Origin of the sequence: Thiocystis minor (genome assembly GCF_016653465.1) — a bacterium.
Lineage (GTDB): Bacteria > Pseudomonadota > Gammaproteobacteria > Chromatiales > Chromatiaceae > Chromatium > Chromatium minus.
Genome location: NZ_NHSQ01000128.1, coordinates 1 through 44,174, shown reverse-complemented (window position 1 = coordinate 44,174; position 44,174 = coordinate 1). Strand labels below are relative to the sequence as shown.

The window sequence follows — 44,174 nt, the reverse complement described above, 5'->3', positions numbered from 1 at the left end:
GCGCAGCGGCTCTTGGGTAAACTGGGACATGGGCGACCTCGTTTGGCTTCTCCGAAGCGTTCTTTGCAGAACACCAATTTTATCAATTGGTTAAACGAGTGTCGCCCATTTTTATGAATAATTCGGGCTAAACCGCGCCCAGAGTGACATGCGATGTTGTAGGATTGGCTCGACCTTGGCCGCAACAACGATTGTCCGCGCTGGCGCGGTTTAAGCGATTAAAAAATATTAAAATTTAAACTGCGTCCCCGCCAAGGACCGTGGATGCCCCAAAGGTCGAACTTACTCGAAACTCAGCATCTCGCTCTGGACGCAGTTTAGGGCGGATCGAAAAAAATGGCCGCAACGGCAGGGTGTGTGGCTACCGTTGCGGCCCAATTGGCTTGCTGCCGAAAAAGGATATCCTTAGGTTTGTGTACTTTTTAAGCTGCACTGCGTCGTTGATGGCCGGCATTGCGACCGTCCGGCTAACGCTTGGAAGAGCGGGTTCCGCCGTTGCGGTTCACTAATGCGACCAGAAAGCCGCCACAAAGGATGGCGACCGAGATGCCGGCGATGGTCAGTGCGTCGAAGCTCATGGGTTTGTCTCCAGAGTCAATGGGATAAGAAAAAGCTCCATGACCTTCCGAGCGCCAGAACCTTCTCAGCAGTTTGGCCAAAGGTTACGGCCTGACAGGCATGAAATCTTGGTGAAGTTTATCGGATCGGTATTAACAGAGTATTTCGGTATCTGCTAATATTGTATCAAATTGTTTCGGTTCCTCCTAAAACCGCGTCCAGCGCGATCCGCGTCGTTTCGAGCGAGTGTCTGGGTTGATCAAAATCCATGACCGCCGGAGCAGACGCGGTTTAACGCCTGTGCGGAGCGCTGTTTCGACATGCCTGAACACCCGATGCGAATCCTGGTCGTCGACGATGATGCCGGCTTGCGCGCCCTGTTGACTGATTACCTAGCCCGCGAAGGCTTTAGCGTTGGCGGTGCCGAGGATGGTCGTGCCATGGACGCCTGGCTGGCCGGGCATGAGACGGACCTGATCATTCTGGACTTGATGCTGCCTGGCGAGGATGGACTGGCGATCGCCCGGCGCCTGCGCACCCAGGCCGATCTGCCGATCATCATGTTATCGGCGCGTGGGGATGACGTGGATCGGATTGTCGGCCTGGAGGTTGGCGCCGACGACTATCTTGCCAAGCCCTTCAACCCTCGGGAGCTGCTGGCGCGCATCCGCGCCGTGATGCGCCGCCGCGGACCGAGCGCGCCGGAGGAAGGTCCGGAAAGAGACGGCATCATCCACTTTGGCCCCTACCGGCTCGATCCGCTCCAGCATGAACTGCTTTGCCACCATCAACCAGTCAGCCTGACGAGCGGCGAATTCGATCTGTTGCTGGTGCTGGCCGAGCATCCGGATCGGGTGCTGAACCGCGATCGGTTACTGGACCTGTTAAAAGGTAACGAACGTGCGCCTTTCGACCGCAGCATCGACGTGCAAATTGCCCGGTTGCGGGCCAAGATCGAACCCGAGATCAAACAACCGCGCTACATCCGCACCATCTGGGGCAAGGGCTATATGTTTACGCCGATGGGAGAGTCATGATCCGGCGGGGACGGATCGTCCCGGCGACGCTCTTCGGGCGCGCGCTTCTCACGCTGATCCTGACCTTCGGGCTGTTCGCGCTGGTCACCATTTCCGCGATCGTCTTTTACGCGCTGGTTCCCGTCGCCCAGCGTTCCGCCGCTGATCTGGCCAGCATCATGGTGCTGTCGGCCCGGACCTTACAGCAGCTCCCGCCGAGCCTGCGGGAGGATTACCGCACGCGCCTCGCACGCGAATACCAGATCCGGCTGGCCGAGGAACGCCCCCTCGCGGACCAAACGCGCTATTTCTTTCCCTATCTGAGTCAGTTCAAGCAGGCACTCGCAGAACGTCTCGGTCGACCGATCGAGGTCGTCACCAGCGTCGCCAACGGCGAACGCTGGTTCTGGGTGGCGCTGGACGTGGACGACGGCACGCTCTGGACCGGCTTTCCGCGCAGCCGCCTGGGAACCCGCCCATTGCAGGCGCTGTCGGTCATCTTTGGCGTCGCGGCGCTCCTGATCCTCGGCACGGCGGCGATCCTGGCGGGACGGGTGACCCAGCCGCTGCAACGACTCTCCAAGGCCGCCGAACAGGTCGCGCAGGGGTTTTCGCCTCATGCACTGCCGGAGACAGGCCCCACGGAACTGGCGAATCTGGCCCGTCAGTTCAACGAGACCAGCCGTCAGATCCGCGAACTTCTTGCCAATCGCACGCTGCTCCTGACCGGGGTCTCGCACGATCTGCGCACCCCCCTGACGCGCCTGCGACTGGCGGTCGAGATGCTGCCCGCCGGGACCGCGCAGACACTGGTTTCCCGCATGGAGCGCGACATCGAGGAGATGAACGCACTCATTACCCAGGCCATCGAGTTCGGCAAAAGCCTTGGTGCCGGGCGGCGCGAGGATGTGGATCTGGCCGCGCTGGTGGAAGACCTGGTCATCGGCCGACCCCGCATCGTCTGGCAGCGCGGCCCCTGCTGCCCCTATCATGTGGACGCGCTAGCCCTGCGGCGCATCCTTGGCAACCTGCTTGAAAATGCGCTCCGCTACAGCCATGAACGGGTGGACGTCTATCTGGACTGTCAGGCGCCCCAACCCGCGATCTTCGTCCTCGACCGCGGTCCCGGGATTCCGGACGCCGAACGCGACGCGGTGCTTATGCCCTATTATCGGCTGGAAGCCTCGCGGAATCGCCAGACCGGCGGCAGCGGATTGGGCCTGGCGGTCGCGCATCAGTTGGCGCTGGCCAACCAGATGGAACTGCGTTTGGGCTTGCGTCGCGGCGGCGGCACCATCGCGACGGTGAGACTGCCCGCCATCGAGATGGGCGCGGGCGCCGACGGCAAGGGAGTTGACGGACAGGCCAGGGGTGCCTACATTCGCGCTCGACCACCATTATCACCGGAGCATTCGACGATGCTGCACGCAGGCGACCAGGCCCCTCTCTTCTCATTACCCAATGCGGATATGGAGCGGGTCAACCTTGAGGATCTGATCGGCCGCCGACACACTGTCCTCTATTTTTATCCCAAGGACGACACGCCTGGCTGCACCATGGAGGCGCTGGAATTCACCGATCTGCAAACGGAATTCGACCAAACCGAGACCGAGGTGATCGGGATCAGCCGCGATTCCTGTACCAGTCACGGCGCCTTCCGGGACAAATACGGGCTGACCGTGCATCTGCTCTCCGACACCGATGGCGAGGCGTGCGAAGCCTACGGTGTCTGGCGCGAAAAAGAAGCCCACGGCGAGAAGCGCATGGGTATCGTGCGCTCGACCTTCATCGTCGACAAACAGGGCCTGATCCGTCATGCCCTCTACGATGTCAAGCCCAAGGGACATGCCGCCGAGGTTCTCCGACTGGCGCGGGACTTGTCGGATGGATAGCGCGCGTCACCACGCAGCGCGCCGCCCCCGCGCGTGAAGCTGCGCGTCTACATCCTGCTCTTCCTGCTGGTCTTCGGTCTAACGCCGCTGATCCTGGCGCTCCTGATCAATCTGCCACTGGTGCTCGACCGCACTACGCTGTTTTATCAACGGGCCTATCTCCAGAATCTGCGGGCCGATTTCCGCGACCTGGACCAGCATCTGGCCAGTCGACATGAAATGATCCGGCTGCTCTCCAAGCTGCCCGAGCCGGGGCTGATCCTGGGCGAGCAGGGCGACGCGGATCAGATCGATCTCTCGCGCGCGCGTTACACCACTTGGATCAATCAAATCTTTGCCGATCAGCGCGACGTCATCCAGATTCTCTTCGTGGGCGACGACGCGCAGGAGCGCTTCTGGCTGGTCCGCGATTCCCGGAGTCAGGAATGGCGCCCGACCGCCAAGCCCCCCCAGACGCCGAACCGGCAGTTCCTGTCCGCCGGGCTGGAACTTCAGCCCGGCGGAGTGATCGTCAGCCGCATCCGCATCGACCCGGCGGCCGGCGCGGAGGATCCGCGCCAGCTCATGACCCTGAATCTGGTCAGTCCGATCGGTGGCGAGAAGGCCGAGGACGCACGCGGCGCGGTCACCCTGACCCTCGACGTGGGCGGACTGGCCCAGTTCTATCGGGACACCCTCTGGGTCAACCAGGACGGCAGTTATCTGCGCCCGAACCAGCCCGCCAGCGGCAATCCGGAGGCCTTCGATGCCTTTCCAGGACTCGCCAAAATCTTCGCGGACGGCAATCTCGCACTCTGGAAAGGTCCCCAAGGCCATCAGATGCTCTGGCTGCCCATGTTTCTGACCGAGGACGGATTGCCGCTGTGGGTCGGGCGGGAGGTCGATTCTTCTCCCATCGACGCCTTCCGGAACGAGTTGATGATCCGGGTGCTCTCGATCATCTTCCTGCTGGTGGTCGCGGTCCTGGTGCTGGCGCGCTGGATCGCCAAACGCGCCGAGCACTTCGGCAAGGAACTCACCGGGGGCATCGGCCATATCCTGCGCGACGGTCGTCCATTGCATTTCAGTTGGAGCGGACCGCGCGAGATTCACGAACTGGGCGAACAACTCACCACCTTGGCGGAAACGCACGCCGAACATCTGCGCGCGGCCCAGGCCCATGCCCGCGAGCTGGAAAAGTCCAACCGTTATAAATCGCAGTTCCTGACCAACGTCAGCCATGAGCTGCGGACCCCGCTGAATTCGATCCTGCTGCTCTCCAAGATGCTGGCCGCCGAGACCGGCGGACTGAACGCCGGCCAGCGCCGCCAGGCCCAGGTGATCCACGAGGCAGGGCGCGATCTGCGCACCATGATCGACAACATTCTCGACATCTCGCAGATCGAGGCGGGGCACGTCAAAGTGGCCCTGGACTGGGTCGAGCTGCGGCCCATGCTGGCGGAACTGATCGAACTGGTCGGCCCTCTGCTCACAGGCAAGCCGGTGGAACTGACTCTGACGATCGACCCGCGCGCCGTGTCGCGTCTCTATACCGACCGCGACAAACTCCGGCAGATCCTCAAGAATTTTCTCTCGAATGCGGCCAAGTTCACCGATCGCGGTCAGGTGGTGGTGATGGTCGAGGCGCGCGCGGACGCCCGACGGCCGGTAGCGATCAGCGTGGTGGACACCGGCATCGGCATTCCCGAGGACAAACAATCCATCATCTTCGAGGCGTTCCAGCAGGCTGACGGCTCTACCCGACGCCGCTACGGCGGTACCGGACTCGGACTCTCCATCAGCCGCGAACTGGCCGCCCTGCTCGGCGGGCGCATCGATGTGGAAAGCGCCCCCGGCGCCGGCGCCCGCTTTTCACTGCTGCTACCGCTCTCGGCCGCCAACGGGCAGGTGCCCGAGCCCGTCCTGACTCACGGCGCACCGCCATCGGCGGCCTCCGATGACCTTGTCTTCGAGCCGCGCACCGAGATCGTCGCGGAATCCGGCATCCTCCCCGGCGCCCCCTGGGTGCTGATCATCGAACGTGACGTCAAAACGCTGATTCAACTCGCCTCCGATCTCACGCGGCGCGGTCTGCGGGTCCAGACCGCCGCCGATCTCGACGAGGCATTGGAGACCCTGCAGGAAGAAGGCGAAGGCTGCGAACTGGTGCTGCTCGCCGCCCGGATGTCCGCCGCCAGCACCTGTGATACGATCCAGAGCCTGTTAAAACGGACGCAAGGCCCGCATCCGATGGTCGCCGTGCTGGGCGAACCAGGCACCGAGAGCCAGATCGAGGGGTGTCTGGGCGTGGGCGCGATCGATTTTCTCTCCAAGCCCATCGCTGCCGACCGACTCAGTCTGTTGCTCGCCGATGTGTTCCCGGACAAGTTCGTCGCGCAAGCGCCTGGCGCGACGCCCGTCACAAGCCTGGCCGCAGGATCGCCGGATGACCCTGGCCCAAGCTCGACCAACCAGCAGGCGCTTACCAGGCGCGAATTCGTGGAGACGAACGGATGAATCGCTACGCCGGATTCAAACTCCTGATCGTCGATGACCATGCGCATAACCTCTTCACGCTGCGCACGCTGATCAAGACGCACATGGATGCTACCGTGCTGGAAGCCTCTTCCGGTCAGGAGGCGATCGACCTGACCCACCAGCACCCGGACATCGACCTCATTATCCTGGATGTCCAGATGCCCGAGATGGACGGCTTTCAGACCGCGTCCATGCTCAAATTGCGCAAACGCTCCCGCGACATCCCCATCATCTTCCTGACCGCCGCCTTCAAATCGGAGGAATTTCAGCAACGTGGGTTCGCGGTCGGCGCGGCTGATTATCTGCTCAAGCCGATCGAGGACAATCAGCTGATCAACAAGATCAGCACCTACTTCCGGTTGATCGAGAAGGAACGCGAGATCAACCGCAACCTCGAACGCAAGGTCGAGGAACGGACCCTGGAACTGGCCGAAGCCCGTCAATATCTTGAAAACATCATCACACACATGGGCGAGGCACTGCTGGTGCTGGCATCGGACGGCACCATCAAGATGACGAATCCCGCGGCCTGCCGCATGCTGGGGTACCGTCGCGAGGATCTGCTCGGCATGCCGATCGGCGATGTCTTCGAGGAAGAAGGCGACGAGGAAGCTGGCGCCTTCATGGGAACCTGGCTGGAGGCACTGATCCGCACCGGTGCGCTCAGCAAGATCGATGCGCGCTTGATTGCCAGCGACGGGCGGCGCGTCCCGATCCTCTTTTCCCGGACCGCCGTCAAGGACGGCGCGGGAAACATCAGCGATATCATCTGTATCGCAAAGGACATGACCGGCTATGTGCGGGTTGAACAGGACGCGGAAACGACAAAGAATCGAACCGCGCGCGAAGCTCTCTAGGAGGATGGATGATGATCGAACCAATGACCCCCGATTCGTCCGAGGACGAAAATACCACTCTGACCGCCAATGCACTGAAGGCCATGGCGCACCCGTTACGCTGGAAGATTCTCTGTTCGCTGGGGGAAAACGAACTCTCGGTCGGCGAGATCGTCGAGCGTACCGGCACCTCTCAAAGCAATATCTCGCAGCATCTCGAACAGTTGAGAAACAAGAACATCGTCGTCGCCCGCAAAGAGGCCAACCGCATCTATTATCGGATTCGCAATGGCCAACTTCTTGAATTAATTGGCATCATGCGCGAGGTACTCTGTCCTGTCAATCTGGACGACCGAGCGCATTAGGCGGTTATCGGGAACGGTTCATTCATGAGCCAAACAAGTCTGAGCGAATACTTTTAGCGCCATCGTCGTTGTCGTTGTCGTTGTCGTTGTCGTTGTCGTTGTCGTTGTCGTTGTCGTTGTCGAGATGATCATCGCGGTGAGGATTTTCCCGCAACACCTGGTTTCGCTGCCCGAGCTTTGTCAGCATCGAAACGACCCGAATCGCTTTGCGGTTTCGTCAGCCCACGCCACGGACCACTGTCATTCAGTTAAGCCGTTCGTGGTGAGGCTCTCGAACCATGAACGGCTTAACTGAATGATAGTGACGCCACGGACCGGATCGAAACCCGGTAGACATCGAGTTGCTCATGGCCGAATTGTATTGATTCATCGACAACGACAACGACAACGACAACGATTGTTTTCAGTCAATCACCCAAAGTCCCCTCAATACGCCCGCCGCACCTCCAGCACCTCGGGGATTTGCCGGAGCTTGCCCCGCAGCCGCTCCAATTGCTCCATATTCTTGATCTCGATCGTGAAGCGCATGCTCGCGGAGTCGGTGCTTTTTTCCGAATGCGTGTTGACGCCGATCACGTCCACGTCTTCATCGGAGAACACCGATGAAACGTCCCGCAGCAGCCCCTTGCGATCGGCGGCGATCACCAGCAGGTCGACCGGGTAGATGGTCTGGGTCGGCCGCTCCGCCCAACGCACGCCAATCAGACGCTCGGCCTCACTGGGGGACAGGTGTTTCAGGTTGCCGCAATCCCGGCGGTGGATGGTGACTCCCCGCCCGCGGGTGACAAAGCCGACGATGTCGTCACCGGGAACGGGTTTGCAGCACTGCGCCATCTGAGTCATGAGATCGTCGACGCCCTCGACCACCACATCCCCAGAGCCCACTTTTGACGAAGCCGGCGGGCTCGCCTTTTTCGGCTTTTGGAAAACGCGAATCCGCGGTTCCGTGTCTTTCGGCTCCTCGGCCCTGGGCTCGCCCACCTGGCGCGCGACCTGCCCGACCGCGAGATCCCCACTGCCGATGGCCGCCAGTAGATCGTCGCCGCGCTTGTAGTTGAACTTGAGCGCCAGTTCGTCCAAATGCGGCTTTTCGAGCACGCCCAGCCGCGCCAGTTCGCGGTCGAGGGCCACGCGCCCTTCCTGCAAATGCTGATCGAAATGCTGCTGCTTGAACCACTGACGCACCCGATTGCGCGCGCGCGCCGTGGTCAGATAGCCCTGATGCGGACTCAGCCAATCGCGGCTGGGGGCCGCGTTCTTCTGGGTCAGGATCTCGACCTTCTCGCCGCTGTTGAGCGTGTAGTTCAGCGGCACGATCCGCTCGTTGACCCGCGCCCCCCGGCAGCGGTTGCCGATCTCGGAATGAATGGCGTAGGCGAAATCGAGCGGCGTCGCCCCCTTGGGCAGTTCGACCACCTTGGATTGGGGCGTCAGCACATAGATATGCACCGGCTCGAACTCGGACTTGAAACGCTCCAGAAAGCCGCTGGCGGCATCGCCTTCGTTCTTCAGCTCCAGCCAGTTACGCATCCAGACCACGCGCCGCTGGAACGCGGCGTCATGACCCTTGGCCTCCTTATAGGCCCAGTGCGCGGCGACTCCGAATTCGGCGTGACGGTGCATCTCATGGGTGCGAATCTGCACCTCCAGCGGCTTGTCCCCCGGACCCACGACCGCCGTGTGCAGCGACTGATAGAGATTGCCCTTGGGGGTGGCGATGTAATCGTCGAACTCCTTGGGGATATGCTTCCAGAGTCCGTGGACCAGCCCCAGCGCGGCATAGCAGTCCGCGACCGTCTTCACCAGGATGCGCACCGCGCGCAGATCGAAGATCTCCTCGATATCCACCGCCTTGCGCCGCATCTTTTTCCAGATGCTGTAGATGTGCTTGGGCCGGCCGGTGATCTCGGCCGCGATGCCGGCTTCCCGGAACTTCTCGCTCAGGGTCGCCATCACGGCAACGATATACTGCTCGCGCTCCTCGCGCCGCTCGGCCAAAAGACTGGCAATCCGCTTGTACTCGTCGGGTTGCAGATAGCGGAGACTCAGATCCTCCAACTCCCACTTGACCTGCCAGATGCCCAGCCGATTGGCGAGCGGCGCATAGACGCGCTGCGTATCGCGGGCGATCTTGGTCCGCCGCTCCGGTTCGAGATCCTTGATGGCGCGCATCAGATGCACCCGTTCGGCGAGCACCACCAGCACCACCCGCACATCCTCGGCGATCCCGAGCAGCAACCGACGCAGGTTTTCCTCATGCTCCATCTGATCCTTCGCGGCGATGATGGCGTCCACGTTCGCAATCTGACCGATGCGGGCCAGATCGCCGACCATCCGCGCGATGCCGGGACCGAAGCGTTCCTCAAGCTGGGCCTCGGTCAGATCGCTCTGATCCAGACAGCCATTGAGCAAGGCCGCGATCAGGGTCTCGTAGTCCATCCGCAACCGCACCAGAATATCCGCAGTGGACAGCACATGACGCACATGCGTCTCGCCGGTCTCGATCTGGCGGTCGCCGCGACAGCGGGTCAGCGCCGCGCAGGCGCCGGCGATCTGTTTGCGCTCCTCCGCCGGATAGTGCGTAGCGAGACTGTCGAGCCAGTGACGGATGGCGGACTCGTCGCTGCTGTCCTGTTCGGGAAGGTTGTAGGTGGATTTGACCATAGTTGTCGAATCGGGGGATGAACCCTCAGCGGCTTTCAGCGAATCAAGCCAGGATGGCGAGGGCGAACGGGCTTGGAAACCGACGCCAGCGGCGCGGAAGTTTGCATTTCGGTCAGTCAGACGTTAGCTTACTGTATGACGGACACGTCTTACGAGGCATCGATCATGATTTCAGTCCGCCTGGACCAGGACACCGAAAATGCACTGCGCAGCCAGCTGCGCGAACGTGATCTTCCGCTCTCGGAGTTCGTGCGCGAGGCGATCCGCGAGAAGCTCGAACGCCTGCCAACGCCACCCACCCCCTATGAACTCGGAGCAACCCTCTTCGGCCGTGAACGCAGCGGCCAGTCCGATCGCAGCCTGCGGCGCAAGACGATGATACGGGAACGGATCGATGCGAAGCATCGTCGTTGACAGCGGTCCATTGATCGCCTTGTTCGACGGGTCCGACCGCTTTCATGCGCAGGCGGTTGCATTGATTCGCCACCTCCCAGGTCGTTTGGTCACCAACTTGCCGGTCATCACCGAGGTCATGTATATGCTGGATTTCTCGGCACGGGCGCAGCACGATTTCCTGCGCTGGGTGGAGCGAGCCGCCAGCATCGACACCGCCACAGCCGACGATCTTCCACGTATCCGCGCGGTTCTGGAGCAATACCAGGATCTTCCGGCGGACTTTGCCGACGCATCGCTGGTCGTCTTGTGCGAACGGCTGAAGACCCTGGATGTCGCCAGCGTGGACAAGGATTTCACCATCTATCGCGCGAACGGCAACCAGGCATTCAACAATCTTTTTCAATCCAGCACCTGAGACACCAGACCATCCGCCAGTTTCGGCTCGAACCAGGTCGATTTGGGCGGCATCACCTCGCTGGCATCGGCCACGGCCATCAACTCCCGCATCCCGGTCGGATACAAGGAGAAGGCCACCGCCATCTCGCCCGTATCCACCCACTGGACCAGCCCTTCCAGTCCGCGAATGCCCCCGACGAAGTCGATCCGCTCGTCGCGGCGGGGATCCTTGATGCCCAGGATGGGACCGATCAGGTTGTCCTGTAACAGACTCACATCGAGCCGCGCGACCGGATCGTCGTGGGGGATGCGGCCGGAATCCAGGGTCAGCCGATACCAGTGACCGGCCAGATACATCCCAAATTCGGCGGGCTTTTCAGGCCGAACTGGAACCGGACTGCCCTCGATCGCGAACGCCACCGACAGACGATTCATGAAGGCATCGGTATCCAGTCCATGCAGATCCCGAACGACCCGGTTGTAATCCAGGATGTGCATCTGATCGTGCGGAAAGATCACGGACAGGAAACCGTCGCCGGACGCGCCGCTCGCCCGTCGCGCGGCCGCGACCCGCGAGGCGGCGGCGGCGCGATGATGGCCGTCGGCGATATAGAGCGCGTCCAGTGCCTCGAAGGCGGCGGTCAGATGCACGATGCTCGTTGCATCAGCGATGGTCCAGAGTTCGTGACGCACGCCATCGGCGGCGGTCAGATCGACCTCGGCGGGCGTGGTGCCGACCTCGGCCAGCAGGTCATCGATCGCCGGCGTGGCGCGATAGACCAGAAACACCGGCCCGGTCTGGGCGTTCAGCGCCTCGATCTGACGCACCCGGTCATCCTCCTTCACTGGACGGGTCAACTCATGCTTCTTGATCCGCTCCGCGTCATAGGCCGCCACCGAGGCGCTCGCGACCAGCCCGGTCTGCCGATGCTCACCCATGGTCAGCCGATAGACGTAATAGCGCGGCGCCGGGTCGCGGAGCAGCAGACCTTCGGCGAGCATCCGCTCCAGATTCTCACGCGCCCTGGCATAGACCGCCGGGGCATAGGGGTCAGTCCCCTCTGGAAGATCGATCTCGGGGCGCGAGATATGCAAAAAGCTCCAGGGACGCCCCGCGACCATCCGCCGGGCCTCGGCGGCATTCATGACATCGTAGGGCGGCGCGGCAACCTCGGCCGCGCGGCCGGGGGCCGGACGCAGACCGGCAAAGGGTTGGATCAGGGACATCAGGGGCCTCGCTGGCAGTCGGATTCGTTAGCCCGCGATGGTATCAGCATGCTCGCATCGATGTGGGAGTGAGAACGGATACCCCGCAATTCTCAGTTTGAACGTCACTGTATGAGCAGCGGTGTCCTCTCTGAAGCCGCTTGTGATGTCCCTGAAGCCGTTCGTGGTGAGGCCCTCGAACCATGAACGGCTTCACTCGCCAAGTCCGCCGATTCGCGCCCAACGAAAAACGTCCCCGGCTAGCCGTTAGCGGCTCGCCCTGAGCGAAGTCGCCCAGGATGGCAGCGACACATTTCGTGCCCTGCCATCGCTTGCGCACGCCAGGATCACCGCAGGCGCAACTGATCGCGGTAGGCGGCCAGCAGCCCAACGACGAGCGGGAGCGCGCCGAACAGGATGAAGACGAGATCGCCCCAGATGCGCATCCACTCGACGAAGCGGACGAGCGGAGTGGCGGTGTAGTTCAGCGAGCGGGCGTGCCAGTAGCCATTCTGGAGCACGTCCCACAGCTGCAGGACGCCGCCGGGGAAGAGGCTGAGCAGGATCATCAGGGCGAGACCGATATTCAGCCCCCAGAAACCGATCGACAGACATTTACCGACCAAGGGCCAAGCGTCATCGCTGGTGACCTCGCGCAGCACATAGGCCATGAGCCCGACCGCCAGCATGCCAAAAACACCGATGAAGGCGGCATGGGCATGATTGATGGTGAGAATGGTGCCCACCTCGAAATAACTCACAATCGGCATGTTGATGAGGAAACCGAAGATGCCTGCGCCGGTGAAGTTCCAGAAGCCAACCGCCATCAGGAAATAGAAGGTCAGGCGGTGCCGGTAGACCGGGCTGTCGCCGCGGGTCACGCGGTAGAAATCCCAGGCATCCAGGGTGAGCAGCGTCAGCGGCACGACCTCCAGTGCGGAGAAGGTCGCGCCGAGCGCCATGGTAAGTTCGGTCTGGCCGGTGAAATACCAGTGGTGGGCGGTGCCGATCAGGCCGCCGCCGAAGTAAAGGATGGCGTCGAGATAGATGACCCGGATCGCCGTGAGACGTCGCACCAGTCCGAGTTGATAGAGGATAACCGCGACGATCACGGTCACGAAGAACTCGAAGAAACCCTCGACCCAGAGATGGATCAGCCAGAAACGCCACACGTCGACCACGGAGAAGTGCGTCGTGCTGCCGAAAAAAAAGGCCGGAAGATAGAAGAAGGGAATCGCGAAGGCTGCGATCAGGAAAAAGTTGACGAAGGTGCGCAACTCGGGATTGGCCCGCGCGGGCTGCGTGGCGCGCAGCAGCAGCCAGACCCAGAACACCAGGCCCGCCGCCAGCAGGATCTGCCAGAAGCGGCCGATCTCCAGATACTCCCAGCCTTGATGACCAAGCCAGTACCAGAGCCCGCCCAGCAGATCATTGATGCCTAGCCACTGACCGAGCAGGCTGCCGACGACGACCGCGACGAGTGCCCAGAACAGCGCATGGATCAGGGGACGCTGGTGGCGCGGGTCAGTGCCGCCGAGGGCCGCGGCGACGAAGAGCGCGCCGCCCACGTAGGCGGTGGCGACCCAGAAGATCGCCAGTTGCAGGTGCCAGGTCCGCAACAGATTGCTCGGGAAAAGCATCGAGAGATCGAAGCCGTAGAAGCTCTCCGGCTCGGCCCGATAGTGCGCAACCCCGCCGCCGATCAGTGTCTGCGCGAGGAAGAGTAGACCGGCGACGACCATGAACTGGAGCGTCGCCGCTTGCGCTGGCGTGAGGGTAGCCGCACCCAGCGCGACGCTCCGGACGGCGGGACTTGCGTCGCCCCCGTACCAGCCGAGATAGTCGAATTTGCCGAAGGCGAGCAGCACGATCGCCGTGCCGGCAAGCAGAAACACCACGCTGATGGCGCTCCACAGCACCGCGCCGCCGGTCGGGCGATTGCCGACCAGCGGATCGTAAGGGAAATTATTAGTGTACGAGTGCGCTGCGTCGGGCCGTTGAGCCGCTGCCGCCCAGGCGGTCCAACTAAAAAAGGCGGTGAGTTGGCGCAGTTCGCCGGGATCGGCGATGGCGTCGCGGGCGAGACCGCCGTTGCGGGCGGGATCCGTGAAATAGGCGGTCCAGTCGGCGATCTGAGCGGCGAAGGCCGCCTGGCTGTCGGTCGGCAGGGTCAGGATCCCGCTGGCCGGATCATAGCCGTTGGTCTTGAACTCGGCGGCCACCAGGGCATCGACACTGGCCCGCTCGGGCTCGGGCAGGTCCGCGTAAGCGACCTGGAAGCGGGTCCGCGCGAGTCGCTCGGCATGATGCAGTGCGAGACCATGCAGCGTCTGGGCCGAGAAATCCGGCCCCAGCATGCCCCCGTGGCCCCAGATCGTCCCGTTGTCCATCAGTCCGTACTTGAGAAAGACCTGCTGGCCGGCGCTGATATCCTCGGCGGTGAAGACGACCGCGCCGGTCGGATCGATCGCCTGTGCGGGAATCGGCGGGGCATTTCGGTAGGCGCTGAGCGAGATCAGGATCAGGACAGTGAAGCCAAAAATCACCACGATCGTCAGTGAGATTGGCCACCAGCGCGACAGGGTTTCGGCCGGTTTGGTGATCGTTGCGGACATCGTCGGTTTCCTCCTCATCGCAATCGTCAGGATTAGGAAATTCAACCGTCATCTCCAACTGCCAATGTCGGGTTGCCAAGGGACGCGGCAATCACAAGTCAAACACGGCATCCGGGCGGGCGTCCCGCCTCCATCGCACGGCGTATCGCTTGTTTTCGACAGGTGACCAAGCCAGGACAACCCGCCCCGATGCTGACGGCTGGAAACTGGCTGCATCGTTTAGATTTATCCCATCGTTTCGATTATAAAGTAGCAGGGTAGAGGCGCATCGCGAACCGCTGGCGGCGCTCGCTGGGTTTTGGCCTCGGGAAACGCACGCATGCGTTGAGCACGACCGCATCATCACCTGAATCCGGACGGCGACATGAGCAACAACAGCTATCTCAAAGACTTGATCCTCCTGCGCAACGATCCGTCCAAGGTCGGCCCGATCCGCGCGGCGGCCGAGCGCGGCGAGGTGGACGCCCAATACGCCATGGGATTGATCCATGCCGAGGGACGCGGAGTGACGATCGATCTGGCGCAGGCGCACTACTGGCTGTCGCTGGCGATCGATCAGGGCGACCGGGACGCCGAACGGTTGCGCGACATCGTCGGCAGCCAGATGACCGACGAGGAATTCGCTGCCGCCAAGCGACTGCGGGCCGGCGGCGCCCTGAGCCTGCTGTCGTCGGATCGGCGGCACTGACGGCCGCATGACCATCGTCGTTCTCGCCGAAAAACCCAGCGTCGCCCGCGACATCGCGCGCGTGCTCGGCGCCGGGCGCCGGGGCGAGGGTTTTCTGGAAGGCAACGGCTATCGCGTCACCTGGGCGCTGGGCCATCTGGTCCATTTCGCCGAGCCGAACGAATATGGCGAGGACTGGGCCAAACGCTGGTCCACCGACCAGCTTCCGATGATCCCTGAGCGCTGGAAACTCAAGCTCGACCCGCGAACCGCCCCGCAATTCAAGCTGATCAAGGCGTTGCTCGCCGACCCCGGCACCGAGCGTCTGGTCTGCGCGACCGACGCCGGACGCGAGGGCGAGCACATCTTCCGGCTGATCTATGAACAGGCCCGCTGCAAGAAACACTTTGATCGACTCTGGGTTTCCAGTCTGACCGACGAAGCGATTCGCGAGGGTTTCCGCGCGCTCAAACCGGGTCAAGCCTTCGATCATCTGGCCGAGGCCGCGCGCGCCCGCGCCCAGGCCGACTGGCTGGTCGGCATGAACCTGACCCGCGCCTATACCGTGCACAACCGGGTGCTCTGCACCATCGGCCGGGTCCAGACCCCGACCCTGGCCATGATCGTCGCGCGCGATCAGGCCATCGCCAGCTTCACCAAGGCGTTTTTCTACGAACTGGTCGCGCATCTGGCAGAGGGATTCGATGCGCGTTATCTGCTCGATGGCGCAACCCGCATCGATAACAAAGAGACGGCGGAGCGTCTGCACCGTGAACTCAGCCCTCACCAGACCGGCACCGTGCGCACGGTGGACAAGAAGGTTCGCCACAACCGCCCTCCTCCGCTCTACGACCTGACCAATCTGCAACGCGATGCCAACCGCCGCTTCGGCTTCACCGCCGCGCAGGTGCTCGAACAGGCCCAGGCGCTCTACGAGACCCATAAGCTCATCAGCTATCCGCGCACCGAGAGTCGACACATTTCGGAGGACATGCTGCCGCAATTGCCCGGCATTCTGCGCGCGCTAGATCATCCGCTCGCCCCCGAGGCGCTCGCGCGACTGGAGTCCGGACACCGTTTGAGCAAAGCCTATGTCGACCGCACCAAGCTCACCGATCATCACGCCATCCTGCCCACCGACCGGACGCCGCCCGCGAATTTGGCGGAGCCGTTGCGCAAGGTCTACGACCTGGTCGCCGCGCGCTTCGTCGCCGTCTTTCTGCCCGATCAGCGGTTGGAAGAGACGCGGGTCGAGATTGCCATCGGCGAGGGGTTTTTTCTGGCGCAAGGTTCGGTGGTGCTGGAGCCGGGCTGGAAGCGGGTCGAGCCGAGCCGTCGTCCAGCCAGAACGCCCGAGGCACCAGGAGCCGATTCTCGCCCGCCCGAAGCGGTCGATTCAGAGGGGCCGCTGCCGCCACTTGAACCCGGCCAGACCGTCCATGTCGACCGCTTGGACGTCGTCGAAAAGGAAACCCAGCCGCCGCGTCACTACGACGATTCAAGCCTGCTCGCCGCCATGAAAAACGCCGGACGCACGATCGAGGACGACGCGCTCGCCTCGGCCATGGCGGCATCCGGCCTCGGCACCCCGGCGACCCGCGCCGAGACCATCGAAAAACTCATCCGCACCGGCTACCTGGAACGCCAGCGCAAACAGATTCGCGCAACCGCCAAGGGTCAGGCCCTGGCCGGTCTGGTCGCCGCGCCGCTGCGCAGCCCCGAACTGACGGCCGGCTGGGAACAGCGGTTGAAACAGGTGGAGCAGGGCGAACAAACAGCGGCGGAATTTTATCGCGACATCGTCGCCTTCGTGCGCGAGATGATCCCACAGATCGCACAAGGCCCGGCCTTGAGTCCGGAGCAGGTCGCCGCCGCCCGCGCGGACGAGCCGGTACGCAAGGGCGGCAAGGCAGGAAAGACCGCCCACCGCGCCAGCGGCATCAAGTCCACCGGATTCGGCGCCTGCCCGATCTGCAAACAGGGCGAGATCACCGAGACCGCCAAAGCCTTCGGTTGCAGCCGCTATCGGGATGGCTGCGGCTTCACCATCTGGAAGACGGTCGCGGGCCTGACGCTGAACGAGGTCCAGGTACGGCAACTCATCGAGCCCGGCCACACCGACCCCATCGACGGCTTCCAATCCAAGGCGGGGAAACCCTTTCGCGCCGCGCTGCGACTCGACGAAGCCGGCAAGGTGAGTATGGATTTCAACGTCGAGCGGAGCGAATCGCCGAATGAGGCGCCTCAAACCATAGCCGATACGCGTTCACCGGACTCAGGCGCTGCCCGGCGACCGAACGAATCCGCGCCCTCCCGGTCGCCGGGCATCCGCGAGCGACCGCCTGCCTGCCCCAAGTGCGGCCAGGGTCACATCATCGAGGGGCGCCGCGGCTACGGTTGCAACCGCTATCGCGATGGCTGCGATTTCGTGGTCTGGAAGACCATCGGCGACCTGACGCTCACCGAGGAACAGATCCGTGCATTGATCGAGCAGGGGCAGACAGGGCCGATCGCAAGAATGATCAACGACGCGACAAGTGACCGCCACACAGTCAACCTGCGCTTGAATGAACAATGGCAGATTCTGGTCGAGTCCGCCGATCTTGAACCACCATGCAGGGTATTGGGCGGCATCGCTTGACGCTGACTGCACGCCCACCGGCGAGCGGCAAGAGATAACAACCGCCGCCAGAGATGCGCCATTCCAGATCGATTTACCGCCCATTGCCCGCGATTCGCTTAGTCCGCCGAGAGCGTCAACGGGCCGTACAATGACAATACCCGCTGCAAATTCAGTCCGCTGATTGGCTTCACCAGGAAGGCGTCCACCCCATACGTCTTAGCCACTTTGACATTGACCATGGTGGCATTGCCGCTCACCAGACAGACGAACGTCTCCGGCGACCAGGACTTGATCTGTTTGAGGACATCGATGCCATCCAGGCCCGGCATGTCGATATCGAGAAAGACCAGCGGCGGTCGTTGCCGGAAAAACTGACCCACGGCCTGACGACCGTTCTCCGCCGCGACAATCCGATGGACGCCCTGTTCGCGGAGCAGACGCGACAGCAACTTGAGCGACAATGGCATATCGTCCGCCACCAGCCCCGTGGCTTCGGATAAGACAGGTCGTGCCTGGGGCTGGCACCGCACCGGTGCCTGCCGATCCATGCGCAAAGCCGCCTCGTCCGGGGGAATTGCATCGGCTGGCGGAACACCTTCCTCGCTCACCCCCCGCCAGCCCTGGCACCGTAGGATCTCCAACTGATCTGGATCGGTCAGGATCTGCCCGCGGTTCGCGAGCGGGACTCCGTTCGCAAGATAGATGTGGTAGGGCAATGGCTCTCCAGCGACAATGTCCGTTGCCACGACGGGAGCCATTAAAGCGATGACTGCCATGATCGCTCCATGTCATCGAGCAAGCAGGCGACTTCGCACAAGTCACCCCGCAACAATTGGAATTCCATGGCGCCAGCCAGGCGTGTCAGTTCCGGCATTCCGAAATTCGCTCCAACGCCCTTGATCTGATGCGCCTGAGAGCGCAGGGTTTCCTGATCCCCCGCAGCAAAAGCGGTTCGGAGCTTCGCCATTCTGCCTGGCAATTCGGCCAGAAATTCCGCACGCAACCGTTCAAGTTCCGGATCTTCGCCGACCCGGCAGTCGATCAGGCCCGGTGTCATCCGATTTGTCTCCCCATTAGGCAAATAGCGCGCGAGCATTTGATAAAATGTGTCCAGATGAATAGGTTTAGGCAGATAGGCATCGCAACCCGCGGCCAGCGCCGCTTCGATGTCGGGCCGGTCAATGTTTGCGCTGAGCGCCACAATCGGTTGACTGAAGCCAGTCAGCCGCAGTATTTCGGTGGCGTCGAGTCCGCCCATCACGGGCATTCGCATATCCATCAGCACCAGATCGAACACCGACTGCTGGGCCATATCCACGGCCTCCTGACCATTCCCGGCAATCTCCGCCGCCAGTCCGCAGCGTCGTAGATACAGGGAAATCAACTCCTGATTGGCACGATTATCGTCCACGACCAGGATTCTGCCGCTGAGCGTCGGAGGACGGACCGTCCTCACCGGGCTCACCTGAGAGGATTGGTTAAAGACACGGATATCCCAGGACAGATCCGCGGCCGCGACCCGCCCTGTCGCCAGCATGGCAACGAAGACGGAACCGATGCCCGCAAAGCTGGTGACCCGAATACCGCCCCCCAGATTCTCCGCTAACTCCTTGGAGATGGAGAGCCCGAGACCAGTGCCGCCAAAACGCCGGCTGATGGAACGATCCTCTTGGGCGAATGGCTCGAACAAGGACATCAGTTGACTCTCTTCGATGCCGCAACCGGTATCCTGCACCGCGACGTGAAGCTGTTCCTGTTCTGGCGAAAAGCTCACGATCAGACGAACCGCGCCGGTATCGGTGAACTTGATGGCATTGTTCAGAAGATTCATCAGAATTTGCCGTGCGCGGGTCGGATCAGTGTGGATCGTCAGCGGCAAAGGCGGCATGAAATGCACGCCGAACTCCAGTTTTTTCTCCTCGGCTTGCGCCCGCGCGACTTCCACGACGCCGGCCAACAAATCCGGCAGGGAGGTTTCCAGGTGTTCCACCTCGATCCGTTTCGCCTGAATTTTGGAGAAGTCCAGGATGTCATTCAGGAGCGACTGCAGATGACGGCCGTTGTGGATAATGATATCCACCGCCTGGGCGCGTTCGGCCAACGTCTGACGGCTATCGATCATGGTTTCGGCAAAGCCGATGATCGCCGTGAGCGGCGTGCGGATCTCATGGCTCATATTCGCAAGAAACTGGGCCTTGGCGCGCGCGGCGTCCTCGGCCGCATGCTTGGCGGCCTCCAGCTCCTGTTCCCGCTTCGCCTGACTCTGGTCGCCAAAGACGCCCAGATACCCGAGCGCCTCGCCCTGAGCATTCCGAATCGCCCGGATCGTCAGGAGTGCGAGATACTCCTCTCCGTTCTTGCGGCGGTTCCAGATTTCACCATGCCAATGACCATCCTCAATCAGCTTCTGCCACAGACGCCGATAGAAATCCGGCGCATGACGACCGGACTTGAGAAAGTTCGGATTTAGTCCCTTAACGTCGCACTCGGCGTAACCGGTAATTCGGGAAAACGCTGAATTCACCGAGAGAATGCGCGGCGTGACGTCGGTGAGGAGAACACCGTCTCTCACAAGATGAAAAAGCTCGCCCGCCGACCGAATCAGGCAGAGTTCGGCGGTATCGTCCAGAGTGTCCGCGAACATTGCTATCCTCCGTGACGCATCAGGTTAGCGGTTGATGGCGCTCGCTCATCGACAGTGTCAAACACTGAATGAGGAAGGTAACGAATATCAGCAAGAAGCATGGTGTATCATCGCGCCGTCAGCGAAAAGAATCCACAACCCCAATCCCGTTCTCCCTTGATCGCCTGTTGCCGTTGTATGACTAGCCTTGAGACACAACAGATTGCGCGCCATCCAGTGTTCGCCTTGGACGCCGGCCCTGTCCTCGCCCTCGCCGCATACCCCGGAGACGAAATTTTCGGCTGCGGGGGCGCACTCGCCAACCATGTCCATGCCGGCGATCAAGTCATGGTTATAGTCACGGGCGAACCAGGTTCGTCACGCGATGCAGCCACCGCCCTGGATGCGGAAAGCCATGCCGCGGCCGCCTGTCTCGGCTATCCGCCCCCCCACTTCTGGCGCAGAGCGGTGGGGCGCTTCATCTATGACGAATATGCCGTGCGTCGAGTCATGCGACTGATCGCAGCGCTTGACGCCTCGCTGCTCTATGCTCCCTCGGCGACAGACCCCGCTCCAGTTCGCGCTTGCCTGGGCTTGATTGCGCGCGAAGCCGTGCGGCGCTCGAAGAGCCGTTGCAAGCTGGCGGTTTATGAGATCGGCATCCCGCTGGCCCCAACTCCGAACCGACTGCTCGACATTACGGCGAACCTGGAACTGAAACAACTGGCGATGAACTGTTTCCGTTCGCGAATGACCGCGACACCGCTGGACCGGCAGACTCTGGCCTTAAATACGGTGCGCACCTTCGACCTGCCACCCGGGACGGTGGCGGTAGAAGCCTATTGGCTGGCGGCGGCCGGCGACCTCCCCGACCAACTGCCCAATCTGGCGACGCGTGCTGACGAGCGAACCGCACGGGGCGCCAAATCACGGCCGCTGATATCGGTCGTGATTCGCTCGATGGGACGCCGCACGCTGGATGAAGCACTGGACTCTGTCGCCGCGCAGACCTATCGCCATCTTGAGGTGATCCTGGTCGATGTGAAAGGACAACGGGATCTGGGACGCTCTGATCGGTGCGGCGAATTCCCGCTGCGCACAGTGTCGACCGGTGCCTTACTGGGCCGTTCCACCGCCGCGAACACGGGGCTGGAGGCGGCTTCTGGAGACTATGTCATCTTCCTCGATGACGATGACTGGTTCATGCCAGAGCATGTCGCCGGACTTATGAGCGCAATCGAAACCTCGAACGGCGCGCTGGCCGCCTATGCGGGGATCGAATGCCGGACCCGGATTCCCGACGGCACCTGGCAGGTCACGCATGTCTTCAATCAGCCGCATGATCCGGTGCGCCTGCTGGTGGAAAACTATCTCCCGATTCATGCGGTTCTGTTCAGCCGCCAACTGATTGGACCCGCATTGCGCTTCGACGAATCGTTTGATGTCTACGAAGACTGGGATTTCTGGATTCAGCTCAGCGCACTCACCGATCTGGTGCATGTCGATCATGTGAGCGCGGTCTATCGGGTCGCCGGTGACAGTGGGTTCGGGATCCGTCAGGCGGATCCGATGATGAACCGCGGTCTTGTCGCCTTGTTCGGCAAGTGGCGCTCACGATGGAGTCTGGAGCAAGTATTGGCGATCGCCGACTATGCCAAATACCGCTCCATGTATTTTGAACTGCGTGAGCAAGGCGAGCGGCATGCCAAAGAGATGGCGGAATTACTCGGACATTTCGACCGAGTCAATGCCGAGGCGGGAAAGATCCCGGAGTTGCTCAACCAGCTTGACCGACTCCAGACCGAAGCCAGCAAGTTACAGGAGCGCTACTCGCGACTCTCCAACGAAAAACGCGACCTGGAGATCAATCTCGGCCTCCTGAACGAGCGTCTCCTGACATCCGAAGCACACCAACGCTTAGCCGATGAGGCGCGGGACACCGTCCGCGAATGGCTGAACCTACTCGGGATCCATGCCTTAAGCGACGTCATCCAGCGCCGGGAAGAACTCGCCCGATACCGCTCCTTTCATGGACAGATCCTGAATGGAATCGCTTGGACAGGCGATGCGCTTGGGAACCTTGCGCGCCGGTCATTGGCGCCGGTCTTCAGATTCCTGACCCATGCGGCGCACCTGGCCGAGATGTCGAAAGCCTTTGGGCCAGCGGCCGTGCTGCGATCATCGATTGACCGACTGCGACCGTCAGGTGCCAGCGGCGGTCCGCGCCTAGCGGATCTGTGGCAGATCCTGGAGATCGAAGCGCTTGTTTTGCCATCGCCTCCACGCCCCATCGTCTCCGTGCTCATCGATCATTCGCTGACGCTCTCAGAGGCGCGTCGCCTGCTGGAAGAGCTGACGCGGGAGCGAGAAATGCCACCGTTCGAGGTTCTGCTGCGACTCGGTCCCCGCCAGAGTGCGCTTGGCGCGATCCTCGCCAACCGGTTGGAGGGTATAAAGGCGTTACCGTGTCACGCTGATAAGGGAGGCACCGCATGGCTTACCAACGCGCTCGATCGGACCGCCGGGGACTGGCTGCTCTTGCTCTCCAGCACATCGGTACAACCGCTGGCATGGATGGCGTTGCTCCTGAAAACGCCAGAAGACGCCCCCTCAACCTGCCCTCCCGCCGGCGCGATCTGTGCCAAGGCGATCGGAACCGACGGACGACTGGCGAATGCCGGCTTCCTGCATACCCATGACGGACGCTGGCTCAGCATCGGATCGGGCGACGATCCGCAAGCGCCCGAGTACAACTATCCGCGCCAGGTAGACGCTGGCGCGAAGGCTTGTCTGTTATTGAACCTCCACGCGGTCCGCGAAGCCCTCAACCGACGCACGGCTGGCGAACCGCTCAAACAGGCAATCGGAGAAAGCGCGTCCGCGGATCGATCGCCGGCGGACGATTTCATGTTCGAAAACCTCTGCCAGGAGATGCGTACGCTTGGCTGGTCCATCCTTTATCAACCCGAAGTCAGCGTAATCGTCGACGATCCCAAGTCAGACATGCCTGTCCATCCATCAAGACCGTTAAATCATCGGCGCCGGCTGCTCGTGGTGGACGCGGTCATGCTGACCCCGGACCAGGATTCCGGCTCGCTGCGGATGGCCGGCTTGCTGGAGATCTTTCTCGACCTGGGCTGGCATGTCACTTTCGTCCCCTCGAATCTTGATTTCTGCGAACCCTATGGTCCACAGCTTCAGCATCGCGGGGTGGAGGTCATTCACACCTCCCAGACCAGCTCGATTCCAGATTTTCTGGAACGGCGCGGCGCCAGTTTCGATCTTGTGATCCTCAGCCGGCTCGATGTCGCCAGCGTCTTCCTCGACGCCGTGCGTCGCCACGCCCCACAGGCCTGGCTCTGGTTCGACACCGTCGACCTGCATTTTCTGCGCGAACAGCGCGCGGCCGATCTGCGCGGCGATCCGCTCGCACGCGAACAAGCGAACCAACGACAACATCAGGAGATCGACCTGATGCGCAGGACCGATCTCACGCTGGTCGTCAGCCCCGTCGAACGCGATCTCCTGATCATGGAAGCGCCGGAGATTCGGGTCGAAATCTTGAGCAATATCCACGATCCGCAACCGACCGAGACGCATTTCAACGCGCGCGACGCCATCGTTTTCATCGGCGGCTTCAACCACCATCCCAACGTCGATGCCGTTCTGCACTACGTGGCGGACATCCTGCCGCGCATCCGGGCAGAACTCGGCAACGTCCCGACCTATATCATCGGTAGCCGGCCTCCCCTGGAGGTGCTCGCGCTCGATGACCCTGATCGCGGTCTGCACGTCGTCGGCTTCATCCAGGATGTGACTCCTTACTTTGCGCGGGCCCGTCTCTCGATCGCACCGCTGCGCTATGGTGCCGGGGTGAAAGGCAAAATCAATATGAGCATGGCCTACGGCGTTCCAGTTGTCGCCACGCCCTGTGCCGCCGAAGGCATGTTTCTGCAGGCGGGACGCGACATCCTGATCGGCGAGGACGATCAATCTTTCGCCGACGCGGTGACAGGTCTGTATCGGTACCAGACGTTGTGGGAGTCCATCGCCCGCCATGGCCTAGTCAATATCGCAACCCATTTTTCACGCCAAACAGCGCGCGCCACGCTGGAACGCTTGTTGTCGGAACGCTACCCATGAAGGTTCTTTTCATCACCCACGGCGAATACCTGGACGACATGAGGATTGCCTCGGGCAACAGCGTCCGTGCCTACTTTATCGCACGCGGTTTAGCCGAAAACGGGATCGAGGTGATGCACACCTATCCCGCGGCGCTTGGCGCGCCCGCCAATCCAGCGCCCCGTCCCGGCATCTGCGTGTGCGCCTATCAGGATCGTGACGCCCTCGCCGAACTGATCCGCGCGCAAGCCCCCGACGCCCTGATCCTGGGCTATTGGGAACTGATCGAAACGCTTCCGGACTGGCTGGACATGCCGATCGTCCTGGACGTGGTCGCGCCAAGGATCCTGGAGGCGATGTATCAGGAACAGCTCGATCTCTCCGACGAGGTGCGACGCACCCTCGCCTGCTACCGCAGGGCCGACCGTTTTCTCGTCGGCAACCAGCGCCAGGCCAGCTTTCTCATCGGCTGGCTGATTCTGGCGGGATTCGACTGCCGCGCGGCGGCGCCCGTGGACGTCTTGCCGATTTCCGTCGAGACTGCGCCACCGGCCCCAGCCGGAGTCGCGGGACAGGCGTCTCGCGCGAATCTCCGCCTGGTCTCCGGCGGCGTCTCATGGCCCTGGCGCCAGACCGAGCGCTGGTTCGAGCGACTGGTCATGGCGCTTCAGCGTCATGGCACGGGCCGGGAGGAACTGGCGCTGTTCTCCGGGGGCTACATCTACGCGCCAGCACCGGCCGAACCCACCGGCCAGCCCGACGCCATCCCCGCGCCCACCGCGCTGGTCAAACGCTTCGGGCTTCTTCCCTACGGCGAGATGCAGCGCTACCTGCGAGACGAATGCCACATTGGCGTGGAACTCGCCGACGAGAACCCCGAACGGCGGCATAGCCAATCATTTCGCGCCATGGAATTTCTACGCAACGGCCTGCCGCTGATCTGTAACGGTTATACCGAACTCGCCGAGCAGATCCGTGCCTATGATGCCGGATGGGTGGTCGATCGAATAGAGGATCTCGACGCGGTGATCGACGAGATCATTGCTCGCCCGAACAGCATCGCCGTGAAATCCGGCAATGCCCTGCGGCTGGTCGAGCAACATTTCCATTACGCCGAGACGATCGCGCCATTGCTTGCATTTTTACGCGCGCCACGCAAGGCGACGCCCGGTCCGCCGCTGGTCGCGCTAGCCCCTGTCCAACCACCTCCGGATATGGACGCCACGCCGACCGCCCCTCCCGCGCGGCAGGCGGCAGCGGAATCCCCGATCGAACCCTTGCCCCCCCGGACTTGGTCGCGACCGATGCGACTGCTGATGGCTGTCTCGCAACGCCTCGGCCGGCGGCGTCGAACCGACGCGGTGATCCTGGTGTCACGCTCCGACATCAGACCCGCCAACCACGGCGCGGCGGTCAAGATCGACCGCACCGCCTGGGGCTTGTCCTATGCCGTCAAGTGCGTCTATCTGCTGAGCGAAGATCGCGTCATCTACCATGAGGTGCGTAACGGCATCTTCCGCGAGCGACGGTTTCCACTCTGGTTACAGCAGCTTGGCCCCAATCAGGCGCGCGTTCTGGAGAACCTGATCACCGCTGGCATCCCCGCCAGCGACGCCTTTCTGTACGCGCCGGTCGGTGACTGGAGCTTCATCGCCCGCACGCTTTATCTGGCACTGAAGAGCGGCGCGCGTACCTACCAGGCAGAGTTCCCCGCTTATGGCCGCGCGACGGTCTGGGCGCGCGATCTGCTGGGAGGGCGAGCGTTGCTGGTCGAGCATAACGTCGAGTATCAGCGTCTGGCGGAGCAGACGCCCGACCTGCCCGACCAGGGATTGCAGTTGCTCAAAACCATCGAGCTCGCCTGGTGCAACCGCTCGGATGCCGTGATCACGGTCTCCGAGACCGATCGGCAACGCCTGCTCAACGCTGGCGTCGAGCCCGAACGGCTGCATGTCGTCCCCCACGGAGTGGATCTGGAGCAATTCGCGCGCGCCGCGCCGCTCGATCTGCATGCCCTCTACCGGATCCCGCGCGAGCGGGCGATTCTGGTCTACCATGGCATCTATCTCTATCCGCCGAATCTGGAGGCCATGGAGGTGATGGCAGCCGAGATCCTACCCCGACTCGAACGCCTTGGCGTATCGGTCACGGTCCTGGCGATCGGCGCTTTTCCGCCAGAACGCACGCTGCATCCGCACCTGATCTTCACCGGCCCCGTCGACTCGGTGGCCCCTTACCTCAAGGGCGCGGATCTCGCGGTGGTCCCACTGCAGCAAGGAGGCGGGACACGCATGAAGATTCTGGACTATTTCGCCGCGGAGCTGGCAGTCGTCAGCACCTCGAAAGGAGCGGAAGGGATCCCGATCGATCCGGCGATCCATGTGCGCATCGCGGACGGTCACGAGCCATTCGCGCAGGCCATCGCCGAGCTTCTCGCCGCTCCGGAAACCCGCCGCGACATGGGCGCGGCGGCCCGGGAATTCGTCGCGCCCATGGATTGGCGCAGCATCGCCGAGCGTTACCTGGAACTCGCCTGAGCCGGCCGGATCGCACTCGCAATCTTGAGGGCGCCTCGCCTCCGCCGCCATGCCGCAAATCGGTCAGCGGACAATGCACGACCGCGTTTCACCGAGTTGGCGCTTGCCGTGAAGTTCGGTGTAACATCATGGCGCACCAAGTCTTCGCGACCCCGAGAAGCACAAACCGAGCAATGCTCTAAGGACGCTGTGGCGTTATCTCAACGCCCCTGGCGGACCAACCCGAGACACTGAGGATACAAAGCAATGACGTCATCGTCCGACGCCGTCCAGCAGCGACTGCAAGAATTGGAGTCGCATCTGGAACAGGAGAATCCAGTCCTGCTGAATGCCGTGCAGAGCTTCCGCATGCTCGATCGCATCGCTTACCGGATGGGCCTCCTGGAAACCAATCAGTCATTTGCGACGCAGATCCCCTGGTGGCCTCTGATTTCCATTCTAGGCACGTTTTCGGCTGGCAAGTCCACGTTCATCAACTATTATCTCGGGCACAAATTACAGCGCACGGGCAATCAGGCCGTCGATGATCGTTTCACCGTCATCGTCTATAGTCCGGAGCCGGTCAGTCACTCGCTGCCCGGGGTCTCGCTCGACTCGGATCCGCGTTTCCCCTTCTATCGGATGTCCCACGATATCGAGGAAGTCGCAAACGGCGAAGGCGATCGAATCGACGCTTATCTTCAGCTCAAAACCTGCCGCAGCGACCGCCTGCGCGGCAAGATTCTGATTGATTCACCCGGATTCGACGCCGACGCCCAACGCACGGCGGTGCTGCGCATCAGCAATCATATGATCGACCTGTCGGATCTGGTTCTGGTGCTGTTCGATGCCCGCCATCCGGAACCTGGCGCGATGCGCGACACCTTGAAGCATCTGGTTGGCGACACCATCAATCGCCCGGATTCCGGAAAGTTTCTCTATATTCTCAACCAACTGGACTCGGCGGCCGGCGAGGACAATCCGGAGGATGTCGTGGCGGCCTGGCTGCGCGCGATGGGCGAAGCGGGACTGACCGCGGGACGTTTCTACACGATCTACAGCCCGGATGCGACGACCCAGATTCCGGACGAACATCGGCGTCAACGTTTCGAAAAGAAACGCGACGAAGACCTGGGAGAGATTTATCAACGCATGGAGCGGGTTGAAATCGAACGCGCGTATCGCATCGTGGCCGCGCTGCGCAAGAGCGCGACCGACTTAAGCAATAACGCGGTTCCTTTATTGCAGACCGCCCTGCGGCGCTGGCGCAGTCGGACGCTGCTCGCGGATTTTATCCTGTTGGTTGCCGTCGTCGCGGGCTTTATGACGTTAAGTCTGAGTGCGGGCCAGTGGCATGGCTTTTCTTACGAGGCGCCATGGTTCGCTCTGATCAAATCCATCCAATGGGGTCTGGAAGGCTTCGAGATCGCGCTGATCTGTTTCATGATCCTGGGCCATTTTGGCATCCGCCGGCTGGCTGCGCTGAGCGTCATGCCATCGTTACGCAAAGCTGTCGAAAAGCAGAAGCCACCAGGAAATGTCATCGCGACCTTCAAACGCAATACCCGGTTCTGGAGAACCGTGCTGCTCGGTCGCCCTCTTGGCTGGAACGCCCAGTCCCGCGCTGAGATCGACGAAGTGATCCAGGGCTGCGAAAACTATATCCAGACCCTGAACGAACGCTTCACCAATCCGAGAGGATTGCACGATTCGGTCACAAGCCCCATCCCGAAAACATTCGCCTCAGTGACAACCGAGCCAGTCATGCCGACATCCGTCGTACCTGAGATGACTCCCTCGTCGAGTTGAACGCTGATGGCAATCTGGCTGTCAATGCTACTGGCATAGACCAAACTCAGGACAGGCGTTTTTACGCGACGCGGAGTGATCTCATGACCAACGCGCCTTCCCCGATTCCGCGGCATCCCCACATTGAAGTGCCGCCAACCCCACACTGGCCGATCTTGAGCGAAACGGAGAAATCCGCGCTCAAGGCCAGCATCCGCGAGCTTCTTGTCGCCCAGAAAGCCGTTCTGGTCGCGCACTACTATACCGACGAAGATCTCCAGTCACTCGCCGAGGAGACCGGCGGCTATGTCGCGGACTCGCTCGAAATGGCGCGCTTCGGCACCGAAAGCGATGCCGAAACCCTGGTGGTCTGCGGTGTGCGCTTCATGGGCGAGACCGCCAAGATTCTCAACCCCGAGAAGCGCGTGCTGATGCCGGACCTTCGGGCCACCTGCTCGCTCGACGAGGGCTGCCCGGCCGCCGCCTTCACCGATTTCTGCGATGCACATGCGGATCACACCGTCGTGGTCTATGCCAATACCAGCGCTCAGGTCAAGGCGCGCTCGGACTGGGTAGTAACCTCAAGCATCGCTTTACCGATCGTTCAGCATCTGGCGTCCCAGGGCCAAAAAATCCTCTGGGCGCCCGACAAACATCTCGGCCACTACATCGAACGTATGACCGGCGCCGAGATGCTGCTCTGGGATGGCGCCTGTGTCGTTCACGAGGAGTTCAAATCCTTCGCACTCGAACGGGTCCGCAAACTCCACCCGGACGCGGCGGTCCTCGTTCACCCGGAGGCACCGGACGAGGTCGTCGATCAGGCCGACCTGGTCGGTTCGACCACCCAACTGATCAAGGCGGTCGCGGAGTTACCGAACCAGGAATTCATCGTCGCTACCGATGCGGGCATCTTCTGGAAGATGCGCCAGATCGCCCCCCACAAAACCCTGATTCCAGCCCCCACCGCCGGCGAGGGCGCGACCTGCGAAAGTTGCGCCCATTGCCCCTGGATGGCGATGAATGCGCTACAAAACCTGGAGAGAGTACTGCGAAATGGCGATCAAGAGATCCTCATTGACCCGGAAATACGACAACGCGCGATGTTACCGGTCAAAAGGATGCTCGACTTTGCCCGCACACACGGAATCGGGAGACAGGCGGACAAAAGCCATTGATCGTTGGCCGCACCGTTATCCTCAACAAATCGCCAATCGATGAACCGAGGCCCAAGATGTATCCGGATTTCCTAGGGATCGGCGCACAAAAATCCGGGACGACATGGCTGCATGCCATGCTCTCGCAACATCGGGATATCTGGCTGCCCCATCTGAAAGAGCTGCATTATTTCGATCGGAAATTTCCCGTCAACGAATCCGATGGATTTCTCAATCCCACGCCTCGCCAAGGTGTTGCCGGAAATCACTTGAGACGGAGAATCCAGCGATTCAGCCTGGATAAACTGAGAGAACGCTTACAGATTCACCGACTGAGCGATTTGGGATGGGAATTCAAGTTCATTTTTGGTGCTTGGGATGACGCTTGGTATTCCTCCCTCTTCGAGAACCACGCCGGGCGAATGACGGGCGAAATCACCCCTGCCTACTCGTGTCTGGGTCCGACCGCCATCTCCCATATTTACAATCTCATGCCGCACGCCAAACTCATCCTATTATTGCGTGACCCGATCGATAGAGCCTGGTCACACGCAAAGATGGATTTAGCAACCACCAGACGTCGGAATCCAAGAAGCGTGACAGAAGATGACTACATCGCTCATTTCAATAGTCGTGCATCGCGACTCCGCGGCGACTATTTACGAACGATCAACTGCTGGCTCGAAAAATATCCCGAGGATCAATTATTCATCGGTTTTTTCGACCAGATCGAATCGGAGCCGGAAATCCTCTTGACTCGGATTCTAGACTTCCTGGGGGTAAACTCTTCGGCGGACGCGATTCATGCCGACCCGCGGTCGGCTGTCAATGCGGGCCAAAAGGCATCGATTCCACAAAGGCTGCACCAGCACTTGGCCTCTCTGTATATTGACGATTTGCAGATACTTGCCCAGAGATACGAACACCATCCCACTCGCTGGCTGGACAAGTGCAAGAACGCTTTATAATCACAACACGCGGATCAAGACCTCAAACAGACTTCGGTTGCAATAGGGTAACGATAAGCGCTGGCGTACAGATCGACAACACGCCCCAAATCGAAACAACTTGATTGCTCTTTCGCGAGCGCTTGTTTAGCCGAGCTAACGATGGGGTTCGTCGCCAGTTCGACCACCTGATACGCGGTCGCCTCGATTGGGATCTTGCCATCGGAGATATCGACCAGATATCCCGCGATCAGATCTTTTTCGTTGGTTAGCATATTCCTAATCTCGCCAATATCGCTGGCGATCACCGGACGACCCGCCATCAGACACTCGATGATCGTGAGCGGAAAGCTCTCTCCGCCAAAAGTCGTGAGCAACATTCCAACGTCCGCCGCCGCATAGTAATTCACGGCATCCTTGACGAATCCTAAGAGATGCACGAACGCGGGTACGGTCTCCGCCTTGAGCGTTTCATAAAGAACACCGTCCCCCAGGAGCAGGAGCTGGATATCCACTCCCGAGAGACTGCGCGCTTCACGGATGACCTCGATCGCCTCCCTCCACCCCTTTTCAGGAATTGCCCGACTCGCAACGCAGACGACGAAAGCATTGTCTTCAATTCCAAACACGGAGCGCTGCACCGCTTGAATATTAGGCGCACTCATCCCGTTGGGGATCTTGATGAACCGCTCTTCCCGATACAGATTTCTCTGCTTGAAGGGAATCAAATTTTTATCCGAAATATAGACCCATCGGGAAACCGCGGGATAAACATCCTGTAGCGTCCGGTCGAAGATGTCGCGTTGCATATCGTCGTACATACCATGCAACGTCACGATATGCGTGACGTTTGACCGACGCTGTCCCAGTGAAGAAACAGCAAGAAACTGATCGACACTCGCATGATGCGAATGAATGATATCGATGCCGAATGAATCGATCATGCTGTCGACATCAAGAAAACGGTTCGTCAATTCGATGACCGGAATATCCGGCTTCAGCATCTCGCGCACCAGAAAATTTATGGGCTCGCCCCGAAAGTCGAAAAAAGTGACCGCATAACCTCTTTGAGCCAGAGCGTTGGCGAGACGGATCGGGAAGATCTCTCCCCCTCCCGAGGCAAACGCAAATGATGCCATCATGATATGAGGCAGTCGCTTTTCGGTCGCCTCCCGAATCCGTTCGTCATCATAAAGAGCCTCGAATTCGATCCCGAGCGCTCTCAGCTCAAACGCATTCTGATCGAAAAACTGCTTTACGAAATACTTGTGCGCCGCAAGGGTCTCGACTGGCACACGATATAAACGCGCAATCTCGATGGCTACGCGTTCGTGTTCGCGATAGTAAACGGGTGTCGCATAGGTTTTGACCGAACTGTTATCGGCGTGAAATCTGTAATAGTTATGAACATCCACCGTGTAGGCGATCTTTCCGCCTCGCGCCGCATGCAGATAGAAGACCCAGTCGCCGCAGATCTTCATCTCTAACCAATCGCTTTCAGCAAGCAGAAAAGCCGGATCGAATTTTCGAAACACGGCCGAGCTAACATTCGGTATCGTGTTCTTACGCCCTAGAAAATCCACCACTTCGGCGTGAGCGGCGGCAACATAAGTCTGCCTCCACTTCACCGTCGAAAGCTCTCCGAGATAATCCTCGAAACGAAACAGTGCCGGCTTCCCCTGTTCGGTCACAAACACGGAGTGCGAATACGCAAGCTTTACCGCCTCATCCATGAAAAAAGGAACCAGTGTCTCCAGGAAATTCAGATCGCAGTAGTCATCGCTTTCGGCGATCCAAATTAGCTCGGTCTCAGCTAGCTGGATCGCTCTGAGCCATTGTCTAAAAACGCCACCGGAGTTCTGTTGATTAAAAATCGTCGTCGTTATGTGACGGTGCTTCTCGGCATATTCCTCGAGAATGCTTCTGCTGTCGTCCGTGGAAAAATCATCGAGTAGAAGAACCTGAAAGTTCGGATACGTTTGACCGTAGATGCTGTCCAATCTCTGACGCAAATACGGGGCATGATTATAATTTGGAACGACTACAGTGACTTGCGGAGCAAAGAAACCTGCCTCGGATGTAAAACGTACCGATGGCTGAAAGGCCGACTGCTCGGAATCGGACGAAATTGCCCGGTAACCACTGGACATCGTCTTTAACAAAACGTGGCGGATGCGCTGTTTGGTTGCAATCCCCAAGGGTAGTCGACGCCACCCCAATCGCATCATCTGCGCAAGACTGCCATGTCTTCCAAATATTTTTTCTATCATGGGATTTATCAATTTCTTTCAATCAATCTAAGGTAACAGGCATTAAGGCGGTGAACAAACGGATACATTATCTCATGAACAGGATGCAACAGGATTGTATGGAGGATGGAACGGGGTTTCTGCATGCAGCCTATAGCGCACTAACCTCAGTCAGATATCGAGACCTGCTTTTATAGTCAGCAACTTTATCAGCAAGCAATTTTTCCGATTGATCGATCAGTTCACGGTACTGCACATTCGCAATTCCCCATAGCGTCGACTCCTGTTCCTCGGAATGGCCAACCAAAAAAGGTAACGTTACAACAACGACAAGCCCGGAGATCCGCTCCAAGTATCGATCAATAGTATTCGTGTAGGGATCCTCGTTTTTTTCATTCCACTGCCTAATCAAATCGAGCCCAGCGGGGGAATAAATATTCATGACCATACTCGTCATGGTATCAATGTAAATATACTCGATACCTTTAAATTCGTGGATTCGCAAAATGTTTGTCGAAGGATGTAAATGCGCGACCATGCCGACAAATATGTGCCAGGAAAAGAAATCATGCTTTAAATAGGCAATAGCATGATTCAATCGCTGATCGAAATCAGGCGGAAAAAACACATCATCCTCGCAAATGACAGCCAGCTCAGAAGCCTTAAGAACAAGCTCATGCGCAATGCATTTATAACTTAAGCCGCATCCTACCCACCCTATGGCATGGCGCATTCCTTCCACAAACTTAAAATCGATTTTCCCTTGATTGATAAAAGATCGAGTTCGTATTGGAGTTTCCGGCAAAGTTAGGCAGAGTTTGGGGATATCGCAAGAAATTTCGGGAGTGATTTTTAACTCTCTTAAATAATTATCAAGCGATAAAACACCAACCGAAAGAAAATATCGCTTGAGGTGTTGCGCAAAAACATTGTCTTCCTGCACAAAATCACTAATGGCACTTTTGCGCTCCTCGCGCAGACATTTCGATTTCAGTAATTTCTCTATTTCCAAAATCATGCAGTCAACATTGCCAATCTCTGTAAAAATCACTAAATTTTCAAGACCTTGATACTGGCATAAATCCTTGCTTATTTCGCTGACAACCGGCACGCCCATTGATAGAGCTTCATAAATCCGAGTGGTTTCTAACAACGCATTTTCGTAATAATGTATATTAACAATAACTTTGGCACTTTTCATTAATGGATATAAATCGCGTCCGAACACCTCAGATGCAATATACAAGTTGAATTTACTCTTGATTTTACTAAGAAAACGCTGACGACGTTCAGAGTTTGGATCCCCGTAAAACAAAACATCGATTTCCGGCTCCAAATCATTTGATAGGTATCCTGTTTTTCTCAGGTAAGCATCGTAATCTCTAAATGCACTTATTGGCATGTAGAAAATCTGTTTAAAAGGAACCCCGTTATTTATTAAACTTTCAATATTTGTCAACGAATAATCAAATACGGCGCATGCCTTTTTAAGAAGCAAAAAATAGTCAGGCGTAAACCATCTAGTGTGAACACTTTGTTCCATTTGGAAAGCAACAAAATATCGTGGAAGTCTCTTGAACATTTGAGGGCAAATCACGAAAAACATCTGACCCTTGTCGGTTTTAGGTAAAAATCCGAAAGAGATATTGGCTGACACGCCCATTTCGGCCAATATTTTCTTTAATAATTGAGCAACATAAAGAGTATGTTTCGTGGTGACGATTTCAAATGGCAGCGCGGTTCTTAGCCGATCAAGACATAGCGAGTCACTGAGACCGATCTCATTGAGGCCGCGCTGAGTACTAAAATTTTCCCAGCGACGATAAATCTCTGTGCCATTAATTATAAATGAAAGACTTCTAAAAACAGCAGACTTTGCTTTTTGCTTAGTCAGATCATCGATTGGCAACATATGCCATAATTTATGCACATTATTGGATAATCTTACACGTAAGATTTTAAAAGCATTGATTATAAATTTTGTTTTTTTACGCATTAAAATGGCTGCCTACATAAAATATCTTTTCAGGAGCCAGAATCCATGCTAACCGAGTTCCAGTTACCAGACCGAGATCCCAAACGACTAGCGTGGTATAGTGCGAAGATTATCAGAAAACAAGGTATCAGTGTCTGCTGAAACGTTTGGCTGCTCCAGGGTTTCATGTCTATGCTAGATTCAAAACGCTTTTGAATTGCCCGCAAGCACGCCAAGTTGAGAGTTGACATTGCCACGACTGCCATATATTTCTGCGGCAAACATCAATCACTTCTAACCCGAATGCCGTCGCATGACTCAGATTTTTGTATTGGACGACACTGATGTCTACTGACACCCAACAAGTCGAATCGCCTCTCATAAGCCAGCTCCGGCAAGGCATGCGCCGCGAAAATATCGGCAATGCCCTGCGGGATATCGGCGCGGGCTGGAAACGCCGCGAACTCTGGATGACGCTCGGCCTGCACGATGTCCGACAGCGCTATCGCCGTTCCAAGCTTGGCCCCTTCTGGATCACCATCTCGATGGGGGTCATGGTGTTGGCGCTGGGACTGCTCTATGGCCAAATCTTTGGCCAGGACATTCACGAATACCTACCCTTTCTGGCCGCCGGCTTCGTCATCTGGGGGCTGATTTCGACGATGATTCTTGATGGCTGTCAGGCGTTCATCGTTGCGGAAGGCATGATCCGACAGCTCAACGCACCCGTCTCCATCTATGCGTATCGCGGCCTCTGGTCTGTCCTGATCGCCTTCGCCCACAACATCTGGATCTTTGTCGCGGTTGCGCTCTGGTTCAGTGTTGATCTGAACTGGAACTTTCTCTGGCTCCTGCCCGCCGTTGTCATCCTGTTGATCAATGGCCTGTGGATGTCGCTGTTTTTCGGTCTTCTGAGCGCGCGCTTCCGCGATGTTCCCTTGATCATCGGAAGCATCGTTCAGGTGCTTTTTTTCATCACGCCGGTGATCTGGCGGCCAGACATGCTACCGGGACGCGCCTTATTACTCCACCTGAATCCGTTTTATCACATGATCGAGATCGCACGCGCTCCCATGCTGGGTCACCCGCCAGAATTGAATAACTGGTTAGTCGTCATCGGTCTGGCGCTCCTGGGATGGGCAATTACCCTGTTTTTTTACTCGGCCTACCGGTGGCGCATCGCCTACTGGGTTTGAAGGAAACGCTCGTGGCATCGATACTTCTGGAAAACGTTTCTGTCTCCTTTCCGGTTTACAACTCATCGACCCGCTCAATCAAGAACCGCCTGATCCAAAGCGCGACCGGTGGTCAGATCCGCGCCGATGGAGCGACGCAGCGGATTTCGATCGTTCAGGCGCTACAAAATATCAATCTGTCGCTGAAAAGCGGTGATCGGATCGGGCTCGTCGGACACAATGGCGCCGGGAAAACGACCCTTTTAAGGGTTCTCGGCGGCATCTACGAGCCGAATTGCGGACGCGTTTCAGTCGATGGTTCGACCGTTCCACTGTTCGACATCAGCCTTGGCATGAATCAGGAAAGCACCGGCTATGAGAATATCATCCTGCGTGGACTCTTCCTGGGCCTAACCCGCCAGCAAATCAAATCCCGGCTGGATGAGATCGCTGAATTCACGGAGTTGGGCGATTTTCTCGACCTGCCGATTCGCACCTACTCCGCCGGAATGCAGATGCGGCTGGCCTTTGCCGTCTCCACCTCGGTCGTGCCGGATATTCTGTTGCTGGACGAGGGGATCGGCGCGGGCGACGCCAGCTTTCTGCAGAAGGCGCGCGAACGCCTGAAACACTTCACCGACCAGGTCTCGATTATTGTCCTTTCCTCTCATTCCGAGGAGTTGATTTCTGGCATGTGCTCCCAGGCATTACTGATGGAGCACGGCCAAATCGTCAAACACGGCCCTACCGAAGAAGTTTTGGCGCTTTATCGGGCGATGCGTGGACAATAAGGATTGAACTAGCCACTCAGAAGGACGGCTCTGGCCATCCGCCCTGAATGCATCAGGCCCGCCGCGCGGCCGATAAAAACAACAGTGCTCCAAGCAGATAACAGATCGCAATCAAGACCGCACTCAGCGACTCCTGGAGCCAATGACCGGGACCGAGCAGTAGCACAAGCGTGCCGCAGACGATAAGGGTCGCCCCGCCAAGCGCCCGGATTGAATTGGCCGCGCCGAGCGATGGCGCCTCCCGCGAACCATGATTCCCGCCCGGCGGCAACGCATCCATCCGCATGCGCTTGTCGTAGGCCATCAGCATACGATAGGCGATCAAAGGCAATTCGGGCGCCTGATCGGCCACAGAATAAAGATTGCGTTTCGTGCGGTCGAACAGCCCCTTGAAACCGATCTGATCCTTCATCCAGCGCTCCATGTAGGGCTTCGCGGTCGTCCAAAGATCCAACTCAGGGTAAAGCTGTCGCCCCAACCCCTCGATATTGAGCAGAGTCTTCTCCAACAGCACCAACTGCGGCTGAATCTCCATGTTGAAGCGCCGTGCGGTCTGAAACAGTCGCACCAGAAAATGCCCGAAGGAAATTTCGGCCAAGGGCTTCTCGAAGATGGGCTCGCTGACGGTCCGGATCGCGCTCTCGAACTCATCGACGCGCGTGCCGTGGGGCACCCAGCCGGATTCGACATGCAGCTCGGCGACCCGCCGATAGTCGCGCTCGAAGAAGGCGAGCAGGTTCTCGGCCAGATAGCGTTGATCCTCGGTGGTCAGGGTGCCGACGATCCCGAAGTCGATCGAGATATAGCGCCCGGAGGGTTCGACGAAGATATTGCCGGGGTGCATGTCGGCATGAAAGAAGTTATCCCGGAAGACCTGGGTGAAAAAGATCTCCACGCCACGCTCGCCGAGTTGCTTCATGCTCACGCCCTGGGCCTTGAGTGTCGCGACATCGCTGACCGGAGTGCCGTAGATGCGCTCCATCACCATGACATTGGGTCGGGTCCAGTCCCAGTAAACCTCCGGGATATAGAGCATCTCGCTGTTGACCCAGTTGCGGCGGATCTGCGAGGCGTTGGCAGCCTCGCGCTGGAGGTCGAGTTCGTCGTAGATGGTCTTTTCGTATTCGCGCACCACCTCGATCGGACGCAGACGCCGGCCTTCCTTCCAGTAGCGTTCGGCGAGTTGCGCGACGGTGTACATCAGCCCGAGATCCTGGCCGATGGTGCGCTCGATGCCAGGGCGCAATACCTTGACCACCACCTCGGTTCCGTCCTTCAGGCGTCCGGTGTGGACCTGCGCGATGGACGCGGAGGCCAGCGGGATAGGATCGAATTCGTCCAGCACCGCGTCGACCGAGCAGCCCCATGCCTTTTCGATCAGGGCGCGGGCCTCGACACCGCTGAACGGCGGCACCCGATCCTGGAGTTTGGCAAGTTCGACCGCCAAATCGTCCGGCAGCAGATCGCGCCGGGTGGAGAGGATCTGTCCGAACTTGACGAAAATCGGCCCCAGGTCTTCGAGCGCGCGGCGTACCCGCACAGGGTAGGCCGGCAGATCGCGTTTGACCCAGTGCCAGGGCAGGAGAACCATGATCCAGCGCAGCGGCCTGAACAGATGCGTGGCGAGAATGACCTCATCGAGACCGTGGCGAAGCAGAACCCAATTGATCCGGAAAAGACGCAGTGCCTGACGGGGTCCGATCATTGTTGAATGCCGGATTCCGCAGCGCGTCGGACCAAGCGCTCGACCTGGGTGGCAACGCGCTCGACGTCATCGCGCAGGGTATCGACCTGGGTCAGAAAGGCATCGACCTCGTAGCGGGTCGGAACCAGACGGCGTTCTTCCTGAAGATACTCCTTCAGATCGGCGGTCAGCGACTCGGAGGTCCGTTGACCCCAGCGCTCGGCGGCCTTGCACTGGCTGCCGACCCGATGCGCAAAGGGATCGCCGATCACCCGCGCCAGTTGCTCCTCCCAATCGACCTCCAGATGGGCGAGCGCGGCATTGAACGCCTGCGCCAGCGCGGTATCGCCGGTGATTTCCACCTCGCCCGAGATCAACTGGGTCTCCTTGCGCTCGGCCATCCCCATGCGCGCGAGACCCAGCGGCGTGCCGCGGATCAGACAGTCTGGCTCCGCGTCATAGGCGCCGAAGAGCTGCAATCCATGTGCGTTCGGGATGATCGTCACGCGCGTACCGAACCCCTTGATCTCGATCGCGACGATGCGGCCCGACAGCGCCGCGAAACCGTCCGCCCCCTCGGGATCGAGCGCGATGTACCGATTGACCGCCTGTTCCATCACGGCCAGCAGCGCGTCCGGAATCTGGATGCCTTCGGTCACAGCTTATACCCCCGATGGATCGCGACGATGCCGCCGCTGTGATTGAAGTATTCGCAGCGCTCGAAACCGGCGGTCTCCATCATGGAGCGCAGCGTCTCCTGATCGGGATGCATACGGATGGATTCGGCCAGATAGCGGTAACTGCCGGGGTCATTGACCACCAGACGGCCCAGGGTCGGCAGCACGGAGAAGGAGTAGAGATCGTAGACCTTGCCGAGCGACTTGCTGACCGGATGCGAGAATTCCAGGATCAGCCCCCGCCCGCCTGGCCGCAGCACCCGATACATCTCGTCGAGCGCCGCCTGTTTGTCGGTGACGTTGCGCAAACCGAAACCGATGGTGACACAGTCAAACCGGTCATCGCCAAAGGGAATTTTTTCCGCGTTGATCAGGGTGTAATGCAGATTGCCGACCCGGCCGCGGTCGAGCATGCGCCCGCGCCCCTCGGTGAGCATGGCCGCGTTGATATCCGACATCACCACGCAACCCTCGGGGCCGACGATGCCGGCGAAGCGATCGGCCAGATCGCCGGTGCCCGAAGCCAGATCGAGCACCCGCTGTCCCCGGCGCACGCCGGCCAGTTCGATGGTGTGACGCTTCCAGAGGCGATGGATGCCGAGCGACATCAGATCGTTCATTAGGTCATAGCGGGAGGCGACCGAGTCGAAGACCTCGCGCACTCGCGCGGCTTTTTCCGCGACCGGTACCTGCTGATAGCCGAAGTGGGTGGTTTTTTCGTTGGACATGCTGCGTCCCTGGTTCTCGGAATGGGCGGATGGACGAATGAATTCGCCCGGCACGATGGACGCTAGTTTACACCAAAGCCCCAAGCCGTAGGTTTGAGGCGAGCGGATGCTGGCGTCGTCTCGGAACCAAACGGTTCACGCCGAATCCGGATTCAGGAAGGCTTGTTCTTACGCACCTGACCTGCCTTCTCCAACTCGTCCAGATACTCGCGCCAGAGCTGTTCCTGCTCAGTCCCAAGTCGATAGAGGTAATCCCAGGAATAGATGCCGGTGTTGTGCTCGTCGTCGAAGTGCAGACAGACCGCGTAGTTACCAACCGGTTCGATTCGATCGATGCCGACCTCTTCCTTGCCGAGTTGCAGGACACGCTGGCCGGGGCCATGGCCCTGGACTTCCGCCGAAGGCGAGTAGACGCGCAGATATTCGCAGGGCAGCGCGAAACGGGCGCCGTCCTCGTAGGCGATTTCCAACACGCGGGATTGACGATGCAGGTTCAGTTCGGTGGGTGTGGGCATGGTAGTCAGTTGTCAGTTGTCAGTTGTCAGTTGTCAGTTGTCAGTTGTCAGTTGTCAGTTGTCAGTGATTAAACCGCGTCCAGCACGATATGCGTAATTTCCAGTTTGTGTTTGGCTCTGGGGATTTCACCAGCCTCACTAGAGACGCGGTTTAAAATTATATATTTTTTAATACCTTAAACCGCGTCTGCTCCGACTATCGTCGATGCGGCCAAGGTTAATCCAATCCAAGAACATCACAATACCGCACTGGACGCGGTTTAGAGGATATAGCGGGAGAGATCCTCGTCGGCCGCCAGCCCCGCCAGATTCTGATCCACATAGGCGGCGGTGACGGTCACCGTAACCCGGTCCAGGTCGGAGGCGTTATAGGACACATCCTCCAATAACCGCTCCATCACCGTATGCAGACGCCGCGCGCCGATGTTCTCGGTCCGCTCGTTGACCTGCCAGGCGATCTCGGCCAGTCGTTGGATACCGTCCTCGGTGAAATCCAGATGCACGCCTTCCGTTCCCAACAGCGCGCGATATTGGTCGGTCAGCGAGGCATCCGGCTCGGTCAGGATGCGCACGAAATCTTCGGTCGTCAGCGCCTTGAGTTCGACCCGGATCGGCAGACGGCCCTGCAATTCCGGGATCAAGTCCGACGGCTTGGACAGATGAAAGGCGCCGGAGGCGATGAAGAGGATGTGATCGGTCCGCACCGCGCCATGCTTGGTCGAGACCGTGCTGCCCTCGACGATCGGCAGCAGATCGCGCTGCACCCCCTCGCGCGAAACATCGGCGCCGCCCATGGCCTCGCCGCGTTTGGTGACTTTATCCAGTTCGTCCAGAAAGACGATGCCGTTCTGCTCCACGTTCTCGATCGCGCGCAGCTTCAGATCCTCGTCGTTGACCCGCTTGGCCGCTTCTTCGTCCTTGAGGATCTGAAGGGCATCGCGAACGCGCAGCTTGCGCCGCTTCATCCGGCCCTGGCCCAGATTCTGGAACAGCCCCTGGAGTTGGCTGGACATCTCCTCCATGCCGGGCGGGGCCATGATCTCGACCCCAAGCGGGGTGGCCGAGAGCTGGATTTCGATCTCCCGATCATCGAGTTCGCCAGCGCGCAGTTTGTCGCGGAATTTCTCGCGGGTCTTGGTACTGGCGGTGGAACGGGTCTCCTCCTCGAAACCGGACGGCGGAGGCAGCAGCGCGTCGAGAATGCGTTCCTCGGCGGCGGCCTCGGCCTGATCGGCCAGCTTGGCCATTTCCTGCTCGCGGGCCATCTTCACGCCGATATCGGCCAGATCGCGGATGATGGATTCCACGTCGCGCCCGACATATCCCACCTCGGTGAACTTGGTCGCCTCCACCTTGATGAAAGGGGCATTCGCCAGCTTGGCGAGCCGTCGGGCGATCTCGGTCTTGCCCACACCCGTGGGACCGATCATCAGGATGTTCTTGGGCGTGATCTCCGAACGCATGGGCTCGGCGATCTGCGAGCGACGCCAGCGGTTACGCAGCGCGATCGCCACGGCGCGCTTGGCATCATCCTGACCGACAATGTGTTTGTCGAGTTCGGCGACGATACGCTGGGGGGTGATTTCGGACATGTCATCCATCCATTGCGCGAAGCGAACCGGGATGTCGGATCGCTTCATTAAAAAAGTTGGAGTCGATTCTTTTGGCCGGGTAAAGCGAAGACGATGGAAACGCCAACTTGACTTTGAAAATCCGGGACGGCCATCGCTCAACGCTCCGGTCACGGTTCGCCAGTCACGACGTCGAGTTCCTCGATCACCAGATTATGATTGGTATAGATGCAGATGTCGGCGGCGATATGCAAACCCTTCTCGACGATCTCGCGCGCGTCGAGGTCGGTATTTTCCAGCAGTGCACGCGCGGCGGACTGGGCGAAGGCGCCGCCCGAGCCGATCGCCATCAGATCGTACTCCGGTTCCACCACGTCGCCGGTCCCCGAAATCATCAGCGACGTGGTCGCGTCGGCGATGCACAGCAAGGCTTCCAGACGCCGCAGCATGCGATCGGTGCGCCAGTCTTTCGCCAGTTCGACCGCCGAGCGCGTCAGATGCCCTTGATGCTTTTCGAGCTTGCCCTCGAACCGCTCGAACAGGGTAAAGGCATCCGCCGTGGCACCGGCGAATCCGGCCAGCACCTGCCCCTTATAGAGCCGGCGCACCTTGCGCGCATTGCCTTTCATCACCGTCTGGCCCAGCGAGACCTGACCGTCGCCGCCGATCACGACCTTGCCGCCGCGTCGGACCGAGAGGATTGTCGTACCGCGAAAATTTTCCATCGTGAACCCGTGTGACCGATTGGAGACCTTCATTCTATCCTGAATTCAGGACTGACCGAGGGTTCGGACGGATGCTCAGCGATTCCAAATTTGGATGGCCGACGCACTCTGGGCGGGGCGAGACCTGGGAGCGTCGGCTTGCAGCCGGCCCTTGGGGTCGCCGACAGGTTGTCGGCGGTGGCGAAGCCAGTCGACGGCACGGGAAGCCCTGCCGATTCGTCCGACTGCAAGTCGGACTCCCCAGATGCCGGCTGCAAGCCGGCACTCCCAGGGGCGCGTCAGGAGATTGCCGGTCGCGACCGGCCAAAGTTGGAATTGCTGACGGATGCTCTGTTTTTCGGCGGCGTCCGTTACCACGCAGGTTGCTGCATTCCGCTCAATGGGAGACCCCGGCTTTCGCTGATCGACGCCCAATTGCCGCGCCGCCTGGCCCGCCGGCTCTCCGCGCAAGGGCACGATACACTCCATGCGGTATCTACCAGGCTATATCAGCCAGTTATCGATCATGACGCCGGGGTATCTGGCGAAGTCTTGCGTCTTGTTCGTGACGAGCGTGACATTGAGAGACCGCGCATGGGCCGCAATCAGCTTGTCGAGCGCATCTTTCCGACTGTCGCGCGTCGCCAGCCTGATCGATGCATAGGCGCGACCCGCCGACGCCGCGAAGGGCGCCACCGGGATGTCTTGAATCAGACTGTCCAGATGATCGCGTTCCTGTTGCGGATGGAGCGATACCTCCACGCCATACTCCAACTCGGCGAACGTGATCGCGGACATCACCACCTCGCCGACCGCACATTGGGCAAAGCGTTGAGCGACGCTTTCGGGCTGATGCTTGATGAGGTAGATGCAGATGTTGGTATCGAGCATGTAGCGCAGCATCACAGCAACTCCCGATCATCCTGATCCTGATCGCCGCGACCGTTCGCCATGAAGTCAGGAGAGAATTGAGCAAACTTGCTCAACACGCCCGCCAACGACCGGCGCGCGGGGCGAATGCGCAGCTCGTCGCCATGTCGCTCAATTTCCAGCTCAATATCCGTCCGCTCAAAGGCATCCCATTACACACAACTCCCCGTGTGCGGGTAAAATAGGTTTGAGCATTCACGTTCATTGGGGATCGCATGGGCTGGGCAGAAGACGAATTTCGCGGGATCGCTCTGGGCGACGCGCGCCGCGA

31 protein-coding genes are annotated in these 44,174 nt (G+C 59.7%); 16 read left to right on the top strand and 15 right to left on the bottom strand.

The features are described 5' to 3' along the window. Positions 1 to 878: 878 nt before the first annotated feature. Genes CCR95_RS17740 through CCR95_RS17715 form a run of 5 tightly spaced genes read left to right on the top strand, consistent with a single transcriptional unit; the run spans position 879 to position 7,184 of the window. Complete coding sequence (locus CCR95_RS17740) at positions 879 to 1,595, top strand: response regulator (protein ID WP_201096846.1); 717 nt, start codon at positions 879 to 881, stop codon at positions 1,593 to 1,595. Then, positions 1,592 to 3,466 (top strand): redoxin domain-containing protein, encoded by a 1,875-nt coding sequence (locus tag CCR95_RS17735; RefSeq protein ID WP_242523318.1) that lies wholly within the window; start codon positions 1,592 to 1,594, stop codon positions 3,464 to 3,466. The genes CCR95_RS17740 and CCR95_RS17735 overlap by 4 nt, the downstream gene beginning before the upstream one ends. A 33-nt stretch (positions 3,467 to 3,499) precedes the next feature. Next, positions 3,500 to 5,962 carry an ATP-binding protein gene (locus CCR95_RS17725; protein ID WP_201096843.1) on the top strand — a complete coding sequence of 821 codons (2,463 nt, stop codon included), beginning with the start codon at positions 3,500 to 3,502 and terminating at the stop codon, positions 5,960 to 5,962. Further along, positions 5,959 to 6,840 (top strand): response regulator, encoded by an 882-nt coding sequence (locus CCR95_RS17720; RefSeq protein WP_201096839.1) that lies wholly within the window; start codon positions 5,959 to 5,961, stop codon positions 6,838 to 6,840. The genes CCR95_RS17725 and CCR95_RS17720 overlap by 4 nt, the downstream gene beginning before the upstream one ends. Positions 6,841 to 6,848: 8 nt before the next feature. Further along, on the top strand, positions 6,849 to 7,184 hold the full coding sequence (locus CCR95_RS17715) for an ArsR/SmtB family transcription factor (RefSeq protein WP_420825667.1): 336 nt from the start codon (positions 6,849 to 6,851) through the stop codon (positions 7,182 to 7,184). A gap of 22 nt (positions 7,185 to 7,206) precedes the next feature. Here the strand turns inward: CCR95_RS17715 and CCR95_RS17710 are convergent, their stop codons facing one another. Beyond that, the gene (locus CCR95_RS17710; protein WP_201096834.1) at positions 7,207 to 7,371 is read right to left on the bottom strand and encodes a hypothetical protein; all 165 of its coding nucleotides are present in this window, start codon (positions 7,369 to 7,371) and stop codon (positions 7,207 to 7,209) included. A gap of 239 nt (positions 7,372 to 7,610) precedes the next feature. Next, complete coding sequence (locus CCR95_RS17705) at positions 7,611 to 9,848, bottom strand: RelA/SpoT family protein (protein ID WP_201096832.1); 2,238 nt, start codon at positions 9,846 to 9,848, stop codon at positions 7,611 to 7,613. A 72-nt stretch (positions 9,849 to 9,920) separates the two neighbouring features. Between CCR95_RS17705 and CCR95_RS17700 the strand changes: the two genes are divergently transcribed. Both CCR95_RS17700 and CCR95_RS17695 read left to right on the top strand, forming a co-directional pair. Continuing rightward, entirely contained in the window at positions 9,921 to 10,262 is a 342-nt protein-coding gene (locus CCR95_RS17700) for a ribbon-helix-helix protein, CopG family (RefSeq protein WP_201096830.1), read from the top strand. Then, the gene (locus CCR95_RS17695) at positions 10,243 to 10,659 is read left to right on the top strand and encodes a type II toxin-antitoxin system VapC family toxin (protein ID WP_201096819.1); all 417 of its coding nucleotides are present in this window, start codon (positions 10,243 to 10,245) and stop codon (positions 10,657 to 10,659) included. Before CCR95_RS17700 ends, CCR95_RS17695 begins: the two co-directional genes overlap by 20 nt. Here the strand turns inward: CCR95_RS17695 and CCR95_RS17690 are convergent. Further along, positions 10,644 to 11,867: a DUF1015 domain-containing protein gene (locus CCR95_RS17690; protein ID WP_201096812.1), complete on the bottom strand. Its 1,224-nt coding sequence runs from the start codon at positions 11,865 to 11,867 to the stop codon at positions 10,644 to 10,646. The two genes, CCR95_RS17695 and CCR95_RS17690, sit on opposite strands and share 16 nt — an antisense overlap. A 326-nt stretch (positions 11,868 to 12,193) precedes the next feature. Beyond that, positions 12,194 to 14,461: a nitric-oxide reductase large subunit gene (locus CCR95_RS17685; RefSeq protein WP_201096810.1), complete on the bottom strand. Its 2,268-nt coding sequence runs from the start codon at positions 14,459 to 14,461 to the stop codon at positions 12,194 to 12,196. 364 nt (positions 14,462 to 14,825) lie between these two features. Between CCR95_RS17685 and CCR95_RS17680 the strand changes: the two genes are divergently transcribed. Then, entirely contained in the window at positions 14,826 to 15,149 is a 324-nt protein-coding gene (locus tag CCR95_RS17680; RefSeq protein ID WP_201096808.1) for an SEL1-like repeat protein, read from the top strand. A gap of 7 nt (positions 15,150 to 15,156) precedes the next feature. After that, complete coding sequence (locus CCR95_RS17675; RefSeq protein ID WP_201096806.1) at positions 15,157 to 17,769, top strand: DNA topoisomerase 3; 2,613 nt, start codon at positions 15,157 to 15,159, stop codon at positions 17,767 to 17,769. 98 nt (positions 17,770 to 17,867) lie between these two features. Here the strand turns inward: CCR95_RS17675 and CCR95_RS17670 are convergent, their stop codons facing one another. Further along, entirely contained in the window at positions 17,868 to 18,527 is a 660-nt protein-coding gene (locus CCR95_RS17670; RefSeq protein WP_201096804.1) for a response regulator transcription factor, read from the bottom strand. After that, the gene (locus CCR95_RS17665; RefSeq protein WP_201096802.1) at positions 18,509 to 20,395 is read right to left on the bottom strand and encodes a PAS domain-containing hybrid sensor histidine kinase/response regulator; all 1,887 of its coding nucleotides are present in this window, start codon (positions 20,393 to 20,395) and stop codon (positions 18,509 to 18,511) included. Before CCR95_RS17665 ends, CCR95_RS17670 begins: the two co-directional genes overlap by 19 nt. Before the next feature lie 327 nt (positions 20,396 to 20,722). On the opposite strand from CCR95_RS17665, the gene CCR95_RS17660 reads away from it, so the two are divergent. The 5 genes from CCR95_RS17660 to CCR95_RS17640 all read left to right on the top strand — a co-directional run bounded on the left by CCR95_RS17660 (position 20,723) and on the right by CCR95_RS17640 (position 30,925). Beyond that, positions 20,723 to 24,517, top strand: coding sequence for a glycosyltransferase (locus tag CCR95_RS17660; protein WP_201096800.1), 3,795 nt, complete (start codon positions 20,723 to 20,725; stop codon positions 24,515 to 24,517). Beyond that, a complete protein-coding gene (locus CCR95_RS17655; RefSeq protein WP_201096798.1) occupies positions 24,514 to 27,033 on the top strand; it encodes a glycosyltransferase in 2,520 nt (839 codons plus the stop codon). Before CCR95_RS17660 ends, CCR95_RS17655 begins: the two co-directional genes overlap by 4 nt. 246 nt (positions 27,034 to 27,279) lie before the next feature. After that, complete coding sequence (locus tag CCR95_RS17650) at positions 27,280 to 28,821, top strand: dynamin family protein (RefSeq protein ID WP_201096796.1); 1,542 nt, start codon at positions 27,280 to 27,282, stop codon at positions 28,819 to 28,821. An 83-nt stretch (positions 28,822 to 28,904) separates the two neighbouring features. Next, entirely contained in the window at positions 28,905 to 29,978 is a 1,074-nt protein-coding gene (gene nadA, locus CCR95_RS17645; protein ID WP_201096787.1) for a quinolinate synthase NadA, read from the top strand. Positions 29,979 to 30,034: 56 nt separating this feature from the next. Continuing rightward, positions 30,035 to 30,925 (top strand): sulfotransferase family protein, encoded by an 891-nt coding sequence (locus tag CCR95_RS17640; protein ID WP_201096785.1) that lies wholly within the window; start codon positions 30,035 to 30,037, stop codon positions 30,923 to 30,925. 14 nt (positions 30,926 to 30,939) lie between these two features. Here CCR95_RS17640 and CCR95_RS17635 read toward each other — a convergent pair whose 3' ends face one another. Beyond that, positions 30,940 to 33,102, bottom strand: coding sequence for a glycosyltransferase (locus tag CCR95_RS17635; protein ID WP_201096783.1), 2,163 nt, complete (start codon positions 33,100 to 33,102; stop codon positions 30,940 to 30,942). Positions 33,103 to 33,304: 202 nt separating this feature from the next. Continuing rightward, positions 33,305 to 35,149, bottom strand: coding sequence for a glycosyltransferase (locus tag CCR95_RS17630; RefSeq protein WP_201096781.1), 1,845 nt, complete (start codon positions 35,147 to 35,149; stop codon positions 33,305 to 33,307). Between the two features lie 380 nt (positions 35,150 to 35,529). Between CCR95_RS17630 and CCR95_RS17625 the strand changes: the two genes are divergently transcribed. Together CCR95_RS17625 and CCR95_RS17620 are read left to right on the top strand one after the other, a co-directional pair. Beyond that, on the top strand, positions 35,530 to 36,324 hold the full coding sequence (locus tag CCR95_RS17625) for an ABC transporter permease (protein WP_242523317.1): 795 nt from the start codon (positions 35,530 to 35,532) through the stop codon (positions 36,322 to 36,324). Next, complete coding sequence (locus CCR95_RS17620) at positions 36,264 to 37,094, top strand: ABC transporter ATP-binding protein (RefSeq protein ID WP_207188669.1); 831 nt, start codon at positions 36,264 to 36,266, stop codon at positions 37,092 to 37,094. Before CCR95_RS17625 ends, CCR95_RS17620 begins: the two co-directional genes overlap by 61 nt. A gap of 52 nt (positions 37,095 to 37,146) precedes the next feature. On the opposite strand, the gene ubiB is transcribed toward CCR95_RS17620, so the two are convergent. From ubiB to CCR95_RS17585, 7 genes are all read right to left on the bottom strand, one after another. Then, positions 37,147 to 38,799 carry a ubiquinone biosynthesis regulatory protein kinase UbiB gene (gene ubiB / locus CCR95_RS17615; protein WP_201096777.1) on the bottom strand — a complete coding sequence of 551 codons (1,653 nt, stop codon included), beginning with the start codon at positions 38,797 to 38,799 and terminating at the stop codon, positions 37,147 to 37,149. Then, positions 38,796 to 39,437 carry an SCP2 sterol-binding domain-containing protein gene (locus CCR95_RS17610; RefSeq protein WP_201096769.1) on the bottom strand — a complete coding sequence of 214 codons (642 nt, stop codon included), beginning with the start codon at positions 39,435 to 39,437 and terminating at the stop codon, positions 38,796 to 38,798. The genes ubiB and CCR95_RS17610 overlap by 4 nt, the downstream gene beginning before the upstream one ends. After that, positions 39,434 to 40,183 carry a bifunctional demethylmenaquinone methyltransferase/2-methoxy-6-polyprenyl-1,4-benzoquinol methylase UbiE gene (ubiE, locus tag CCR95_RS17605; protein WP_201096760.1) on the bottom strand — a complete coding sequence of 250 codons (750 nt, stop codon included), beginning with the start codon at positions 40,181 to 40,183 and terminating at the stop codon, positions 39,434 to 39,436. Before ubiE ends, CCR95_RS17610 begins: the two co-directional genes overlap by 4 nt. A 152-nt stretch (positions 40,184 to 40,335) precedes the next feature. After that, positions 40,336 to 40,698, bottom strand: coding sequence for a gamma-butyrobetaine hydroxylase family protein (locus tag CCR95_RS17600; RefSeq protein WP_201096758.1), 363 nt, complete (start codon positions 40,696 to 40,698; stop codon positions 40,336 to 40,338). Positions 40,699 to 40,958: 260 nt separating this feature from the next. Continuing rightward, on the bottom strand, positions 40,959 to 42,290 hold the full coding sequence (hslU, locus tag CCR95_RS17595) for an ATP-dependent protease ATPase subunit HslU (protein WP_201096756.1): 1,332 nt from the start codon (positions 42,288 to 42,290) through the stop codon (positions 40,959 to 40,961). A gap of 149 nt (positions 42,291 to 42,439) precedes the next feature. After that, positions 42,440 to 42,994, bottom strand: coding sequence for an ATP-dependent protease subunit HslV (gene hslV, locus CCR95_RS17590; RefSeq protein ID WP_201096754.1), 555 nt, complete (start codon positions 42,992 to 42,994; stop codon positions 42,440 to 42,442). 483 nt (positions 42,995 to 43,477) lie between these two features. Continuing rightward, positions 43,478 to 43,876 (bottom strand): type II toxin-antitoxin system VapC family toxin, encoded by a 399-nt coding sequence (locus CCR95_RS17585; RefSeq protein WP_201096752.1) that lies wholly within the window; start codon positions 43,874 to 43,876, stop codon positions 43,478 to 43,480. Positions 43,877 to 44,174 lie beyond the last annotated feature (298 nt).

Coding starts and splice junctions, on each gene's coding strand:
- CCR95_RS17740 (WP_201096846.1), top strand. CDS start 879: ATGCCTGAACACCCGATGCGAATCCTGGTCGTCGACGATGATGCCGGC.
- CCR95_RS17735 (WP_242523318.1), top strand. CDS start 1,592: ATGATCCGGCGGGGACGGATCGTCCCGGCGACGCTCTTCGGGCGCGCG.
- CCR95_RS17720 (WP_201096839.1), top strand. CDS start 5,959: ATGAATCGCTACGCCGGATTCAAACTCCTGATCGTCGATGACCATGCG.
- CCR95_RS17715 (WP_420825667.1), top strand. CDS start 6,849: ATGATGATCGAACCAATGACCCCCGATTCGTCCGAGGACGAAAATACC.
- CCR95_RS17710 (WP_201096834.1), bottom strand. CDS start 7,371: ATGCTGACAAAGCTCGGGCAGCGAAACCAGGTGTTGCGGGAAAATCCT.
- CCR95_RS17705 (WP_201096832.1), bottom strand. CDS start 9,848: ATGGTCAAATCCACCTACAACCTTCCCGAACAGGACAGCAGCGACGAG.
- CCR95_RS17695 (WP_201096819.1), top strand. CDS start 10,243: ATGCGAAGCATCGTCGTTGACAGCGGTCCATTGATCGCCTTGTTCGAC.
- CCR95_RS17690 (WP_201096812.1), bottom strand. CDS start 11,867: ATGTCCCTGATCCAACCCTTTGCCGGTCTGCGTCCGGCCCCCGGCCGC.
- CCR95_RS17685 (WP_201096810.1), bottom strand. CDS start 14,461: ATGTCCGCAACGATCACCAAACCGGCCGAAACCCTGTCGCGCTGGTGG.
- CCR95_RS17680 (WP_201096808.1), top strand. CDS start 14,826: ATGAGCAACAACAGCTATCTCAAAGACTTGATCCTCCTGCGCAACGAT.
- CCR95_RS17675 (WP_201096806.1), top strand. CDS start 15,157: ATGACCATCGTCGTTCTCGCCGAAAAACCCAGCGTCGCCCGCGACATC.
- CCR95_RS17670 (WP_201096804.1), bottom strand. CDS start 18,527: ATGGCAGTCATCGCTTTAATGGCTCCCGTCGTGGCAACGGACATTGTC.
- CCR95_RS17665 (WP_201096802.1), bottom strand. CDS start 20,395: ATGTTCGCGGACACTCTGGACGATACCGCCGAACTCTGCCTGATTCGG.
- CCR95_RS17660 (WP_201096800.1), top strand. CDS start 20,723: ATGGTTATAGTCACGGGCGAACCAGGTTCGTCACGCGATGCAGCCACC.
- CCR95_RS17655 (WP_201096798.1), top strand. CDS start 24,514: ATGAAGGTTCTTTTCATCACCCACGGCGAATACCTGGACGACATGAGG.
- CCR95_RS17650 (WP_201096796.1), top strand. CDS start 27,280: ATGACGTCATCGTCCGACGCCGTCCAGCAGCGACTGCAAGAATTGGAG.
- nadA (WP_201096787.1), top strand. CDS start 28,905: ATGACCAACGCGCCTTCCCCGATTCCGCGGCATCCCCACATTGAAGTG.
- CCR95_RS17640 (WP_201096785.1), top strand. CDS start 30,035: ATGTATCCGGATTTCCTAGGGATCGGCGCACAAAAATCCGGGACGACA.
- CCR95_RS17630 (WP_201096781.1), bottom strand. CDS start 35,149: ATGCGTAAAAAAACAAAATTTATAATCAATGCTTTTAAAATCTTACGT.
- CCR95_RS17625 (WP_242523317.1), top strand. CDS start 35,530: ATGCGCCGCGAAAATATCGGCAATGCCCTGCGGGATATCGGCGCGGGC.
- CCR95_RS17620 (WP_207188669.1), top strand. CDS start 36,264: ATGGGCAATTACCCTGTTTTTTTACTCGGCCTACCGGTGGCGCATCGC.
- ubiB (WP_201096777.1), bottom strand. CDS start 38,799: ATGATCGGACCCCGTCAGGCACTGCGTCTTTTCCGGATCAATTGGGTT.
- ubiE (WP_201096760.1), bottom strand. CDS start 40,183: ATGTCCAACGAAAAAACCACCCACTTCGGCTATCAGCAGGTACCGGTC.
- CCR95_RS17600 (WP_201096758.1), bottom strand. CDS start 40,698: ATGCCCACACCCACCGAACTGAACCTGCATCGTCAATCCCGCGTGTTG.
- hslU (WP_201096756.1), bottom strand. CDS start 42,290: ATGTCCGAAATCACCCCCCAGCGTATCGTCGCCGAACTCGACAAACAC.
- hslV (WP_201096754.1), bottom strand. CDS start 42,994: ATGGAAAATTTTCGCGGTACGACAATCCTCTCGGTCCGACGCGGCGGC.
- CCR95_RS17585 (WP_201096752.1), bottom strand. CDS start 43,876: ATGCTGCGCTACATGCTCGATACCAACATCTGCATCTACCTCATCAAG.